The 57,671-nt window shown below is 51.9% G+C and carries 47 protein-coding genes; 2 read left to right on the plus strand and 45 right to left on the minus strand.

Annotated features, from left to right (window positions below):
* Positions 1 to 391 precede the first annotated feature (391 nt).
* From def to rpsB, 12 genes are all read right to left on the minus strand, one after another.
* Positions 392 to 883, minus strand: a complete 492-nt coding sequence (gene def / locus QZT94_RS08400) for a peptide deformylase (protein WP_296761338.1) — start codon at positions 881 to 883, stop codon at positions 392 to 394.
* A 3-nt stretch (positions 884 to 886) separates the two neighbouring features.
* Complete coding sequence (locus tag QZT94_RS08405) at positions 887 to 2,773, minus strand: proline--tRNA ligase (protein ID WP_296773368.1); 1,887 nt, start codon at positions 2,771 to 2,773, stop codon at positions 887 to 889.
* A gap of 666 nt (positions 2,774 to 3,439) precedes the next feature.
* The gene (gene ispG, locus QZT94_RS08410; protein ID WP_296761342.1) at positions 3,440 to 4,570 is read right to left on the minus strand and encodes a flavodoxin-dependent (E)-4-hydroxy-3-methylbut-2-enyl-diphosphate synthase; all 1,131 of its coding nucleotides are present in this window, start codon (positions 4,568 to 4,570) and stop codon (positions 3,440 to 3,442) included.
* Between the two features lie 69 nt (positions 4,571 to 4,639).
* Complete coding sequence (locus tag QZT94_RS08415; RefSeq protein WP_296761335.1) at positions 4,640 to 5,929, minus strand: site-2 protease family protein; 1,290 nt, start codon at positions 5,927 to 5,929, stop codon at positions 4,640 to 4,642.
* 9 nt (positions 5,930 to 5,938) lie between these two features.
* Entirely contained in the window at positions 5,939 to 7,189 is a 1,251-nt protein-coding gene (gene dxr, locus QZT94_RS08420; RefSeq protein ID WP_296761333.1) for a 1-deoxy-D-xylulose-5-phosphate reductoisomerase, read from the minus strand.
* Positions 7,190 to 7,240: 51 nt separating this feature from the next.
* Positions 7,241 to 7,792, minus strand: a complete 552-nt coding sequence (locus tag QZT94_RS08425) for a DivIVA domain-containing protein (RefSeq protein WP_072509348.1) — start codon at positions 7,790 to 7,792, stop codon at positions 7,241 to 7,243.
* A complete protein-coding gene (gene rlmN / locus QZT94_RS08430) occupies positions 7,789 to 8,994 on the minus strand; it encodes a 23S rRNA (adenine(2503)-C(2))-methyltransferase RlmN (protein WP_296761340.1) in 1,206 nt (401 codons plus the stop codon). The genes QZT94_RS08425 and rlmN overlap by 4 nt, the downstream gene beginning before the upstream one ends.
* A gap of 110 nt (positions 8,995 to 9,104) precedes the next feature.
* Positions 9,105 to 9,995: a phosphatidate cytidylyltransferase gene (locus QZT94_RS08435; protein WP_296761331.1), complete on the minus strand. Its 891-nt coding sequence runs from the start codon at positions 9,993 to 9,995 to the stop codon at positions 9,105 to 9,107.
* Positions 9,996 to 10,553, minus strand: a complete 558-nt coding sequence (gene frr / locus QZT94_RS08440; protein ID WP_072509347.1) for a ribosome recycling factor — start codon at positions 10,551 to 10,553, stop codon at positions 9,996 to 9,998.
* 4 nt (positions 10,554 to 10,557) lie between these two features.
* Positions 10,558 to 11,256: a UMP kinase gene (gene pyrH, locus QZT94_RS08445; RefSeq protein WP_072509790.1), complete on the minus strand. Its 699-nt coding sequence runs from the start codon at positions 11,254 to 11,256 to the stop codon at positions 10,558 to 10,560.
* Between the two features lie 270 nt (positions 11,257 to 11,526).
* A complete protein-coding gene (tsf, locus tag QZT94_RS08450; RefSeq protein WP_296761330.1) occupies positions 11,527 to 12,363 on the minus strand; it encodes a translation elongation factor Ts in 837 nt (278 codons plus the stop codon).
* Positions 12,364 to 12,393: 30 nt separating this feature from the next.
* Entirely contained in the window at positions 12,394 to 13,296 is a 903-nt protein-coding gene (gene rpsB, locus QZT94_RS08455) for a 30S ribosomal protein S2 (RefSeq protein ID WP_296761329.1), read from the minus strand.
* Between the two features lie 461 nt (positions 13,297 to 13,757).
* On the opposite strand from rpsB, the gene QZT94_RS08460 reads away from it, so the two are divergent.
* A complete protein-coding gene (locus QZT94_RS08460; protein WP_296761328.1) occupies positions 13,758 to 14,306 on the plus strand; it encodes a peptidoglycan DD-metalloendopeptidase family protein in 549 nt (182 codons plus the stop codon).
* Between the two features lie 132 nt (positions 14,307 to 14,438).
* Here the strand turns inward: QZT94_RS08460 and QZT94_RS08465 are convergent, their stop codons facing one another.
* The 26 genes from QZT94_RS08465 to QZT94_RS08590 form a co-directional block, all read right to left on the minus strand.
* Entirely contained in the window at positions 14,439 to 15,353 is a 915-nt protein-coding gene (locus QZT94_RS08465) for a tyrosine recombinase XerC (protein WP_296761327.1), read from the minus strand.
* A complete protein-coding gene (gene dprA / locus QZT94_RS08470; RefSeq protein WP_296761325.1) occupies positions 15,353 to 16,522 on the minus strand; it encodes a DNA-processing protein DprA in 1,170 nt (389 codons plus the stop codon). The genes QZT94_RS08465 and dprA overlap by 1 nt, the downstream gene beginning before the upstream one ends.
* A 9-nt stretch (positions 16,523 to 16,531) precedes the next feature.
* Positions 16,532 to 18,085, minus strand: coding sequence for a YifB family Mg chelatase-like AAA ATPase (locus QZT94_RS08475; protein ID WP_296761323.1), 1,554 nt, complete (start codon positions 18,083 to 18,085; stop codon positions 16,532 to 16,534).
* Positions 18,086 to 18,087: 2 nt separating this feature from the next.
* The gene (locus QZT94_RS08480) at positions 18,088 to 18,456 is read right to left on the minus strand and encodes a YraN family protein (protein ID WP_072509342.1); all 369 of its coding nucleotides are present in this window, start codon (positions 18,454 to 18,456) and stop codon (positions 18,088 to 18,090) included.
* Between the two features lie 210 nt (positions 18,457 to 18,666).
* Positions 18,667 to 20,220 (minus strand): alkyl hydroperoxide reductase subunit F, encoded by a 1,554-nt coding sequence (gene ahpF / locus QZT94_RS08485; protein WP_296761321.1) that lies wholly within the window; start codon positions 20,218 to 20,220, stop codon positions 18,667 to 18,669.
* Between the two features lie 2 nt (positions 20,221 to 20,222).
* Positions 20,223 to 20,786 carry an alkyl hydroperoxide reductase subunit C gene (gene ahpC, locus QZT94_RS08490; protein ID WP_072509340.1) on the minus strand — a complete coding sequence of 188 codons (564 nt, stop codon included), beginning with the start codon at positions 20,784 to 20,786 and terminating at the stop codon, positions 20,223 to 20,225.
* 104 nt (positions 20,787 to 20,890) lie between these two features.
* Positions 20,891 to 21,190, minus strand: coding sequence for a DUF2469 domain-containing protein (locus QZT94_RS08495; protein ID WP_072509339.1), 300 nt, complete (start codon positions 21,188 to 21,190; stop codon positions 20,891 to 20,893).
* Between the two features lie 2 nt (positions 21,191 to 21,192).
* Entirely contained in the window at positions 21,193 to 22,038 is an 846-nt protein-coding gene (locus QZT94_RS08500) for a ribonuclease HII (RefSeq protein WP_296761319.1), read from the minus strand.
* Position 22,039: 1 nt separating this feature from the next.
* Positions 22,040 to 22,792: a signal peptidase I gene (gene lepB, locus QZT94_RS08505; RefSeq protein WP_072509337.1), complete on the minus strand. Its 753-nt coding sequence runs from the start codon at positions 22,790 to 22,792 to the stop codon at positions 22,040 to 22,042.
* Between the two features lie 95 nt (positions 22,793 to 22,887).
* A complete protein-coding gene (gene rplS, locus QZT94_RS08510) occupies positions 22,888 to 23,238 on the minus strand; it encodes a 50S ribosomal protein L19 (RefSeq protein WP_072509788.1) in 351 nt (116 codons plus the stop codon).
* 134 nt (positions 23,239 to 23,372) lie between these two features.
* The gene (trmD, locus tag QZT94_RS08515) at positions 23,373 to 24,776 is read right to left on the minus strand and encodes a tRNA (guanosine(37)-N1)-methyltransferase TrmD (protein WP_296761317.1); all 1,404 of its coding nucleotides are present in this window, start codon (positions 24,774 to 24,776) and stop codon (positions 23,373 to 23,375) included.
* 21 nt (positions 24,777 to 24,797) lie between these two features.
* The gene (gene rimM / locus QZT94_RS08520) at positions 24,798 to 25,283 is read right to left on the minus strand and encodes a ribosome maturation factor RimM (RefSeq protein WP_270625491.1); all 486 of its coding nucleotides are present in this window, start codon (positions 25,281 to 25,283) and stop codon (positions 24,798 to 24,800) included.
* 73 nt (positions 25,284 to 25,356) lie between these two features.
* Entirely contained in the window at positions 25,357 to 25,605 is a 249-nt protein-coding gene (locus tag QZT94_RS08525) for an RNA-binding protein (RefSeq protein ID WP_072509334.1), read from the minus strand.
* A 2-nt stretch (positions 25,606 to 25,607) separates the two neighbouring features.
* Positions 25,608 to 26,063, minus strand: a complete 456-nt coding sequence (gene rpsP, locus QZT94_RS08530; RefSeq protein ID WP_072509333.1) for a 30S ribosomal protein S16 — start codon at positions 26,061 to 26,063, stop codon at positions 25,608 to 25,610.
* 293 nt (positions 26,064 to 26,356) lie between these two features.
* The gene (locus QZT94_RS08535) at positions 26,357 to 27,397 is read right to left on the minus strand and encodes an inositol monophosphatase (RefSeq protein ID WP_296761316.1); all 1,041 of its coding nucleotides are present in this window, start codon (positions 27,395 to 27,397) and stop codon (positions 26,357 to 26,359) included.
* Positions 27,398 to 27,431: 34 nt separating this feature from the next.
* Positions 27,432 to 28,550: an amidohydrolase family protein gene (locus QZT94_RS08540; RefSeq protein ID WP_296761315.1), complete on the minus strand. Its 1,119-nt coding sequence runs from the start codon at positions 28,548 to 28,550 to the stop codon at positions 27,432 to 27,434.
* Positions 28,547 to 30,121, minus strand: coding sequence for a signal recognition particle protein (gene ffh, locus QZT94_RS08545; protein ID WP_296761314.1), 1,575 nt, complete (start codon positions 30,119 to 30,121; stop codon positions 28,547 to 28,549). Before ffh ends, QZT94_RS08540 begins: the two co-directional genes overlap by 4 nt.
* A gap of 36 nt (positions 30,122 to 30,157) precedes the next feature.
* A complete protein-coding gene (gene ftsY / locus QZT94_RS08550) occupies positions 30,158 to 31,474 on the minus strand; it encodes a signal recognition particle-docking protein FtsY (protein ID WP_296761313.1) in 1,317 nt (438 codons plus the stop codon).
* Between the two features lie 66 nt (positions 31,475 to 31,540).
* Positions 31,541 to 32,167: a hypothetical protein gene (locus tag QZT94_RS08555; protein WP_296761312.1), complete on the minus strand. Its 627-nt coding sequence runs from the start codon at positions 32,165 to 32,167 to the stop codon at positions 31,541 to 31,543.
* An 83-nt stretch (positions 32,168 to 32,250) separates the two neighbouring features.
* Complete coding sequence (smc, locus tag QZT94_RS08560) at positions 32,251 to 35,919, minus strand: chromosome segregation protein SMC (protein ID WP_296761311.1); 3,669 nt, start codon at positions 35,917 to 35,919, stop codon at positions 32,251 to 32,253.
* Positions 35,920 to 35,934: 15 nt separating this feature from the next.
* Positions 35,935 to 36,381, minus strand: coding sequence for a nucleoside-diphosphate kinase (gene ndk / locus QZT94_RS08565; protein ID WP_072509327.1), 447 nt, complete (start codon positions 36,379 to 36,381; stop codon positions 35,935 to 35,937).
* Between the two features lie 43 nt (positions 36,382 to 36,424).
* The gene (locus QZT94_RS08570) at positions 36,425 to 37,186 is read right to left on the minus strand and encodes an HPr family phosphocarrier protein (RefSeq protein WP_270625480.1); all 762 of its coding nucleotides are present in this window, start codon (positions 37,184 to 37,186) and stop codon (positions 36,425 to 36,427) included.
* A gap of 127 nt (positions 37,187 to 37,313) precedes the next feature.
* On the minus strand, positions 37,314 to 37,574 hold the full coding sequence (locus QZT94_RS08575; protein ID WP_270625479.1) for an HPr family phosphocarrier protein: 261 nt from the start codon (positions 37,572 to 37,574) through the stop codon (positions 37,314 to 37,316).
* Positions 37,575 to 37,610: 36 nt separating this feature from the next.
* Entirely contained in the window at positions 37,611 to 39,704 is a 2,094-nt protein-coding gene (locus tag QZT94_RS08580) for a fructose-specific PTS transporter subunit EIIC (RefSeq protein ID WP_296761310.1), read from the minus strand.
* A gap of 25 nt (positions 39,705 to 39,729) precedes the next feature.
* Positions 39,730 to 40,701, minus strand: a complete 972-nt coding sequence (locus tag QZT94_RS08585; RefSeq protein WP_296761309.1) for a hexose kinase — start codon at positions 40,699 to 40,701, stop codon at positions 39,730 to 39,732.
* Positions 40,698 to 41,468, minus strand: coding sequence for a DeoR/GlpR family DNA-binding transcription regulator (locus QZT94_RS08590; RefSeq protein ID WP_296761307.1), 771 nt, complete (start codon positions 41,466 to 41,468; stop codon positions 40,698 to 40,700). Before QZT94_RS08590 ends, QZT94_RS08585 begins: the two co-directional genes overlap by 4 nt.
* A gap of 231 nt (positions 41,469 to 41,699) precedes the next feature.
* Between QZT94_RS08590 and ptsP the strand changes: the two genes are divergently transcribed.
* Positions 41,700 to 43,370 carry a phosphoenolpyruvate--protein phosphotransferase gene (gene ptsP, locus QZT94_RS08595; RefSeq protein WP_296761306.1) on the plus strand — a complete coding sequence of 557 codons (1,671 nt, stop codon included), beginning with the start codon at positions 41,700 to 41,702 and terminating at the stop codon, positions 43,368 to 43,370.
* Between the two features lie 229 nt (positions 43,371 to 43,599).
* Here ptsP and QZT94_RS08600 read toward each other — a convergent pair whose 3' ends face one another.
* From QZT94_RS08600 to QZT94_RS08630, 7 genes are all read right to left on the minus strand, one after another.
* The gene (locus tag QZT94_RS08600) at positions 43,600 to 44,304 is read right to left on the minus strand and encodes an FHA domain-containing protein (protein ID WP_296761304.1); all 705 of its coding nucleotides are present in this window, start codon (positions 44,302 to 44,304) and stop codon (positions 43,600 to 43,602) included.
* A gap of 39 nt (positions 44,305 to 44,343) precedes the next feature.
* Positions 44,344 to 45,798, minus strand: coding sequence for a serine/threonine-protein kinase (locus QZT94_RS08605; RefSeq protein ID WP_296761303.1), 1,455 nt, complete (start codon positions 45,796 to 45,798; stop codon positions 44,344 to 44,346).
* Entirely contained in the window at positions 45,779 to 48,424 is a 2,646-nt protein-coding gene (locus tag QZT94_RS08610; RefSeq protein ID WP_296761301.1) for a transglutaminase domain-containing protein, read from the minus strand. The genes QZT94_RS08605 and QZT94_RS08610 overlap by 20 nt, the downstream gene beginning before the upstream one ends.
* Positions 48,421 to 49,671, minus strand: a complete 1,251-nt coding sequence (locus QZT94_RS08615) for a DUF58 domain-containing protein (RefSeq protein ID WP_296761299.1) — start codon at positions 49,669 to 49,671, stop codon at positions 48,421 to 48,423. Before QZT94_RS08615 ends, QZT94_RS08610 begins: the two co-directional genes overlap by 4 nt.
* A gap of 4 nt (positions 49,672 to 49,675) precedes the next feature.
* Positions 49,676 to 50,644, minus strand: a complete 969-nt coding sequence (locus tag QZT94_RS08620) for a MoxR family ATPase (RefSeq protein ID WP_296761298.1) — start codon at positions 50,642 to 50,644, stop codon at positions 49,676 to 49,678.
* A gap of 16 nt (positions 50,645 to 50,660) precedes the next feature.
* On the minus strand, positions 50,661 to 56,522 hold the full coding sequence (locus QZT94_RS08625; protein ID WP_296761296.1) for an Ig-like domain-containing protein: 5,862 nt from the start codon (positions 56,520 to 56,522) through the stop codon (positions 50,661 to 50,663).
* Between the two features lie 193 nt (positions 56,523 to 56,715).
* Positions 56,716 to 57,126, minus strand: coding sequence for a hypothetical protein (locus tag QZT94_RS08630; protein ID WP_270625461.1), 411 nt, complete (start codon positions 57,124 to 57,126; stop codon positions 56,716 to 56,718).
* Positions 57,127 to 57,671: the final 545 nt, after the last annotated feature.

Raw genomic sequence — 57,671 nt, forward strand, 5'->3', positions numbered from 1 at the left:
AGACAGGAAAATCAGGGGTAAAGTTTCATCCAGGTAGATGCGGGGGGCGGTTTTATTCCGAAGGGTAGACCGTCGGAACATCAAGGGCGACGGCCGGTAAAAGATACGAGAGTAAGTACAGGAAGTGCGGAGAGCGGTTTTATGCCGAGGGGTAGACACCAGATCCCCTAGAATCGGATGCCTGGTAATAAATCTAAAATTCTGTAAATCTTAAGGCGTTAAATCCGTGAAAATGCAAAGCACTTTTCACGGATTTCGGGGCGCGAGGCAAAAACCGCCCCCGCACCCACATCCATCAGACTCATAGCACAGGTCGAGGTCGGGGAAAGCTGCGAGAGGGACTTGGGTAGACGCGCGAGGACTGGGTTTGTCCTCGCGCGCCCAGGCTCAGCTACAGACCCTTTTCGCGGATTGCTTTAAAGGCTTTCCGACGGGTGAGTCGATCCAGGCGATCAAGATAGAGATGACCATCAAGATGGTCACATTCATGCTGGATACAACGTCCCATTAGTTCTTCCCCCTCGACCACTTTCGGCTTGCCATCAAGGTCAATCCCTTCGGCGCGGGCATACCAGGCACGCTGGCAGGGGAAAAACAAGCCGGGAACCGACAGGCAACCCTCGTCGCCGTCTTGATATTCGTCCTTTGAAACCTCTACCAGACGGGGATTAAGAATGTAGTCCACATCCCCATCGATGTTCCAAGAAAAAGCGCGCAGCCCTACCCCAATTTGGTTGGCCGCTAGACCGGCACGCCCATCGGCATCAACAGTCTCTAATAAATCTTCTACCAGTTGTTTCACTCGTTCATCTATTTCCGTTATCGGCTCACAAGGGGTACGCAAAACCGGGTCACCGATAACCCTAATGTCTCGAAATGCCACGATTTATTCCTCCTGGTTTCCATTGTTTACAAGGCTGCCGGTTGCCGCGAGCGAAGCGGGCACTACTTTTTCTGCCCGCGCAAATGCGTCCTCTAAATCGGAGCGCACTTTGGCACTCACAAACTCTACTGCCTGATCTAATGGGATTTCTTCTCGAGTACCATCGGCGCGGCAACGCACTTCCACATTCCCGGATTTTAACCCTCGTCCTACCACTATTAGCCAGGGCATTCCTAGTAGTTCCGCATCTTTGAACTTTACCCCGGCAGAAACCCGCTTGCGGTCATCAATTAAAGTATCAATACCGGCTGCCGTGAGCTCATCTCCTAGGGTTTTTGCGGCGACAAATAGTTCTTCGTCTTTGCCGGTAACCAAAACATGGGCTTGGAAAGGAGCCACATTGGTTGGCCATTTCAGCCCGACCTCGTCATGGTATTCTTCCGCGATAGCGGCCATTACGCGGGAAACCCCAATACCGTAGGAACCCATCGTAACTACCTGGGATTTCCCATTTTCATCTAGCACGTTCAGTCCTAGGGCTTTCGCATATTTGGTTCCTAGAGCAAAGATATGCCCGATTTCAATCCCACGCGCAGTTTGTAACTGCCCTGAGCCGTCAGGAGCTAAATCTCCATCACGCACTTCAGCTGCCTCGACAAACCCGTCAGCGCGGAAGTCTCTACCGGCTACCAAATGATAAATATGGGTATCCTCTTTTCCAGCACCCGCAATCCATTCGGTTCCTTCAACGATTCTCGGATCTAGCAGGCAGCGGGGACTGCCAGAGATATTTCCGTCCTCGTCAATTTTTCGGTCTGGATGGTCTGGACCGGCGCAGGTAGGACCGGTAAATCCGGGAACAATGCTCGGATAGGGCGCCAAATCTGCTTCGCTGGCCATCTCGACTTCTGCCCCTAGGGAAGCCTCTAGCCGTTTCATATCGATTTCACGATCACCAGGTACTGCGAGCAGTAGAACTTCCCGTTTAGCATCGGGATAAGTAGCGGTCACCATGAAGGCTTTCAAAGTATCTGCTTTAGTCCACTCCCTGCCATCTTCGCGCGGGAAATGCTGATTTGAATAGGCAACTATTTCCTCTATGGTGTGCGCACCCGGAGTTTCACGCTCAATCGCGGCGGGAAGTAGCGAATAATCTTTCGGCTCCGGGGGAATTGTGGTTACTGCCTCCACATTGGCTGCATAGCCGCCCTCGGAGCGTACGAAAGTATCTTCCCCAATGGCACAGGGGAAGATGAACTCTTCGGAGCGCGAGCCTCCCATAGCCCCCGCCATTGCGGAGCAAATAACGTATTGCAACCCGAGACGAGAATAAATACGCTGATAGGCGCGGCGTTGAGCTTGATAGGATTCTTCTAATCCCTCGGCGGTGAGGGCGAATGAATAGGCGTCTTTCATAATGAATTCGCGCCCGCGGATTAGTCCTGCCCGAGGACGTGCTTCGTCTCGGTATTTTTCTTTTATCTGGTAGAGGACGACTGGCAGGTCTTTATAGGAAGAATAAAAGTCTTTGACCAGCAGGGTGAACATTTCTTCGTGAGTGGGAGCTAACAGATAGTCGCCACCTTTACGATCTTGCAGCTTGAATAAGGACGAGCCGAACTCTTCCCAGCGGTTAGTTGCTTCATAGGGTTCGCGCGGTAATAAACCGGGGAAAGACACTTCGAGTGCGCCAATCCGATCCATTTCTTCGCGTACTACCTGCTCTACGCGCCGAATGGTGCGTAGCCCTAGCGGGGTCCAGGTGTAAATCCCGGGTGCGGCGCGGCGAATATAACCGGCGCGTACCAGTAGTTTATGGGAATCCACTTCGGCATCGACCGGGTCTTCCCGCAGAGTTCTAACAAAATATTTAGACATATTGTAAGCCACGTTCGCCAGTTTAGTAGATGATGCATAGGAACCTAAACCGCGCCCGCCTCGCAGGAATCTTGTAAATGTTCTCTGAGATAAGTCCGCGCGAGAGAGAAGTTTTTCCTCCTGCCCAAAAACTCGCAACTGCCCACGGGCAGTTGCGAGTTTTACGCCCGCCTAGCCGACTCGGATAAAACTTCTCTCTCGCGCTCGGGGTTACGGTGATAGAAACCAACCTTATGACCACTTTCAGCGCCGCTGAAGATTTTGCAAGACACTATCTTCCTGCAAGAAGCGTCACGGAAGAACAATATAAAAAGGCAGCTGGGTTAAGCGCGTGAGTGGATTTATGCCGAAGGGTAGACACCCTAGCCACCAAGGCTCCCTAAATCGGATACCCGGTAACAAATCTAAAAATCTGTAATTCATAAGGCACTAAATCCGTGAAAATGCCAAAGCATTTTCCGGATTTCGGGGCGCGAGGCAAAATCTACTCACGCGCGCTACTAGGCTCTTAGATTTTTTACGCAGGAGTGGGAAAAGATGCGAGAGGGGACACGCTATTAACCATTACCTTCAGAATCGGATACGTTCCCAATTAGAAAGTTCCAAACACGCCCTTGTCTTTTTTTGCAAGGCTCACCGGGGTCCCCCGAGCGCTTTTCCCACTCCTGCCTAACGAAACTAGACGGTTACCTCAACCTCGCCGGAGCCTTCTTCTAGACCTAGTAGCTCAGCTTGGCGGTGCGCCTCCGCAATCAAGGTAGGCACGATTTCCTCCTCGGGAACCGTCTTGATCACTTTGCCTTTGATAAAGATCTTGCCTTTGCCGTTACCGCTGGCTACACCCAAGTCGGCCTCGCGCGCCTCGCCAGGCCCGTTTACAACGCACCCCATTACCGCTACTCGCAGCGGCACTTTAATTTCGTCTTTTAGGGCATCAGTAACGGCGTTTGCCAACTTGTAAACATCAACTTGGGCGCGCCCGCAAGACGGGCAGGAAACAATCTCTAGGGTGCGTTCTTTTAGCCCCATCGATTGCAGGATTTCAATGCCGACTTTTATTTCTTCCACCGGATCAGCAGATAGCGACACTCGGATAGTATCCCCGATACCTTGACGCAGCAGTGCCCCGAAAGCAGTAGCCGATTTGATAGTTCCTTGGAAAGCCGGACCGGCCTCGGTTACCCCCAGGTGCAGCGGCCAATCCCCCATTTCACTAAGCAATTCGTAGGCGCGAATCATAGTTACCGGGTCGTGGTGTTTAACCGAGATTGCGAAGTCGTGAAAATCGTATTGCTCGAACAGGCGTGCCTCATTAACCGCGGATTCTGCCAAAGCCTCCGGGGTGGCTTTCCCGTGGCGCGCCATTACTCGTGGATCGAGGGAACCGGCGTTTATCCCAATCCGCAGGGCGGTGCCGTGTTTACGGGCGCATTTGGTGATTTCTTCTACCTGGTCATCGAATTTACGGATATTTCCGGGATTAACCCGTACCCCAGCGCACCCGCCTTCAATCGCGGCGAACACATATTTGGGCTGGAAATGAATGTCGGCGACTACTGGAATAGTAGATTTTTGGGCGATTACCGGCAGAGCCTCCGCATCATCAGCGCTGGGGCAGGCTACCCGCACAATATCGCACCCGGCTGCGGTTAGAGCCGCTATTTGCTGCAAGGTGGCACCAATATCGGTGGTTTTGGTGGTGCACATGGACTGTACGCTAATCGGGGCATCTCCCCCAATTTCTACGTTTCCGCAACGAATCTTGCGAGTTTTTTTTCGCGGGAAACCCGCGGGCTTTACTTCCGGCATTCCTAGTTCAACACTCACGTTTCTATTATTACGCGCTCGGGGCGTAAACCCTAGTTCTAAACCGGTCGGTTACGGTAAGCGAATCGGGTCAGTAACGTCTGCCACCATAAGCAGCACGGTCATAGCGATTAGCAGCCCTGCTACCAGATAGGTTAAGGGAACGGCTTTCGCGGCATCAATCGGACCGGGGGCAGGGCGAGAACGGAGTCTCGCATAGGTGTTTTTGATTCCTTGCCAACAAGCACCGGCAATATGACCACCATCTAGAGGAGGTAGCGGAATCAGATTAAACACGAATAGTGCCATATTTAGGGAAGCTAACAGGGAAAGCAACCCTCCGGCGCGATCTGCCAGGGTTACCTGGGTTGAGGGCGCAGATCCGATTTCTCCTGCGATTCTGCCTACTCCCAGAACAGACATGATTCCGGCGCTATCGCGAGGAGTGTCGGTGAATACCGATATCCCCACGTTCCACACTGCTACCGGCAGTTTTAATACTACCGCTCCGGTTTGGTAGAACAGCTGCCACATGGTTTTCCCGTAGGTGGCTATCCCGGTGCTGGCGCGTTCAGTTTTGGAGTAGAGCCCTGCTTTCCCGTCTACTTGGCTGAGCTGAAAATTGAGCGTCTGTCCGTTGCGACGAACCTTAACGGTGGCTTCACCGTGAGTTTGGCTTGCATATTGGCGTAAATCGTCCCAGGTATTTATCTTTTTTCCATTCCAGGAGACGAGGACGTCACCGGGTTTTATTCCGGCTTTCGCTGCGGGAGCGGGCTGCGCGCCGGCTTGGGAGCAATCTACTACTTGACCGGCTTTTAGGCAGACAGCTTTGTCTACGGTGGTGGTGGGGGTGGCGATTCCGATTCCCAGCATCGCAATCGCCATCAGCACGAACGATAGAAACAGGTTCATTACCGGCCCACCGAACATGACTACTAGGCGCCTGGAAACCGGCAGGTTATAAAATGCGCGGGAACGTTTCTCGGTAGGTATTTCTGCTAGTGAGGCGTCTCGGGCTTCTTGCGACCAGGTGGGAACCAGTTTATCGGCCTGGTCGGGTTCTAGGGCGCGCGCCTGACGTACCGTAAGCTTTTTTCCGTCAAGTTTATATCCCACCTGGTCAAGGTTTCCTGGACCATACATTCCCAGGATTTTGCAGTATCCTCCTAGGAGAATCGCTTTCACTCCGTATTCGGTTTCCCCGCGTTTGCGCGAGAACAGGGTGGGACCGAAACCAATCATGAACTGGGGTACTAATGCCCCGAATTTCTTTGCGGGCAGTAAATGTCCGCATTCATGTAGACCGATAGAGATGATTAGCCCGATAACCACGATTAGTACGCCAAGTATAAATGCCATGGGGATAGCCTACCTAGCGTTCATGACAATTTCCTGAGCCTTGGTTTTCGCCCAGGTTTGCGCAGTCATAATTTGTCCTAAATCTGGATTATCTACCCCGATATGTTCGGACAATACTTGCGCTAGAGAATCCACTATTTGCAGGTAGGGTAGGTGTCCTTGTAGGAAGGCATCGACGAATACTTCATTGGCGGCGTTATAAACCGCCGGGTGGGAGGACGAGGCTGCTACTGCTTGCCGGGCAAGTTTTATCGCCGGGAAGGTTTCGTGGTCTACCGGTTCGAATTGCCACTGCTGGGTCACAGCGAAATCCAGGGGGGGTACCGTGTTATCCAAGCGGGTCGGCCAGTCAAGACCTAGAGCAATCGGAAGTCGCATATCGGGCGGGGAAGCCTGTAAAACTGTCGCACCGTCACGCCAGGTTACCCCGGAATGAACGATAGATTGCGGGTGTATCACCGGCACAATACTTTCGGGGGCAACGTCAAACAAAAGGTGAGCTTCTATCAGTTCCAAACCCTTATTTACCAGGGTGGATGAGTTAATAGTCACCACCGGTCCCATCGACCAGGTAGGGTGATTAAGTGCTTGCTGCGCGTTTACTTCTGCTAAATCAGCGCGTTTTTTACCCCGAAACGGCCCGCCGGAGGCGGTGAGGATAATCTGGCTAACTTCACTGCGTCCATCCTGGTTTACACTGGTTAGCCCCTTATGGTGAATACCGGAAGCTAAGGCTTGGGCAATCGCCGAATGTTCAGAATCTACCGGCACGATTTGACCAGGGCGCTGACAGGCAGCTTTAACCAAGACTCCCCCTACTATCAGGGATTCCTTGTTCGCTAACGCTAAGGTGGCGCCACTTTCTAGAGCTGCCAAAGTTGGCTCTAAACCTACTCCTCCGGTAATGCCGTTAAGCACCACTGAATCGCAGGAGGCTTGAGCAGCGAGCTGGGAGCTGGCTTTTTCTCCGGTTAATATCTCCGGTCGGTATTTACCTGCTGTAACTGCTAACGGGGACGTTTCTTCCTCGTCCTCATTAGCTAGTAGTTGGGTGAGGATGCTGGCAAACTCTTTACCTTTATCTGCGCATATAGCTATGGTATCGGGGCGGAAACGGGCAGCTTGACGCGCCAGTAAAGCAAGGTTAGCTCCACCGGCGCTCAGCCCTCTAAGGCAAAACCGCCCCGGATTATTAGCGATTACTTCCAGAGCTTGGGTACCGATAGAACCGGTAGAGCCTAATATGAAAACCTCGCGCAAGGAGCCTCCCTATTACCAGAAAACTATTAACCGCTACCTGATTAAATGCGGCTACTCTACCGCTAGCAGTACTTCTACCGCCCGCGACAGATAAGCGTCTACTACGCCCTCTTTATAGGCTTTCTCGTCCTTTGCGCTCTTGAAAGTGGCGTTGCGAATCTCGCTGGAAGTAATCCCCTCATCGGAATCAAAATATTTCGCTAACCGATCGAGGAGAGCATCTACCTGGGCAGCGTCATAGCCTTTACCTTGTGGGTGCGCAAAACGTTTACCCTCGGGGCGAAGCATCCGAGGGTAGAGGGTAGTGGCTCGTTGGGCTACCCGTTCCATCCAAGCCTGGGAGCCATTAACTGCCACATTATCTGCCCGGTCACGGCGGATAAATGCCGCTTCCAGCCGATCCATTGCCTGATCTACAGCGCTAGTTTGATAACCGCGACGCACCAGGTCAAAGTGAGCGCCCCGTACTTGTTCTGCCGAAAACTCTTCGGCGGGTATCCCCCCTTCGTAGGCTTTGCGAGCATCGGTAAAAAACTCGTCCACCTGGGAGGGGTCGTATCCGCGCGTAAAAAAACCGGCTCTAGGAAAGTTGTTCTCGCTCACTTGCCAGTTCTCTCCTTCCGAGATTTAGTTGCCAATTGACCACATGCTCCGTCAATATCTTGTCCCCGAGTATCACGGATAGTGGTAGTTATACCTTTACGTTCCAGAGTATCCACAAATTCTGCTTGGGCGTGGGATTCACTCGCCGTCCAGATCGATCCGGGGGTGGGATTTAACGGAATCGGGTTCACATGTGCCCAGCCCTGCCCGCGCGCATTCAGTAAATCTGCGAGTAGTTCCGCCCTCCATGCCTGGTCGTTCATGTTCTTTATCAAAGCATATTCAATAGATACTCGCCTACCGGTGGCTTGAAAATACTGGTAGGCAGCATCCAGCAATTCGCTGACCTTGAATCGAGAATTTAAAGGAATCAGCTCATCACGCAGCTCATCATCGGGAGCGTGCAGGGAAATCGCCAGGGTGAGCGGAATTTTTTCTTCTGTCAGTTTTTTGATTCCCGGCACTAACCCCACAGTTGAAACCGTGATTCCCCGCGCGGACATCCCGAATCCTTCTGGGGGATTGGCAATCAGGCGACGAACCGCACCCAGCACTGCGCGATAGTTCACCATGGGCTCTCCCATTCCCATGAACACCACATTGCTGAGTCGGCAGCTACTGCCGCCCAGTTCACCCTCTTCACAGGCTTTACGGGCTAGGCGCACCTGTTCTACGATTTCAGCGGTTGAAAGGTTGCGGGTCAGCCCCATTTGCCCGGTGGCACAAAATGGGCAAGCCATTCCGCATCCGACTTCGCAAGAAATACACAAGGTAGCCCGGGAAGGATAACGCATTAACACTGACTCTACTTCGGCGCCATCAAATAGTCGCCACAGGTATTTGCGGGTCATCCCGTTATCACCGCTACGCACCAAAACGGGTTCGATTAACGGCGGGAAAGCCAGTTCGGTCAGTTTTTCGCGCCCTAAAGCCGGTAAATCTGTCATTTGGGCGTAATCGGTAGTTAGATGGGTGAAGTAGTGGCGGGAAAGCTGGTCGGCTCTAAAGGGCGCAAAACCGTTATTTTTTAAGAATTTTTTGCGACCAGCCAAATCGAAGTCAGCTAAATGATCTGTAGGTTTAGTGCGTCTAATGGCTTGAAAACGCAACACTGGACGGGCATCACTGCTGGTAGCACCCTCTGGAGGTTGGTCAGTGGGCATCACCTGGCGGGGGTCGTATTTGGGGCGAGCCTGGCGCATCAGCTGTTGATCATCGGTTTTGTTTGTTTGCTGAGGACGAGGAGGCGTCCTTAATATCTCTGTCTTCCCGTTTTTTCTTGGGTTGCTTTCCCTGACCATTTTTGCCGTACCTAAAATATAAAAAGCGAAACCACGAAGAACAACGGCACCGTCAGTAGCAGCGAATCTAACCGATCCATAACTCCGCCATGCCCCGGCAGTAAACTGCCCATATCTTTAAGCTTTAAATCTCGTTTAATTAGGGACTCCCCTAGGTCGCCACAGGTAGCAATTACCGGGGTTAATAGCCCTAACACCGGGATTACCCATAACTGGGTGGAGGTTAGCCAAACCCCGATTGCCGCTGCGACCGTACACATTAGCACTGACCCGGCGAATCCTTCCCAAGATTTGGCGGGAGAAACTGCTGGTGCCATCGGGTGTTTTCCTTTTAGCACCCCGGCAGCATATCCCCCAATGTCATTACATATGGTGATTACAATCCAGAGGATAATCGGTGCCGGATGATGAGGATTATGGAGCATCACAATCACGAATGAGGCTAAGAATGGCAGGTAGATAGCCACAAAGCAAGTAGCCAGCAGGTCGCGGGTCGCAAACTTCGATGGCCCTACACTAAGCCGCCAAATTGCACAGGCAATCATGGTGGCGAGCACTGCTGCCCACAGCCCTTCCGGACCTAGCAGATAGGCGCATAGGAGCATCCCCACCGTGCCTACCAGCAAGGGAGGTAGACAAAGTTTTATTTTTATTCGAGCTAAGGCTCCTGCCATTTCGTATTCGGCCATAATTGCCACAATCATGGCGAACCCTAAGAAAAATACGGTAGGAGCCAGTAATAATGTCAAGGCTAAGCCGCCTAATCCTACCCCGACTGCTATTGAGGCTGGCAGGTTGCGTCCTGCCCGGGATTTCTTGGGATTAGCGCTCTGCTCTTTGGTAGGCTCTGGCGATATTGATTGCGCAGCTCCCTCGCGGAAAGCGCGGGCGCGATTATTCAACTAAATCTCCATTAGTTCTTTTTCTTTGGCCGCAAGTAGTTTATCCATCGTTTCTACCTGCTTCTTTGTCAAAGATTCTATTTCTTTTTCGGCGCGCGTTACCTCGTCCTCGCCAGCTTCGCCATCCTTTTTCAACTTCTCTAGCTGATCCATGGCTTTACGGCGGATACCGCGAATAGATACCCGTCCTTCCTCGGCTTTTTGTCCCGCTAGTTTTACGTAGTCGCGACGGCGTTCCTCGGTTAGTTCCGGTAAGGTTACCCGAATATGGTTGCCCTCGTCAGTGGGGTTTACTCCCAGGTCGCTGTCCCGAACTGCCTTGATGACATCATTAGTGGAGGACTTGTCGTAGGGGGAAATCAGCACGGTGCGTGGCTCGGGGATAGAAATGGTTGCCAGCTGCTGCAAAGGAGTTGGCGCTCCATAGTATTCCACAGTAATCGGGTTAAACATGGCGGCGTTAGCTCGCCCGGTGCGAATCGCAGTGAATTCTTCGCGGGAAAACTCGATGGCTTTTTCCATCTTCTCCTCAGCTTCGAGCAGAATATCGTCAATCACTTGGTTACTCCTTGTCAGCAGAAACTAATGTACCGATTGTCTCACCTAGCAGCGCTGAAGTAACGTTGCCAGGCTCAGACATTCCAAAAACGCGGGTATCGAGTCCGTTATCCATGCACAGACTAAATGCGGTAGCGTCCATAACTTTCAGCCCTTTTTGCAGGGCTTCTTGATAGGTGAGGCGGTCATATTTCGTGGCGGTGGGGTCTTTTTTCGGGTCGGCGCTATATACTCCGTCTACCCCGTTTTTACCGACCAGTAATTCTTGGCAGTGGGTTTCGAGGGCGCGCTGAGCACTAACGGTGTCGGTGGAGAAAAACGGTAGTCCCGATCCGGCTCCGAAGATTACTACCCGTCCTTTCTCCATATGCCGTACCGCTTTTAAGGGAATATAGGGTTCGGCAATCTGCCCCATAGTAATAGCGGTTTGTACCCTGGTGGTGACCCCGGCTTGTTCTAGTAAGTCTTGCAGAGCGAGAGAGTTCATTACCGTTCCCAGCATTCCCATATAGTCGGCGCGTGCCCTATCGAGGCCACGCTGGGATAATTCAGCGCCCCGGAAAAAATTTCCGCCCCCCACTACCACTGCGACCTGAACTCCTTTGGCTACCGCTGCACCAATCTGGTGAGCTACCGAGTTGATGACATCGAGATCCATGCCAACTTGACCGCCACCAAAGACTTCCCCGGACAGCTTCAGCATTACTCTGCGCTGAGAACTTACGACTTCCTGATTCAAAGTATCCCCTTTACGTTATTGCTGTCCGAATGCGCACTCTTGCGCCTGTTACTACCTTAACCCGAACACTAATCGCTAGGACAGCTTAAGTCCGAATACGCCCTGTTTTTTATGTTTTCTAAAGAATTAACTCCCGGGAGCTGTGTGCTAAATTTGCGCCCTCATCACCGGGTTTAATCTGGTTGCATATAGAGTTGTGGCCTCAGGATTTCCTGAGGCCACAACTTATTTTACTTAAGAACCAACGTGGAAACGGGCAAAAGCAGTAACTTTACCGCCAGCCGCTTTCACAATCTGTCCCACTGTTTGCTTGGGATCTTTTGCGAAATCCTGATCTAGTAGGCAGTTGTCCTTGTAGAAAGAACCCATCCGACCTTCGACAATCTTGTCCACGATTTTCTCGGGTTTACCTTCTTTGATGGTCATTTCCCGCAAAGTTTCGCGTTCCTTATCCAGTTCTTCCTGGGGAACTTCCTCACGGTCGATGAAACGCGGGCTGTAGGCAGCAACATGCAAGGCGATATCGTGAGCTACTTCTTCGCCTGCTTTATCGGTGGCTACCAGTACCCCAACCTGTGCGGGCAAATCTGCCGAGGAGTAGTGCAGGTAGCTGGTAACCGCTTCGCCCTCTACCCGAGTGACTTTACCCAGAACAATGTGTTCAGAGAACAGGGCGCCGATTTCTTCGACTTTGTCCTGAACGGTTCCTTCGCCACATTTTGCTTCCAGCAGTTCCTCGCGGGTGCTGACTGCACTGTCTACCAGTGCTTGCAAGATTTCCTCGGCAGCGGCTACGAACTTGGGAGACTTGCCAACAAAGTCAGTCTCGGAGTTCATTTCTAGCATTACACCAGCTTGACCCTGGTCGGTATCGACGACTTTTGCCATTACCAAACCATTAGCGGTAGAGCGATCCTCGCGCTTTGCTAAAGATTTCTTTCCAGCCAGGCGAATTGCTTTTACTGCTTCATCTTTATCGCCGTTTGCTGCCTCTAATGCTTTCTTTACTTCCATTAGACCTGCGCCAGTTAGTTCGCGCAGCTCTTTAATGTCTTGCATGGAAATAGCCATAAGTTTTTCCTCTCGTTAGCGTCCGTGGAACTATTCAGACTTTTCAGTTTCGCCGGTAGCTGCTTCAGCTTCTGCATCTTTGCTGTTCTCGTCAGCAGATGCTTCTTTAGCGTCCTCTTCGTCTTTTTCTGCTTTAGCTTCGCCCTCGCTATTTCCTTCTAGGAGTTCGCGTTCCCAATCAGCTAGGGGTTCTTCCGAGGGGGCTGCTTCTTCGTCGCTATCTTTCTTGCCAGCAGCTTTTTGCGAACGGGCAATCAGTCCATCGGCGCAGGCGTCAGCGATAATCCGGGTTAGCAAGGCTACCGAGCGGATAGCGTCATCATTGCCGGGAATCCCGAATTCGACCTCGTCGGGATCGCAGTTGGTGTCCAAAATAGCTACCACTGGAATATTTAGCTTGCTGGCTTCCGCTACCGCCAAGTGTTCCTTGTTGGTATCTACTACCCAGATTGCAGAGGGAATACGTGCCATATCACGAATACCCCCCAGGGTGCGGGCGAGTTTATCTTTCTCGCGGCGCATCATTAATAGTTCTTTCTTGGTGCGTCCAGAACCGGCTACATCATCGAAGTCGATTTGTTCGAGTTCTTTTAGACGCTGTAAGCGCTTGTGCACAGTCCCAAAGTTGGTTAGCATACCGCCTAGCCAGCGCTGATTAACATAGGGCATCCCTACCCGTTCAGCCTGCTCAGCGATGGAATCTTGTGCTTGTTTCTTGGTGCCTACGAACAGGACATTTCCCCCGCGCAGCACCGTCTGGCGCACAAAATCATAGGCGCGGTTAATGCCATCCAGGGATTGCGCCAAATCAATTACATAAATACCGTTGCGATCAGCCAAGATGAAGGGCTTCATCTTGGGATTCCAACGGCGAGTTTGATGTCCAAAGTGAACGCCGCTTTTCAGCAGCTCAGACATGGTTACTACCGCCATGACTTCCTTTCAGTGCGCTAGGGCGCACACATTTTGGGGCTACAAGCCCCGCTTACGGTTTCTATTCGGTTCCTGGCACGACGTCTGCTAACACCTATTTACTGGTAGAAGCAGTTCTGAGGAGTTTTCCCCAGGGCTGCTGCCCGGAAAACAGGACCGAAGCTAGCACGACCCAGCTGGGCTGGTAGTCGTACGCGAAGTCACCTGGCAAGCCAGGTGCTAAGAGCTAGCTTAGCGGGAAATACGAGAATACCCCAAGCTAATAGCTGATTGAACAGTGTTAATCTGCTGACAGTTAGGAGCTCGCCGACACTACCTAGCCAGGTTATCGGAGTATCTGCTGGAAATTTTGAAAACCTCTAAGCTGGCGAAGCTGTCCCCAAGAGCCGATAAATCCCTGCTTTCCTCACCTAGTTATAGGAAAACAGCATTAGCACCTAGCAAAGAACCATCTTGGAGCTATGAATAAGTCCCGACCCGTATTCACCGCCTTATTTGCGGCTTTGACGGCAACGCTCTTAGTGGCTGCTACCGGCTCTGCCCCAAGTTCTGCCCAGAATAGCTCCACCGCCTACTTTGGGCAAACAGTAACATTAGCGGAGCTTTCGGGGGAAATAGGACGATACCAGTGGCCTAGTGGGCCTCCGGTTAGAGTTTCTCGTCCTTTTAACCCGCCATCTTCTCCTTGGGGTAGCGGACACCGGGGAGTTGATTTGGATATTCCGACCGGCAGCGAGGTTTATAGTATGCAGGCGGGAACCGTATTTTTTGTGGGAACCATAGCGGGCACTCCCGCTATCTCGATTAAGCATTCAGCACTGATTCGCACTACCTACACCCCGGTGAAAAGTGATTTAACCGTAGGGAGCCCGGTTAGCGCTGGTCAAAAGATTGGGATTTTGCAAGCGGGACATCCAGGGTTACATTTTGGGGCAAAAATCGATGACCGTCACTATATAAATCCGCTACTACTTATCCTAGGACCTGTCCGTTTACTTCCTACCTCCTAAATCCAGCGCTGGCTCTAGGGGGCGCTTGCAATCACAAACCGACCATGCGACTAGCCTGTTCATCTCGCAGCGCAGCCGATTAAAAACCGGCAAACCTGTCTATTTAGACTAAAGAGGACGTTTTGGCAGCTGCTAGGCGCGAGGGAAAGCCCTTTGATATGCGCCAATAATCCGATTGGCATCTACATGGGTATAACGCTGAGTAGTAGAAAGCGCAGAATGTCCTAACATTTCCTGGATTACTCGCAGGTCTGCTCCGCCCTCTAACATATGGGAAGCCATCGAGTGGCGCAGCCCGTGCGGACCTAAATCTGGCACCCCGGCAAGGGTACAGGCGCGGTGTAATCGTGAACGCACAATTCGCTCCGATATGCCTTTCCCCTGAGCACCCAGGAACAACTCATCTGCTAGCGGAGATTTTTGCAGCTCACAACGCGCCCTATCTAGGTAAAAAGATAGCGCCTTGCCAGCTTGCACACTGAACGGCACTACTCGTTCTTTAGAGCCTTTACCCCAGAGGCGAACGGTGCGAACCTCGAAATCAATATCTTCAGGAACCAGTGAACATATTTCCCCTACCCTAGCCCCGGTAGCGTAAATCAACTCAAAGATAGCCCAATCGCGCGCCATTACTGCATCGCTCGTTGCTTGACTTTCACACCAGCTGAGCAATTGTTGCGCCTGGGAGACCGACAACATATGTGGCAGGTTTTTTGCGGTTTTGGGGGTGCGAAGTTGCTTCGCGAAATCGGCTTCTACCATTTGATTTTGCTTTGCCCATTTAGAAAAAGCTCTCAAAGCAGCGATTTTACGGGCAATAGTAGTGGGCGATTGCCCGGATGAACGCAGATGCGCCAACCAATTCCGGGCAGCCACCAAAGTACAAGCCGGAATAATAGATTGCCCGTCCTCAATAGCGCAATGATCGAGCCACCCTCGTAAATCCGCTAGATAAGCTTTAATCGAGGCCGGAGAAAAAGACTTTACATATTGCAGGTAACAGCGATAATCCTCTAGTATTTCCTCGCGTTTTGCCGCTCGCATCATTAAACCCCCGTCTTTTTCCATTTCCCGGCTTTTTGGATTACCCGCCCATCCATTTCCAGGTTACCCATCACTGCTGCTACTTCGCTGAGTGCAACCCCGCTGGCGCGAGCAATCGCCTCCACATCTGCATGATTTTTTATCGGAGTCGCATCCAAGATTCTGGCAGTCAGCGCATCTAAACCATCCAAATAACCAGTTTTTACCCGGTATTCTGATTCGGCTACCTCCCCTAGGGGCGAAATCATTTCCAAAACATCTTCGGCACTGGTGATAAGGGTAGCCCCTTGCCGAATCAAACGGTTAGAACCTGTCCATTCAACTTGATTAACTGGCCCGGGAACCGCACCGACCTGTTTACCCAGTTCAATAGCATGATTCGCAGTATTGAGGGCTCCCGAACGCACCCCCGCTTGAATAACTATAGTCGCTACGGATAAAGACGCGATTAGTCGATTGCGATCTAGAAAACGCCAACGGGTAGGGCGCGCTCCCGGTGGATATTGGCTTAGCAACACTCCGTTACGGGTTATTTGCTTAAACAAATCTGCGTTAGAAGCCGGATAGGGGCGGTCAAGACCTCCGGCTAGCAGACTAACTGTAGGAGTCCCAGCTTTAAGACAAGCTATATGCACCAGGCGATCTACCCCGTATGCCCCTCCAGAAACTAAAACTATGCCTTCGCTGGCACAGCGAAAAGCCAGTTCGGTTGCAACGTCGTTCCCCAGGGCGCTCACGGCACGTGCCCCCACCATTGCCACCGCCTTATCTGCCAAGGAATTAAGCACCGTAGTATCACCTATCGCCCACAGCGCCCAGGGGGCATTCTCGACATTCTCAAAGCCGACCGGCCAGTTACTGTCACGCCGCGTAAGCAGCTGAAAACGCCCTCTAGCTAACATTTTTTCCAGCGCCAACAAGTCAAGTACCTTTAGACGCGCCTGCCACTTTGAAAACGCTTGGTTCCATTTGTCTGCCCCTACGCGTCGAAGCAGCTCCACCGGCAAATAACTGTGCCAACGTTGGGACGAGTCTTTACAGGCGCGCCGCGCAATCTTCAATGCTTCAACCGGACCAAGTTCCCTAAGTAACAGGTCAGCTGCATAGTCACCGGCCTCGGTTATCATTGACCAACTGGCACAGGCCAGCCGGTATTGTCGATTATCTTCCATAGCTATCTCCTAATAAGTACCGTTAGAGGTGCGAAGCGAATAAGCAAGACCAAAATCTTCGCCAATAGGTTTATCCCTGCCGTTTAAGTCCGCTATTGTCCAAGCAACTCGGCAAATCCGGTCAGCTCCTCGCATAGAAATCCGCCCCGAACCAACCAAATGATTGAGACGATCTTTAGTTGCGGAATCTAACGCAAATTTCAAAATCCGACTGGGAATTCGCGCATTAAGCGATATGAGCTGATCTTTCCAGCGCTTACGGGAACGTTCTCGTGCTTGCAACACTCGCTCCCTAACGGTGCTGCTACTTTCAGGAGTATCCGTAGCAGTTAAATCTGCGATTTTAGGTCGCCCCACTTGGCATTGCAGATCGATGCGATCCATCAATGGCCCGGATAAACGAGCTAAATAACGCACCCGCTGATAGGGGGTGCATTTACATTCTACTTCCGACTGACCCCACATTCCACAAGGACAGGGATTAGCCGCAATCACTAGCTGGAAAGCCGCCGGATAACTGGTGACTGCCCGCGAGCGATGTACGGTTATTTTTGAGGTTTCTAACGGTTGGCGGAGCGCATCTAGGCTGCGGGTTTGAAACTCGGGGGCTTCATCAAGAAATAGGACGCCCCGATGGGCTAAAGATATTGCTCCGGGGGTGGCTATCCCACTCCCTCCCCCGATTAATGCCGGGAGGGTGGCACTGTGGTGGGGTGCGATAAAAGGAGGACGGCGGATTAATCCTTGCGAGGGCGTGAAAGTCCCGGCGAGGGAATGAATGGAAGTAACTTCTAGGGCATCTTCATCAGCTAGGGGAGGTAAAATCCCTGGCAAACAGCTGGCTAACATGGTTTTGCCAGCTCCGGGAACCCCGATAAAGCTTAGATGATGTCCCCCGGCAGCCGCTATTTCTAGGGCTTTGCGCGCTAAGAAAGCTCCCTTCACTTCTTGGAGGTCGGGGGGTTCAGATGCGGGCATAACTGGTACGGAGCTGGGGGCAACCGTATTTTTCAGCTTTTTTAGTTGCTCTACACGGTCTTTCATTTTCCGCATTCCCAGATAATGAAGCGCTTCTACCAGGTGTGAGACTCCCACTATTTCGATTCCCTCGATGAGGGAGGCTTCCGGAACTGCTTCGGTGGCTACCATCACTTTTTTGAATCCGGCGCGCCGCGCCGCGAGCACTAGGGGCAAGATTCCTCGTACTCGGTATATCCGCCCATCTAACCCTAGTTCTCCGCAAAAAACCATCCCCTCACACTGTTTTTGTACCGTTGCGACTCTCGAAGCTACCACTGCCAGGGCAATCGGCAGGTCGAATCCCGATCCGGTTTTTGGCAGTTCGGCGGGAGAAAGATTAACGGTTAGCCGGGTTGGTTCCCAGCGTAGTCCGGTAGAGGCTATCGCAGCTTCTACTCGCGAGCGAGATTCGCGCAGCGAAGCATCTGGTAATCCTACCAGCGCAAATGCGGGTAATCCTTGAGTGTGGTGCGCTTCTACTTTGATGAGGTGACCTTTTAGCCCCACCATACCTAAGGCAAAGCAAGTTCCGATTTGTGCCATTATCAGATTCCTCGGCAGTGAGTAATTACTGGTGTTTTCCCGCTGCTGGCATCAATTGCTACCAAATCAAGACGCACTCCCCCATTTGCCTTGATTTCTGGGTGCTCTAAAAGCCAAATACTGGCGAGTTTTCGCAGGCGGCGATATTTTTCTCGCCCTATTGCCTGTTTGGCTCCCCCGTAGTGGAGGCTAGTCCTGGTTTTTACTTCCGCGAACACTAACCGAGAAGATTTGGGGTCGTGGCAGATAATGTCGAGTTCCCCGAAGCGGCATCGCCAGTTACGTTCTAAGATTTGATACCCGCAGTCGCGAAGCATTCTAGCTGCCAGTTCTTCCCCGGCAGCCCCTATGGCGCGGTTCTTAGTTTTCATGGTTTAAGAGTGGCGAATACCTAGGAAAAACTAAATTTTATTATCCTTAGGTAAGGAAAGGCGGGGGTTATCTGCCCTTGGGGACAAGCGGGGCGTAGCTATTTACCCCCTAAATTAAAACTGCTAGTACCGGTAGTTATTAAAACAAGAACCGGTGAAATAGGGCGCGCTAATTCCGCTGCTCCCCATAGGGACAGCGGTAAAAGGCTACTAGGCGTCCTTGGGGTTGCGAATCAGGTATTCAAAGGCTCCCAGCGCTGCGTTAGCTCCCGCCCCGAGGGCAATCACTATTTGCTTATGGGGAACATTGGTGCAGTCGCCTGCCGCAAATACTCCTGGAATAGAGGTAGCGCCAGTATTGTCCACCGATATATAGCCGTCTTCCATTTCTAGTTTTCCGGTTAGCCAATCAGTGTTAGGAGTAGAGCCAATCTGTACAAATATGCCGTCTAGCTCTAGCATCTGCCCTTGACCATCAGCGTCTTTGTATTCTAGACCGGTAACTCGATGCCCATCGCCTAAAACTCTAGTGGCATTGGCGCACTGAATAACGCGGGTATTAGCTAGCGCCTTTAGCCGCTCTACTAGGACTTTATCGGCTTTTAGACTGTCTGCTATATCAATTACGGTAACTTCACGAGCAATACCGGCCAGGTCTATAGCGGCTTCAATCGCCGAGTTACCTCCCCCCATGACCGCGATTTTACGATCAGTAAATAGGGGACCATCACAGTGCGGACAGAATGAAACCCCCCGGTTCAGGTAGGTTTCTTCACCGGGAATATCCAGGTGCTTGAAACTAGAGCCTACACAAATCACTACTGTTCTAGCCTGCAGCCGGGCTCCGCCCTCGGTCATCAAAGGAATCATGCCCTCGGGCGTGCGCGAACCTATATTTTCTACGCGAATCCCCCCAATCTGATCAATCGGGTAATCGCGTAGATTAGCTTCAAAAGTCGCGGTTAGTTCTTCCGGTTTTACGCGCTCTAAGGTAATCAGGTTTTCGATTTGCCCGCCCTCTAAAACCTGTCCTCCGATACGGTCGGCCACGATACCTACTCGTAGCTGTTTGCGGGCGGCATACACAGCAGCGGCTACTCCGGCAGGTCCGCCCCCGATTACCAGCACGTCAAAGGGCTCAAGGGCGTTCAAGCGTTTTAAGCGCAGCCCGGTCATTCCCCGCACGATTTTGGTAACTACCTGTTCCAAAGTGGATCTGCCCTGTAAAAAGACTTCCCCGTCTTTTACTACCGTAGGTACGGATTGCAAATGTAGGTGGTCGAATTCCTCTCCGAAAGTTCCGCCATCAACCACCGTGTGTTTAACCACAGGATTGATTATCGAAATGGCGTTAAGAGCCTGGACTACGTCCGGACAGTTCATGCAGGAAAGTGAAACATAGGTGGTGTACTCGGCGGGTTCATCTATCTGTTTGATTGCGGCAATAATATCCTCATCTGCTTTGACCGGATGCCCGCCTACCTGTAACAATGCGAGGACGAAACTGTTGAACTCGGTTCCGGAAGGAACCCCTGCAAAACGCACGCTGATATCAGAATCCACGCGCCGGATAGCAAAGGATGGTTTGCGGGGATTTTCTTCCCATTTGACCTGGATCAAGTCCGATAATCCCGCAATCTGGTGCAGGATTTCGGAGGTTTGCTTAGATTGTTCGCTGTAGTCCAGTGAAGTAGCCAGCTCTACCGGGTATTTAATCAACCCGATAACCTGTTTTACCTGTTCCAGAATCTTCTCGTCTAACATTTCTATAGCTTCCCTGACAAATCAAAAGTGGGAGTAATGGTACTCTCCCCTAAATCCCAATTTGCGGGGCAGACCTCGTCGGGATGGTCGTAAATATACTGCGCTGCCCGCACTTTTCGCAGCAGTTCCCCAGCGCTGCGTCCTACAGCATCTGAAGTGGTCTCGACGTATTGGATAATGCCACTGGGATCAATCAGGAAAGTACAGCGATAGGCACACCCGGATTCTTCATCTAGGGCTTCAAAGGCGCGCGAAATCTTGCCAGTAGGGTCGGCAACCATGGGATAAGAAATTTTTTGAATCCGCTTGGAGCTGTCATGCCAGGCTTTGTGAGAATGATGTTTATCGGTTGAAACCGAATAAACCTCGACTCCCATTCGCTGTAGCTGCGCATAGTTGTCGGCTAAATCCTCTAACTCGGTGGGGCATACATAGGAAAAATCTGCTGGATAAAAGAACATTACTGCCCATTTATCGCGATAGTCCTCACTGGAAACATCTACAAAAGAATCATTATGGAAAGCTATTCCGGACCAGTCCGGCGCTACCGTATTAATCTTGGACACTGCCAGCCTTTCTGCATATAAACCACTGTTAAATGCCTAACACTTCTCTCTATGGTAACAGGCAAGCCGGTTAGTCGTTAGGCAAACCAGTAACCAAGACCCGCTTACAGGGTAATTTCCGATTCCGGTAACTTCTCGACGTTTATATCCTTGAAGGAGTAAACCTTTACCCGATTAACGAAGCGAGAGGGGCGATAAACATCCCACACCCAGGCATCTTGCAAAGTTACTTCAAAGAATACATCTCCGCCGTTATTGTGCATTTGCACATCTACCTCGTTAGCTAGATAGAATCGCCTATCGGTTTCCACCACATATTTGAAGATGGAAACTACGTCACGATATTCGCGAAACAGGGCAAGTTCCTGATGATTCTCATACGCCTCTAAATCTTCAATGCCCACTGTTATCCCTTCTGCGTGCTGAAAACTTGCGGAGACTGCGCTGGTCTTTCGCGGCGATTATTCCACGCTTGCGCCACTGTTGCAGACGATACCCCCTGCAAAGTCCAGCTGAGACGATGATATGAATCTAGCCCCAGCTGGGAAATAGCCGCCATATGCTGAGCCGACGCGTATCCTTTATTTTTTGCCCACCCATACCCCGGATCGGCAAGGTCGCTCATTAGTCTATCTCTACTAACCTTTGCCAGCACGGAAGCAGCCGCAATAACAACCGATTTTGCGTCCCCTTTCACCAAAGTGGTTACTTTTGGTGAGGTTCTGGGCGGGCAGGAATCTGCTATTGGCAAGGACGGGAATCCCGAATCGGTAGCGGAAAACAAATCTGAGGGGGGCGTAAGATAATCAAAACTGCCGTCAAGCAATACTATCTGCGGATTATATCCGCTTTTTGCTAGGGCATCTAGGGCACGAAAGGTAGCTAGGCGCAATGCCGGGGTTAGGCCTTCTTTATCAATCTCTGTAGCGGTGGCAGTACCCACTGCCCAGGCTGCCGGCCAGGCGGCTAACTCTTCAAACATGGCTTCACGCCGCTTGGCGGTGAGCTGTTTCGAGTCGGTTAAACCGGCAGGGGGCTCGCCCTCGCCTCCGTCAATTACCGCTATCCCTACGGCGAGCGGCCCGGCAATCGCGCCTCTTCCTACTTCATCTATACCGGCTATACAGATTCGGGTGGGAGCGAGGTTTTCTGTTTCTTGGGTGCTATTAGAGTTAGCAGTTAAGGGCTTAAAAAGGGCGCGCGCACGCTCTAGTAGGGATAGTTCCAGGTCGCGGGTGGGAACGGTAGCCATTTTAGGGCGCGGGGGGAACCGCGGCGAAAGCGTCAGTGTTTTTTATGGTAGAGATGCGATTTATAGGCCACATAATCGCGAAAGCTCTACCGGTAACCTGTTTTACTGATACGAACCCGTTCGAGGGCTCTTTCATGTGAAAACGTGAATCCTCAGAGTTGGAGCGGTTATCACCCATTACCCAGAGCTTTCCGGCAGGTACGGTAACATCAAATTTTATTAACGAGGGCGCATTGCCGGGATTGATATATCCGCTCTCGTCTACTGATACGCCGTTTACTTTTAGACGTCCGTTCGTGTCACAGCATTGCACCCGGTCGCCGGGCAATCCGATTACCCTTTTTACCAGGTGATTTTGGGAATCATCGGGGCGTAGCCCCATCCAAATCATCATTTTACCGATAATGGAGGGGCTGGGAGTATTGGCGTCCCGCTTTAACCAGTTGTCATCGTCTTGAAAAACGATTACGTCTCCACGATTTAGCTGTCGGTAGTTGGGTACCAGTTTGGAGACGATTATTCGGTCATTGATTTGCAGGGTTTGTTCCATGGAGGAGGACGGAATCTGGAATGCCTGAAGCAGGAAGGCTTTTATGATTGCGGAGATAGCTAAAGCTACCACCACCATCATTAGGGTTTCGCGAATCACCAGCCACCATTTAGGAGGGGTTTTGCGTGCGCGACGACCGCCTGTTTTAGGGGTGTTGCTTGTTTCTTTTGCCCCTAAGCCGCTTTCGGCTCGAGTTTGTCTCATTCCTTAACTCCCGCCATGAACCAACATATCCATCATGCCACAGATATAGTTAATCGGCTCTGCCAGCTAGCAGAGCCGATTAAGAATTAGCTTTGTTAGAAATCGCGACGTTCTTTAATACGAGCCGCTTTACCATGACGTTCACGCAGGTAGTACAGTTTAGCACGACGCACATCACCACGGGTTACTACCTGGATAGATTCGATAGTCGGCGAGTTTACCGGGAAAGTACGTTCTACCCCTACCCCGAAGCTAACTTTGCGAACCGTAAAGGTGGCGTTTGGCTGATTTGTGCCGCGGCGAGCAATAACTACGCCCTGGAATACCTGGATACGGCTATTTCCGCCCTCGGTAACCCGTACGTTTACTTTTACGGTGTCTCCGGCGCGAAATTCTGGTAGGTCGGAGCGCTGAGAGTCTTGGTTAATCTCGTCAATAATATTCAATGTTGTTTCCTCATTTGCTTTCGTTCCGCAGGTAACGTCAGCTGTCAGGCCGTATTTAACGGCGAATCTAGCATCACCAAGCGGCATTTGCGACCCCCTACGGCAGGTTACGCAGCCTACTTTGGCAACCTTGCCTATTGTGCCACGTTTTTAGCCCAGGACGGAATCTGAGAGGTTGTGAAATCCCTAACCGCTACTAAATCTTGGTTTTCAATATCGGCCACCATAAAGATGCGCTGCCCACATTTCCGGTAGCCGTGACGGCGATAAAACTTCCTTGCCCTGCGGTTACCTAGATTCGTACCTAAGCCAATCTTGACGATATGGGGGTAGCGTTTTTGTAGCGCAAAGTGGGATACTTCCAGCATTGCTCCCGATAATCCCGAACCGTACCACTGCGGTTCAACATAACATTTTGATAGGTAGGCACAGTTTTCTCCCGTTGCCTTTACCAGGTTTTCTTCTGGCGGTAGATATCCGGGACTTCCGGCTTCTATCAGGGTGTATCCTACGGGTTGCCATTGGGGCAGCTTATTTTGGGCTTCGGCGGTTTCGTATGCGTCTATTTCTGCCAAAACAATCTGGATTCCGGGGTCTTTAAGATAGTTTTTGAAAACTTGCTCGGATAAGTTCTCGGCAATGAAGCACTCTATAGCATCCGGCGGTAAATAAGGCGGGCAAGCTTGTGGAAACAGGCGCGATGCCAGAGCAGAGCAGGTAGCTTCCTCACCCACCCTTGCCAACCGAAAACGAACTTTACGCTTAAAGGGGGCAGGCAAAAACCCGTGAGCTGCCAGTATTTCCCTATCGGTTTTATTGAGGACGTCCGGATTTATTTTCTCGATAAGATCAGGACGGCGCGTAGCGGTGAGTATCAGGGATTGCTCACGCCTCCAGGCTTTTATCTTTTCGTGATTTCCACTTAGCAGTACCGGCGGGATTTCTAGACCCCGCCAAGATTGCGGTTTGGTGTATGCGGGATATTCCAGCAGACCAGACAGTTCATAGGATTCTTCAAGCAGTGATTGGGGGTTTCCTACGAAACCTTCTAACAGCCGACAGGTGGCTTCTACCAAGGCAACTGCCGCTACTTCCCCACCGTTAAGCACATAGTCTCCCAGGGAAAAAGGTAGCACTTCCACACCGGGTAATTGCTGATAGTACTGGCTAACTCGTTGGTCAATGCCTTCATAGCGTCCGCAAGCTATCACCAAATGGTCGGTATTTTCCGCCAGTTCGCGCACCCGAGCTTGGGTGAGCGGAATCCCGGAAGGGGTAGGAATCGCCAGCACCTTTTTATTCGCACCAGATTCGCCGATTACCTGATCGATGGCTTTTCCCCAAATATCGGGTTTCATTACCATCCCCGCGCCCCCGCCTGCGGGGGCGCGGTCTACGGTTCGGTGTGCATCTTCACTCTGGTCTCTCAAGTCCCAGATATGGGTTTGTAAAATCCCGCTATCACGTGCTTTACCCATTAGGGAAACGTCTAGGCAATCAAAGAACTGGGGGAAAATCGAAATAATATCTATCCGCATTACGATTCCTCTACTAAACTGTTAAAACAGCCCTTCCGGTGCATCTACGGTGATTATCCCTTTATCTAAGTCAATCGTGGGCACTAGGGCTTTAACTAGCGGAACTTCTACTGGGTTAGCACTGGCAGTCTCTACTTGTAGGCGGTCTTGAAATCCTCCGATTGCTACCCCCACGCATTTTCCTAGTTCTTCTCCCGAAGGGGTTTCTACTCGTAAACCGGTTAGTTGTTCGGGAGAATACTCCCCCTCACGCGAACTAGCTGGTGCGTAAAGTTTTATTCCCCTTACAGCTTCCGCATCGTCACGATTATTTATGTGGGAAAAAGTTAGGCAGCAGCGCCCTTTTATTTCCCGGTAGGAGCTAACTTCCCAGGTTTGCTCGTCCTCGGTAACCAGCTGTGCTCCTTGCCTAAAACGTTCTTCAGGGTAATCAGTGAAAGGACGTACCAGCACTTCCCCTTTAAGCCCGCGAGCTGGTCCTACCTGCCCGACTTTCACTAAATCCATAGTTATCTTCCCTGCCTATAAATGACGCGAGCCCCATGAAATTTCATGGGGCTCGCTATCTAGAAAACCAACTCTAACGGCGTGAACGCCGATCGGTATCTACTACATCAACCCGAATCGGTCCATGAGTAGAAAGCGCTCCCATAACTTTTCGCAAAGCCCGAGCGGTGCGCCCTCCGCGACCGATTACTCGCCCTAAATCCTGCGGATTTACCCGCACCTCTAGCAGCTTACCGCGCCGCATATTGCGCTCGTCCACCCGCACATCATCGGGGTGATCAACGATTCCACTAACTAGATGTTCTAGTGCATCCGCCAACATTTTTAGGCTTCCTCACTCTCGGGAGCAGCTTCTTCCACCGCTTCATCAGCCTTGGCTTCTTCGGCAGCAGCTTCAGCTTTTTCAGCGCTGACCTTTGCCTTACGCTTTTGCGCCTCGTCGGCGGCGGCTTTCACGTTCTTTTCACGCGCCTGTTCGGCGGTGAGATTTTCTTTGGTCTTAATCCGGTTTTCAACGTTTTCTTTACCGTTGAACCGAGCAATATCACCTGATAGTACTAGCATCCGGCGAACCGCGTCCGAGGGCTGTGCCCCTACGCCTAGCCAGTACTGAATCCGATCAGATTTTACTTGAATGAAAGACGGTTCTTCGTTGGGGTTGTACTGTCCAACCTCTTCGATTACCCGGCCGTCACGTTTCTTCCGGCTGTCTACCACTACGATTCGGTAAACCGGGTAGTGAATCTTACCAACACGCTTTAAACGAATACGAACTGCCACTTTTGTGGTTTCTCCTGTTCTATTGACTGTTTAGTGCCCGCTCTAGCCGGTGGGATACGACCCGAATCAAGCACTTAAGACGAGGCCTCCACACAGAGAGGGGGGTGTCTTGGCCCGGTACAAGTAGCCATTGTGCCAGATTTTGTTACCTGGTTTCTACTTTATATGACTCCCATTTGGCTTCTTTGAGCAGTTTCACACCTTTTGGGTATCGCCGCTATTACCTGTAACTGCTTTTCTTCCGCTTTCCCCTATCGTCCTTAATAAAAATAGCCGGGAAGAAATGAAAATAGCTATTGACAGGATATAAACTGCTCAACCACCGCGTGCGCGGTAACCGGATTAAGACCGCAGGCACTGGCAACAAAGGCTCCTCGCAGATACTCTGGTTCGTTGCGATTTTGCGAAGTCTCAAAGGTTTTAACGTTTCCACCCGCGACCCTCACCATATGAATTCCGGCTGCCACATCCCAGGGGCGCATAGTGGTTCCGAAAGCCACTGCGGTATGCCCGGCTGCCACCTGCGCTAAATCTAGCGCCGCAGCTCCGGGCGAATGAACGGTGGCATAGGCGTTAGCTAGCGAGGCAGCCAGTTCCCAAGATTTTTCGGCTCGCCGCGGATTCTTATCGCGAAACGGGAAATAACCAGTAAGTATTCCTTTACTTTCCACCTTGGCCCCCGCGGCACACATCGGGCGCGCAGTTTTCCCTTCATAAAGAACCGCTTCTTTAGCGTCGGCGGTGAAGAGTTCGCGGGTGTAGGGGGCGTAGATGACTCCCGCCACCATTTTTCCATCTAGTTCCACTCCGATGGAAGTATTGAAGTAAGAGACTCCGGAGGCAAAGTTGGCGGTTCCATCTATGGGATCAACTATCCATCTAACCCGCTGACCTAAATCTTTTATGATTGCTTTCGCTTTTGATACTTCCCCGATTAGCGGAGAAGTTTCTCGGGCTTTTGCGGCTGCTAGCTGCCAGGAAAAGTCGCTAACTGCCACCGCCGCGGTTAGCTCGCGCCCAGATTTTTCTAGATAGGCATCTTGTATTTGCTGTAAGGAAAGCGCCCCAGCAGCCTTTATTATATCTGTGGTGAGGACGTGCTCTCCGGTTTCCTCTCCCAAGATTCTAGAGGACGGAACCGAGCTTCCCAGCAGGTATTGCAGCCTGGCTTCAACGTAACGGTCATGGATAGTTACCGGATCGTGGATTCCCGCTTTCAGAAAAATTTCCAAGGGGGCGCGAAAAACGCTACGTAAATATACCCCTACCTGCTGTGCAACCTCTCCCGCTACAATCATTAGCGCGTAATCGAGGCTGCTTTCCGACGTGCTCATACCTTCCATTATTACCCTTTTTAGGTTATTAGTCCTAGCTAACCGCAGCTGCCGGAGAAAACTCTTGCCCGAGTAACGCCACTTTTTCGGGTTTAGTTGCCCGTGCCGCCTCACCAGTCGGGTCTGAGGAATAGCGCAGGTAGTCGGCGCGCGCTCCCGGCTCTAGAGCCCCAATCCCTAGATAGTCGCGGGCTCGCCAGGTAGCAAAATCAATAATCTCGTGAGGGGAAACCCCTCCGCGTTCCCACAGGGAGAGTTCCCGCCCCAAGTCCCCATGTGATTGATACCCGCCAGAATCGGTACCGGGCAGCAATTGCACTCCGCTTTGATGGAGCATCGCAAAGTGTTCGCGCCGCTGCTCCCACATTTGCTGCATCGTCGCCGCATATACCGGATATTTCTTGCCCGCCTGGGCTGCGAACTGGTTAAACAATTCCACCTGCAGCAAAGTTGGGGTGACGGGAATCCCGCGGCGGGCGCACTCTTGTGCCTGGACACTATCGATTCCACTGCCATGTTCGATACAGTCAATCCCCGCTTCCAGCAATCCCGCAATCGCTTTATGGGAAAATGCGTGTGCCGTTACCCGCGCTCCCACCTGATGGGCAGCCGCAATCCCCTCTTTCAAAATCTCGGTTGGCCACAGGGGATCTAAGTCCGATTCCGCTCCATTTGAGCGGTCAATCCAGTCGGCCACAATTTTTACCCAGCCGTCACTTTGCTGCGCTTGGGCGGCCATCACCTGCGGTAAATCACTTAGGGTTTCAACCTCTAGCGGCAGCAGGCGCAGATAGCGTTTGGGACGGGCGATATGGCGTCCGCAGCGAATAATTGGAGGAAGCTTAGGATTCCCTAAAATCCCAGGGGCATATTCCAGGTTTCCGCAGTCACGAATGGCTAAAATTCCGCAGTCCCGATCTGCCTGCGCCTGTGCTAACGCTTCTTGTGGGGTAGCTATCTGTCCTACCGCCGCGAACCCGATATGACAATGCACATCGCAAAATCCGGGTAGAAAATAATCTCCACCAGTGCTGTTATCTTCTCTAAACCCCCCGAAACGTCCGTCCTCAGTAATCGTTAATTGACCCCGCACCCAGCGGGGAACCCGCTTAGCTTCCTCACGGTAATAAAAATTACCGCTCAGCAACTTCATCGCTGTCCTAGCATCCGTTTCAAATCATCGGGTAAATCATCCAAGGTGGGAGCAGGGGAAGCTGGCTGGGAAGCACCCAGACCAAAGGCGCTACCGGCAGTAGGCGCTGATGGTTCGTCCTTAACGGTTTGCTGCGCCTCCCACTGTTTTTGTTTCGCGGGATTACCGAACTTGCGGCGATTCTTCTTGCCTGCCTTCCGCTGTTTCTTGGTAGCTCCTCCGCGCCCGCCCGGCATTCCGGGGATTGCCGGCATTCCGGGAAGTCCCCCACCATTAGACATACGTTTCATCATTTTTGCAGCCTGGGTAAACCGCTCGACAAGACCATTTACCTCGCTAACGCTGGTTCCGGAACCGCGCGCAATCCGGGCGCGCCGTGAACCGTTAAGTAAGGATAGATCGTCCCGTTCTGCCGGGGTCATGGAGTTTACGATGGCTTCAATCCGGTCGATACTTTTTTCATCAAACGCATCTAACTGGTCGCGAAACTGATTCATGCCCGGTAGCATCTTCATCAGTTTCTTCATCGACCCCATTTTTCGCAGCTGCTGGAGCTGTGCCATAAAGTCGGCGAGGGTGAACTGGCCTTTTTGCATCTTGCGCGCCAGCGCCTCGGCTTCTTTTTGGTCATAGGCTTTTTGGGCTTGCTCGATTAGGGTGAGCATATCGCCCATATCGAGGATGCGTCCGGCCATTCTCTCGGCATGGAAACGTTCAAAATCACCCAGGTTTTCCCCGGTGGAGGCAAATAGAATCGGTTGCCCGGTTACTCCCCGTACCGACAGCGCCGCCCCGCCACGAGCGTCACCATCCAGTTTGGAGAGCACTACCCCGGTGAAACCCACCCCGTCACGGAAAGCAATCGAGGTTTGTACTGCGTCCTGACCTACCATTGCGTCCAGGACAAACAGAATTTCATTCGGATTAACGGCGTCGCGAATATCGCGCGCTTGGCGCATCATTTCCTCATCAATACCGAGGCGACCGGCGGTATCGACAATGATTACGTCATAGCCTTCGGTGATTGCCCGGTTCAAACCGGAACGGGCAACTTCGACCGGATTACCCTGTCCGTCCCCGGATTCGGGGGCGTGAATATCTACCCCGGCCTTTTCGGCGACGATACTTAGCTGCGTAACCGCACCGGGACGCTGAAGGTCACAGGCTGCGAGGAGGACGCGTTTACCCTCTTCTTCGCGCAGCCATTTGCCCAGTTTCCCAGCCAAAGTGGTTTTACCAGCACCTTGCAGACCGGCCAACATGAATACGGTAGGACCGCGCCGGGCATAACTAAGTTCGCGTGTTTGCCCCCCGAGTACCGCTACCAGCTCGTCATGAACAATTTGGACTACCTGCTGTCCGGGATTGAGAGCTTTTGAACGCGCCGCCCCATAGGCTTTTTGCCGCACCTCTTTGGTGAACTGACGTACCACTGGCAGCGCCACATCAGCCTCTAATAGGGCGCGCCGAATCTCGGAGACGGTAGCATCTACATCTGCTTCCGTGAGCAGCCCTTTTGAGCGTAGGCGCTTGAAGGAATCAGCTAGGCGATCGGACAGGCTATTGAACAAAGTGGTTTCCTCCTGGAAATAGTTTCGCCGTCTAGTCTACTTTAGGAGAGCATCTACGAAATCTTCGGGTACGAAAGGTGCTAAATCATCTGGACCTTCCCCTAGTCCTACCAGTTTAACTGGCACGTTTAGTTCGCGTTGTACGCTAACTACAATTCCGCCCCGAGCGGTTCCATCGAGTTTTGTCAACACAATTCCGCTAATGTTTACCACTTCGGAGAACACTTTCGCCTGTTGCATCCCGTTTTGCCCCGTAGTGGCATCTAGAACCAGCAGGGTTTCGGTTACCGGGGCACTCTTTTCGATTACCCGTTTGACCTTACCTAACTCGTCCATCAAACCGGCTTTGTTCTGCAAACGCCCAGCGGTATCAACCAACACCACATCCAGGTCTTTTTCTTTTCCGTATTTGACCGCATCAAAGGCTACGGAGGCGGGGTCAGCGCCCTCTTTATCGGAACGTACCACTTCCACCCCAACCCGGTTTCCCCAAGTCTCTAGCTGGTCAGCGGCGGCCGCCCGGAAAGTGTCGGCCGCTCCCAGCACGACTGACTTGTTTTCCGCCACCAATATTCGGGCAATCTTGCCCACGGTAGTGGTTTTCCCGGTGCCGTTTACTCCCACGGTAAGGACGATTCCCGGCTTTGTCCCATCGGCCTGCGCTAGATTTAGGCTGCGATCTAGATTCGGGTTTACCAGTTCAATTAGTTTGGTACGCAATACTTCACGAATCTTTGCCGGATCGGAAGTTCCCAGCACTTTCGCCTGGGTGCGCAGCTCTTCCATCAGTTCATCGGTAGCGGCAATCCCTAAATCCGCCATTAGCAGGGTATCTTCTATTTCTTCCCAATCGGCGGCGCTCAGGTCTCCGCGACCGAGTACCCCGAGCAGCATTTTTCCGAAAGAACCGGATTTCGCTAGGCGCGAGCGCAGCCGCTGCATTCGTCCTTGGGCGGGTTCTGGGGTTTCTAGGTTTGCCTGAGCGGCTGGAAGTTCCTCGCTACTGACCGGAGCCTCTGGCTCTAAAATTTCGCCAGTTTTTTCACTTGCCGCGGTTTCTTCCTCTGCCTCTGGAGTGGTCACCAAGGGTTCTGGCGTAGCTTTCGCTGCCTGTTTAGCGGCACTTTCACCCTCTTTAGCCTGGTCTAAGGGTTTGAGTCCCTGAGAACTGGCGGCGGGTGGTTCTTCCTTTTCACCCGCTTCTTCGCCCCCGGCTTCCAGTTGCTTTGCTTTAGAAGGCTCTAGTTGTTTGTCCGCTTTCGCCGAGCGCACCGCGATGGTAGCGCCCGTTCCCACAAGCGCCAAAACTAGAACTATTACCGCAATCCCAAGAGGAGAAAAAAGAAAATCCATGCTTCCTATTGTCACCTATTGGGGCTCTCAGGTCATATCGCCATCATCGAGGGCGAAAACCAAATGTTATTTTAAGTCGTCAAAGCTAGTTTCTTCTGCTTTTAGCGGCTGCCAAGAAACCTTATCTACCTCAAAATCTGCCTCAGTGTCCGGTGCTTGTTCATTTTCCGGCTCGCTAAGGGCTTTAACCTGAGGAACATAGCTGGTTGCGTCCTCGGGCTCTTTTACTACCTGAAGGCGGGCAGCCGCAGGAGGACGGCGACGCTCTCGGGGAGTAAAAGCGGGAGGCAGCTGACCGGGCAGTAAATCTGTAGATTCCTCTAAGCTATCTGCACTATCAGCACTATTTTCAACTTTTTCGCTATCTTTAGCTGCCTGCGGCGCTTCGAAGTGTTCTACTTCCTGTCCCCATATCTGTCCGGCTGCGTTACGCAGGGTTTCCATTTCCTTTAGGGGATTAGCAGAATCGGCAGGAGTAGCCTCTTGTAGCAACGCATTAAGACGTACCCGCTTACCAAGCTGATCTTTGGGGGCACGATGACCGTTTTCTTGCCACGAATCGGCTGACTGGCGAATCCAATTGCGGTAACCCCCACCGGGGCGGCGGGTACGAACCATTACCGCTACTACTAGCACCCCTAAAAGTACACTGATACCAATGCCTACTAATAGCAGAATCAACGGTTTGGTCACGTTTCTAGTATGCCAATACTTAGCAGATTTACCGACTTAGCTTCTTGACCGATACCAAACTGTTACCTGATTTGAGTGTGATATTAGCTATCTGCCCGCTCAAGGCGCTGCGAGATTACTCGAGACACGCCCTCGCGCATAGTCACCCCATATAGGGCATCAGCTACTTCCATCGTGCGTTTTTGGTGGGTAATCACAATCATTTGGCTTACTTTACGTAGCTGTTTAAACAGCTCCAGCATTCTGGACAGGTTTAAATCATCTAAGGCGGCTTCGACCTCGTCCAGAATATAAAAGGGCGAGGGGCGAGCTTTGAAAATCGCAATCAGGAACGCCAAGGCCGCTAAGGAACGTTCCCCACCGGAAAGCAGCGACAGGCGCTGCACATTTTTTCCGGCAGGTCGGGCGTTCACTTCTACCCCGGTGCTTAACATATCGTCAGGATTGGTGAGCTTAAGAGAACCCGTGCCCCCGGGGAAAAGCCGGGAAAATACCGCGGTGAACTCGTTAGAGATATCGGTGAATGCCTGAGTGAATGCCTCTTTTACCTGGTTATCTACTTCGCGCACCACCACTAATAAATCGGCTTTTGAGGTACGTAAATCACTAAGCTGTCCCATTAAAAACTCGAAGCGTTTTTCCAGAGCCTGATGTTCTTCCAAAGCCAGCGGATTCACTTTTCCTAACCGGGCGATAGCGCGAGTGGCTTTATCTAGTAACGCGCTTTGCTCGGCGCGGTCATAAGGACGCCATTGACTTTTATCATCCACAGTCGGCTCACTAGCAAAATCAGTTCTAACTTCAGTATCACCGCCGGCTTGCGAGCTATTTTCCGGTAAAGCGTTAGCGTCAAGTTCTTGGTTTGAGGATACCTGGGTATCCTCAGCTTCATTTTCGGCTCTCCTAGCGAGCAAATCCGGGGTAGGTACCAATTGTTGCGGCCCAAATGAGGATATTAATTCTTCCGGGGAAAGTGCATAACGCTCTCGGGCTTGCTCAGTTAGCTGTTCGGAGCGTACCCTATATTCTGCTGCTGCCACTTCATCGCGGCGGCTTAAATCATTTAGCTCTGCTAGTTCCCTGTTCAAGCCGTCAATCTCTTTACGGACTTCATTAGCCGCATTAGAGGATGCTAGGCGGGCAGCATCGGCACTATCTCGCCAGTTTTTAGCTACCTGGGCTACCTGCGCTGCCCGGTCAGCGAACTCTTGACACCAATAAGACGCTTGTTTCATTCGCTTCGATTTAGTGGCACGCTCAATTTCGCGCTGGCTGCGAGCCGCCAGGCGCAGCTGGAAACGTTCCAAAGCTTTAACTTCCCCTTGGAAACGCTCGCGTAAACTATTGGTAAGTTGGGTGGTGGCGGACAGCTTTAAATGTGCCTGTGCTGCTTTTTCTCGGGCAGCCAAATCGGCTGCCCGAGCGGTCTCTAGTTGCTGTTCAAGGTCTTGTAGAGGTGCTGAATCTTCAGGCGCTCCAAAATCGTTTAGCGCTTTTTCAGCCTGCTGGACTTTTTCGCTGCAAGCGTCAAAACTGGTGTTTGCCTGTGCCAGTTCTGTTTGGGCACGTTTTTCTTCCTCTTCCGCTCCCCTGACTGCGGCTTCCCGTAGCGCCCGCTGTTGGGCTTGGGCAGCTGCCTGGGCATCGGCAGCTCGCAGACTTTTCAGTGCCTGTGCGCAATCTGACGATGCTTGCGATAGTTCCTTATTTAGCTGTTTAACCTGATTATCGGCGTGTTCTTTGTCTTTTTCCGCCTTGGCGAGTGCCTCGCGCGCTAGGCGCAATCGCCGTTCAACCTCAATCTGATTTACGCTGCCACTGCCGGTAAAACCGGCATATTTACCGATAATAGTGCCATCGGGCAGCCCTACTCGCGCCGAGGGAATTTCCTCGATTATTCTTTTTGCTGCCCCTAAATCGGTAGCTAAATAGCACGAATCTAGCAATTGTTTTAGCGCCGAATGTAACTGTTGAGGCGCGGAAATAACCTCTGTAGCAGCGATTTCGCCTGACTTAGATTGTTCATTGGTCTCAGATACGGGAATAGCTGAACCAGATTCTCCCCTACTTACCACCCAGCTAACTTGTCCCTTCGCGCCTTTGACCGCTTGTAAACCCGCCTCTAACTGGGAATCTTCTATAGCGAGGGCGACTCCAGCTTGTCCTAGCAACGCGGCGACTGCTTGCTCCCAACAATCAGGCACACTAATCAGGGAAGCTAACTGTCCTAGAGACTGGGCTGCCTGAGAAAAAGCCTCTTGGGCTTGGTTTGAACAAGTCGCCAAAACCTGTCCCAGGCTAGCTTCGCTTTCTCCGGCAGCCACCACTTTAGCTTCGCTTTCGCGCAGACAGTCACGCGCTTTTTCTAGTTGGGAACGTACCTCGTTTTCTTTCTGGGACAACTCGCGGTACCTACTGGCAGCATCGGTGCTTTCTGTCACCGTTTCTTCGCGGTGAGCTGTCTGTTGGGCACGCGCCGCAGCTAGTTTTTCCGTAGCCGCTGCTACCGAGTCTTGCGCCCTTTGCGTTCGCGAGCGGGCTGCTTCTAGGTGAGCCTTGGCGGTCTCTAAATCTCGCTCCAAGCGGGCAGCTTTATTGGTTTTCTGTTGAACTTCCTCACGTAGTTGCTGGTAAAGGCGATTTAGTTCCTTGACTTTACGAGTAGTTTCTTCGCGTGCTACCTCGGCCGCATCTAGTTGTTTACGATGCGCCAAAGCGTCCTCATCATGAGCTGCTAAATCGCTTTGTAGACGCGCCAAATGGGCTTGTCGCTGCTCAACACTAGGACCGGTAGGCTCGGGTTCGGGTTTCGCCAGGGAAGCAGCCCGTTCATTCGCTAGTGCCTCCAAAGCCCGCAAACGTTCGGTGATAGTGGTCAGCTGTTGCCACAGGTTTCCGGCTCGCCCCGCCAAATCGCTTTGGGTAGCATCTGCATTTAACTGTTGCAGTTTTTCTTGCTGGGCAGCTAGTTTAGTGTGTAATTCTTCGCGTTTTGTCTCTTGGGATTTTCCGCTTTCCTGGTAGCGAGACAGTTTGACGCGCAGCTGTTGGAGGTCATCAGCTAGAATCCGGCATCCCGCATCCCGCACTTGGGCTTGTAGCACTGCGGCGCGGCGTGCGGTTTTGGCTTGCCGGGCTAAAGGACCGAGTTGGCGCTGAATTTCTTTAGTTAAATCTGACAGTCGAGAGAGTTTTTCTTCTAGTCCATCAAGTTTGCGCAGCGCCCGTTCTTTTCGGCGTTGATGTTTTAGCACCCCGGCGGCTTCTTCGATTAGGGCGCGCCGCGCTAAGGGATCAGCAGAGAGCACCTGGTCAAGTTTGCCCTGCCCGATAATCACGTGCATATTGCGTCCCATACCGGTATCAGACAGTAGCTCTTGGATATCTAGCAGCCGACAGGGAGTACCGTTAATGGCATATTCGGAGCCGCCCTGACGAAACAGGGTACGCGAAATCGTAACCTCGCTATAGTCAATCGGCAATTCCCCATTGGTATTATCAATGGTGAGCGCAACTTCTGCCCGTCCGAGCGAGCTGCGGGAGGTGGTTCCAGCAAATATAACGTCTGACATTTGCCCGCCCCGGAGGTTCTTGGCACCTTGCTCGCCCATCACCCAGGCTAGGGCATCGACAATATTGGATTTACCGGAACCGTTGGGACCTACTACGCAGATAATTCCCGGAGTGAACTGCAAAGTGGTGGCGCTGGCAAAGGATTTAAATCCGCGCAGCGTCAGCGACTTTACATACATTTATTTTCTGCTCCTTTAGGAGAGCTCCGGAAACCAAATTTTGATCTCGCGGGCAGCAGAACTGGCAGAATCTGCGGCGTGAACTAGATTTTGGATATGTCCACTGTCATAGTCACGACCGAAGTCGCCGCGGATAGTTCCCGGCGCTGCCTCGGTGGGGTTAGTGGAACCCACCAGGGAACGCACCCCTTCGACTACCCGAGTCCCCTCGATAACAGCGGCAACGATTTTTCCGCTTCGCATGAAATCAACCATGGATTCAAAGAAGTGTTTGTCGCGATGCTCTTCATAATGACCATGTAGCTCATCGGTCGAGGCTTGCAGCACCCGCAACGCGGCAATGGCGTATCCTTTTTGCTCGATTCGCGCTAGGATTTTGCCGGTAAGTCCGCGATGATACCCGTCCGGCTTCACCAAAATCAGGGTGTATTCCTTATTGGGATCCAGCTTTTCTTCGCCCATTCTTGTTCCTTTCAGTTTATTTTCGCCCCACTCTAAACAGATTTTATCTATCCGGGGAAACCGGTAAAGAGTGAACCTCTCCTGGCTGCACCGCCTGGGAAGATTCTTTAGCTGAGGACGCAGTTTGCCCAGTTAGCTCTGCTTCAACCGCGTCTAGGGCGTTGCGCGACTGGGATCCGGTAGCGACAATAGTCACCTCGTCTCCGGGGTTTATTTTTAACCCCATGAGGGCGAGGACGCTGCCTGCTTGCACCCCATTTAGGGTTACTTGGGCATCGAAACCGGTCGCTATTCTAGCTAGCCGCGCTGCGGGGCGAGCAGATAGAGGATGCTCACCGCTATAAAGCACCGTACGGGGTGCTAAGGGATCTAGAGCCGGTGGTGGAGGCAAAATATCAGCTGCGTCCTCTTCGGGGAAAAACTGCGAAGCGGCACTAATTGCCCGTAAGATTTCCGCCAGTCCAGCCCCTTGGGAGGCGGCTACTGCCCCTGCCATGGTTCCTTCCACTATCGGACCGCGCCCTAATCGCAGCACCCGCATCCCTAAATCGGTGATAACCTGCTGACAAGCCAGGCGAGCTGCACCGAAATCAGCCATTAGCACAATTGAGTCTTGCTCGCTGAGCTTTTCCATTATCACCGAAACCTGCGCGCTAATAATCTCGGTGGCAGTGCCCAACCCCTCGTCGTGACAGCCGCACGGTTCAATAAGCACCTCGGGTGCTAGGGAGGAAACCACTTCACACACCCCTCGTGCCAGGGTCTGCGATTGCGAGACAACAATGAACGCGGTTTTAGGATGCATAAGTGCTCCTTGCCTATTACGGATAATGTTCCTCTAGGGTATCGCGCGGCGCACCAAGTATTTAATCCCCCGCTAGGTCAGCTAGCGCCGGGTGAAAATACCCTGCTAGAAAAACCGGTTATCGGTGCTACTCGGAATCTAGGTCTTTTTCAATCAGTTCCGCAATAACTGTTACTGCCTGTTCGTTTTCGCTTTCTACAGTGACCTCGCAACCACATTCGGCACCGAGCGTCATAATCAGCATCATCGATGATGCGTCAATGGGGCCTTCTTCGGCAGTGGCTAAAGTGATTTCCTCATCAAATTCGCCAGCCTTTTCCGCAACAATAGCCGCGGGGCGTGCATGTAAACCTACCGAAGATCCAACTTTTACAGTTTTGGAAGCCATTTTGTTTCTACCTTTCTTCAAACCTTTTTCACTATACTAAACTCTTGACTTTTTGCTGGGGTTTTTGCGCATCATCTTTGCAAAAGTTACCCCGATAGCAGCCACGATTACTCCCATTACCAGCGCAAGTAGCGCCCCAATAATGTTGTCGTAGGCGAAAAGGACGAAGATTCCGCCATGCGGAGCTCGGCACTGCACCCCTAAAAGCATTGACAATGCGCCGGTGACCGCTCCTCCCGCCATCATTGAGGGGATTACCCGCAAGGGGTCGGCGGCAGCAAAAGGAATCGCGCCCTCAGAAATAAAAGATAAACCTAATAGCCAAGCTGCTTTACCATTTTGCTGTTCCGCAGGGGAATAAAGTTTAGGACGCAGCGTGGACGAAAGCGCCAGCGCCAACGGTGGAACCATGCCGCTTAGCATTACTGCTGCCATAAATTCATAAGCACCGCCAGTGGCTTGGGATAATCCCGCCGTACCCACCAGGTAGGCTGCTTTGTTTACCGGACCGCCCAAATCGAAGCACATCATCAATCCGATAACGATACCCAGCAAAATCGCAGAAGAACCCCCCATAGAGTTCAACCATTTTTGCAGCGCGCTCATTAAAGCCGCCAGTGGGCGTCCCAGCAGTAATAGCATTAACAGTCCCATCAGTAAGGAAGCTACCAGAGGTACGATTGCTACCGGCATTAAACCGGCTAACCAACGCGGGCATTTTAGGGTAGATAGCCAGTTGGCGATAAGACCGGCGATAATCCCAGTCACCAGCCCTCCGATAAATCCAGCTCCTAGCGCTACCGAGATTGCTCCCCCAATAAAGCCAGGGGCAATTCCGGGTCGTCCCGCTAATCCGAAAGCTATGTAACCTGATAGGGCTGGCACCAGGAAACTCATTCCGGTTTGCCCCAGGTAGGTAAGCAATGCTCCCAGGTACAGCGGGAATCCGGCACGGGAAGTGATTATATTACCCTCGAATGGCCCGTTCGAGGGTAAATTCCACAGGGAGAAGTTCAGAGAAATATCTTGGGCCAGTCCCGCAACGTCATAACCGCCAATTAGGAAACCGAGTGCAATCAGTAACCCTCCGGCCGCCACGAAGGGAATCATATATGACACCCCTGCCATTACCGCTTTTTGGATTCGCTGTCCCCAGTTCAAGGTTTTCGCTGGTTCTGCGGGTTGCGCGACAGGCTTTGACCTAGCATTTGGGTCTTTCTTTTTTGCCATTACTTCGCTAATTAGTTTGCCAGGATTGTTGATTGCGGCTTTAACTCCCACATCAACAACCGGCAGATGCTCGAATCGCTCCGGCATCTGTATACTCACGTCATGGGCAAAAATCACCCCGGCAGCTGCGGCAATTAGGGCGGAATCTAGGCGGTCAATATGCCCCGATCCTTGCGCCTCTACATATACCGGAATCCCCAGTTCTTTACCTTTGTTAATCAGGGAGTCTGCCGCCATATAGGTGTGGGCAATCCCGGTGGGGCAAGAAGTAACTGCTACCAGATATTTTTCCTGGTCAGGAGAGTCTCTTTCATCTTTTTTGTCCGTTTTTTCCGCACTTGCCGCTTTGGAAGTAATAGGCGATTTTGATTCCGGCATAGCCGACGCATCTTTAGTAGTTGGGGACGCCTTGGTGACAGCGCCCGCCGCAGCGGCGGGGGCAGCGGGCGGAGACACTACCTCCATAATGATTTGCGCTGCCTGTTGGCCAGATTCGACAGAGCGCAAACCAGCTAAGAAATCCTTATCTACCAGTTTGCGTGCCAGTTTTTGCAGCAGTTTCAAATGAGCTTGTCCTTGCCCCTCAGCAGCGGCAATCATGAAAACTAAATCTGCCGGTCCGTCCTTAGCCCCAAAATCTACTGGTTCTTTAAGCCGGGCAAACGCAAGCGAGCCAACTGTTACCGCCTCTGAGCGGCAGTGTGGAATCGCGATTCCACCGGGCATACCGGTGACAGATTGAGCTTCCCTGACCATCAGGTCATTAATCAAACCTGCTTTAGTGGCGCGCCCACTGGCAGCAATTTTTGCGGCGAGCGCGGTTATCACCTGGTTTTTTTCTGTCCCCAGCGGTTCATCTAAGCTAACTAGCTGCGGAATTATCAACTTTTGCTCTTCCATGATTCTCCTTAAATGGGGTAAGCGTTTATAGGCTTAGTTTGGTTATCGTGACTTGTTCGGGATGAATTTCTTCTGGCCGAGGTGGCTGCGTTCCTTCTTTGGTGCAGGCAGCAGCCCCGTAGGCTAAAGCCCTAGCTAAGCATTCTTCGGGGGGTCGCCCTGCCATTTGCGCCAAGATATAGCCCGCTAGAGCCGAATCGCCGGCTCCAACTGTTGAACGTACCGGGACATCGGGACTACTTCCATGCCACGCGCCCTCGCTGGTAATTAGGATGGCTCCGGCTTTACCCAAGGTTGCGAGCACTGCCCCTACCCCGCGTTCACTAAGCTGTTTAGCTTTTCGTGCCACCGGCAATAAATCACCGCTGGCGGCAGCGTTTTCCAGTTCAGCTCCGTTGCCTCCCAGCAGCTCAGCAAGTTCAAAAGAGTTCGGTTTCATCAAATCTACCCTTACGGTTCCCAGGGCTTTCCCGAGGGCGCGCAAGGGGCTCCCAGAGGTATCGAGCGCGAACCGTCCAGGGCAAGTTTCCATTTCCCTTAGACAGGTGAGGTAAAAATCATCCGGCAAGCCTGGCGGTAAAGACCCGGCAAGTACCACCCAGTCTCCGTCCTCTAAATCTCTCGCCTGTTCTGTAAATGCCCTCAGCAGCGATTTTTGCTGCCCGAGGGTAAGAGTTGGCCCCGGTTCATTTATTTTGGTGGTTTGCCCCCTGCCATCAATGATTGTGAGGTTAGTACGCACCGCTTCGGAAATATCGGTGCTCACATACGGCAGTTTTACCTGGTCTAAAAGCCCTAGAATCGGGTCTTGAGGGCAGGCGGGCAATACGCAGCGAACCGCAGCCAAAGCCTCTTGAGCTACCCGTGCCACATTTATTCCTTTACCTCCCACGTCAGTGTGGGTCGAGGTGATGCGATGAACATTCCCCGGCACTAGGGTCTGCGCCAGGTTTAAGGTTTTATCCAAACTAGAGTTTGCACTCAGGGTAATAATCATGCCAAAAACACTTTCTTCGCTAGTTTTTCCAAGTCTTTACCGGCGATTTCCTTTAGGCGTTTATCGGAAATCAGGATTTCGATTTCCTCGGGACTAGCGAATTGAACGGTAGCGGTATATCCATATTTATCGGAGTCCGCTAGCATCAGGCAGCGATTACTGCTTTGCACCATTGCCCGTTTTATCGCGGCTTCTTCAAGGTCGGCAGTGGTATATCCATCCAGAGGATCCATTCCGTTGGTGCCGAGAATGGTTAAATCGGGGTGAATCGCGCGCACGGACTGCACGGCTAGCGCCCCTACGGTTGCCAGGGTGGACTCACGCAACATCCCCCCAATCAAATGTATTTTCAGGTTACGAGTGGTCGCTCCTATTGCGGACGCGATTGCCGCAGAGTTGGTTACTACCAGCAAATCTGCGCGATCTGGCAGGAGCTTAGCAAAATAGGCGGTCGAAGAGCCGGCATCTATGAAAACCGTAAATGCGCCCTCGGGAATATAGCTGAGGGCGCGCTGAGCGATTTGCTGCTTTTGCTCGCTGTTGATTTTCATTCGTTCTGCCAATTGGGATTCGGCAATCTCGCGAGTTGTAACCGCTCCCCCGTAAACCCGTTTAGCTTTGCCTTGCTCAGCTAGAATATCGAGGTCGCGGCGAATGGTTTCGTCCGATACTTCAAAACGATTAGCCAGATCCCGCATAGACACTTGCCCAAATTGCGCTAGCGTTTGTTCAATCTGTAAGCGCCGCCCTCCGCTGTGAACCGGCATCTTCGCCCTCCCCTTAACGCCAAAAAGATATTCCAAAAACGGAAACAACATAAACATTCTAAACAACACCCCAAGCAAAAACAAGAGATATTAGTGGGTTTATTTCCGGTTTTTGTGGGTTTTTGTCCTTCTTTTTGTGGTTTATTATGGTTTAGCTGCGAGCTTTCTTGAAAAAATAACTCAATCATGAAAGACTTATTTCAATTGAACCAACCTCAGCGAGGAGGACAAATGTCTACAGAAAACACGATTTATGGAACACCGGTAGTAAATGGTCTCGCCTATGGGCCAGTCGCCTGGGTTAGCCGTTTTGAAATCCCCAAACTAGATTCCACAATCATTTCTCTAGACAAACGCGAAGACGAGATTCAGCGCTACACCCAAGCCGCCGAAACCGTCTCCTCGCGACTACGCGAACGCTCCAAGGAAACCGTAGGTAGCGCCTCGGATGTACTTGCCGCCCAGGCAGAGCTTTCTCGCGACCCCGGATTCAAGAAAATGGTAGTCGGCGCGATTAAAAAAGGGACTCCCGCCCCGGTCGCCGTAGTCACCACCACCGAAATGTTTTGTGGAATGTTCGAGAAAGCCGGCGGGTTAATGGCAGAACGCACCACCGACCTCAATGACCTTTGCCAGCGGGTTGTCGCTGAACTTTTAGGAGAGCCCGAACCGGGACTACCCCGACTAAGCGAGCCATCTGTGCTATTTGCTGATGATTTAGCCCCCGCAGACACCGCCGGATTAAACCCGGAAGAAATCCTAGCTTTAGTAACTGAACAGGGCGGTCCGACCTCCCATACCTCTATCATTGCTCGCCAACTGGGAATCCCCTGCATAGTTGCAGCGCGTCAGCTACATGAAATCCCGCAAGGAGAATCAGTATTCATCGATGCCTCTTTGGGAAGCATCTCCACCGGAATAACCCCGCAGGTGGCTAGACCCAAAGTTGAAGCCGATTTGAGCGCTCGGGAAGCTATCCGAAACTGGTCAGGCCCTGCCCGTCTCGCCAGTGGCGAAGCGGTCGAATTACTGGCTAACGTACAGGACGGAGAGGGCGCGAAGAAAGCCGCTGCGGGATATGCACAGGGAGTGGGACTTTTCCGCACCGAGCTCTGTTTCCTCGATTCAGCTAAAGAGCCCACTACCAGCCAACAAGCCGATATTTATTCGCAAGTATTTTCAGCTTTCCCGGATAAAAAAGTGGTTACTCGCACCCTAGATGCCGGTTCGGACAAACCAATTTCTTGGGCAACTCTAGATGCAGAACCCAATCCGGCACTGGGGGTAAGGGGCCTGAGAACCACCGGCATTGACCAGGAGCTTTTCACCCGCCAATTAGACGCAATCTCCCAAGCCGCCCAGGAACACGAAGGAAAAAATTGGGTAATGGTTCCTATGGTTTCCACCCTTACCGAAGCGAAATGGGTAGCGAAACTGATTAGAGAACGGAATCTAACTGCCGGAATTATGGTAGAAGTTCCGGCAGTTGCAATCATGATTGACCAGTTCCTAGCGGAAGTTGATTTCGTCTCGATTGGCACTAACGACCTCACCCAATACGTGATGGCCGCCGACAGAATGAACGCTAACCTGGCAACCTACACTGATCCCTGGCAACCAGCAGTTTTAACCCTGATTTCCCGGGTTGCTAAAGCGGGACAGCGACTTGGAAAACCGGTAGGAGTATGCGGGGAGGCAGCGGCTGACCCGATTTTAGCCTGTGTCCTAATCGGTATGGGGGTCACTTCCCTATCTATGGCTGCTTCCGCCATTCCGGGGGTGGGTGCCCAGCTAGAGCAAGTAACCAAAGAACAGTGCGAAAATGCCGCCCACGAAATACTGACGGCACTTGATGGCGGAGATGCCCGCGCAAAGGCACGCAAAGCCCTAGGAATTGATTAGTTTCTAAAGGGGGTACCCAGCTTTCTTGAACCCTAGGCTTACCAGAGCCTGGGGTTCAGGCATTTTTCCCCTGAACCCCAGTAGTAACAGCGTTCACTCCTCCGCCTATTGCCGCTACCAGAGGGCAGTATCATCGGGAAGCATATCGAAAGATAATGACCAACAAGGCACTAGCAGCTTCCCTGAACGGGATAAACAGGAGTTAGCGCATAGAGCACTATTTCGGATTTTAGTATCCGGCGGTAGCAGTCCCAATCGACAGATATTGTCCCTCTCCAACATCTACAATATCGCCTGGTTGCAGCACTATCGGACAGGCAGGATCAATCGCATGAGTTTGCCCGCCGCGACGCAAACGGGTACCGTTTACCGACTCTAAATCTTTCAGAGAGGGGTTTCCACCCCCATCAATATAAAGCAAACAGTGGCTACGAGAAATCTGTTTTGCCGGGCTGGGAACCGTCATAGCTTGTGCCTGCGGATAGGACGAGGTTGCGACCTCGGGACGGCGACCGACCACAATCGCATTATCTAAAATCATGGACTGCCCTTGCCCCGAGGTAACCGTGTAGTTAAAACTAGGACGGCTTTGCTGCTCAACCCCATATTGAGCTTGCCCATAGTCTGCTGGTTGCTGATAGGAAGCCGGGGGATTAAATTCTGGCTGTTGATAGGGGGGCTGCGATTCAAGCGCCGGTTGCTGGTAACCGGTCATTCCTTGCGGAGAATATCCGGGATACTCCGGAGCAGCCGGTTGCTGGTCGTAGGGATTTGCATAACCGGAACTAAACTGCTGCCCATAGGGGTTAGGATTCATTGGCATTTGCCCTGAAGAAGCCGCCTCGGGCATCCCATAGATACCGCTGGGCGGAACATAACCGGCATTAGCGTTACCTGACTGGTTTGGGTAGTACTGGTAAGGGTTGTTATCCATATCTTTTCCTCCATAACCAAGGGGCAGCTTTGCTCTTGCCTATTGACACCAGTCTACCCCAGGTGAGCTTTTTCCATCTAAGCTAACCGCGAATACCTTTACACACCATTTCCCATTCTTGGCTTTCAACGCGATTTTTGCTTCCGAAACATTATAGTTACCGGTATTTTTTCCATCTACGCTCTCTTGCACCTGGTAGGAGGCAGGAGTGTCGCCTTTCCCAGGTTTCCAACTCAAAACTGTTTGCCCATCATTTCCCGCCTTTGCCGTTAGGTCGCTCACTGGAGGCACTTCCTCAACAATTCCGTCCTCGGGCGACGCGGTAATCAACGGGGCACTTGAACTGTTGGTATTTTTGACTGAAGTAGTCCCGGATTTCAGATAGTATGCCACCCCGGCTCCGGTCCCGGTCACCAGTACAAAGCCAGCAATTATTGCCAGGACGATTCGGCGCCAACTTGTTTTAGGAGCACCCACTAGCGAACGAGACAGCGCCAAAGAAGAACCGCTCCCCACGATTAGAGGACTGTCTTGATAACCCGAACCAGCTGACCCTGCCGTTTCTTGAAAACCGAATCCACTACCTTTCAAGCGGGTAGCATCTGCATCGGTACTGACCTGCGCCAAAGTAGGATTAGCGCTAGCAATATCCATACTGGTAGGTGGAAGATTTAGGCGATGCTGGGCATCTTGAAGCGCCTGACCTAAATCGGCGGCGCTCTTAGGTCGCTGCCCGGGGTCTTTTTCCAGCGCCCAAGCCAATATTTCACGAATCGGAGAAACCAGTTGCGGAGCATCTAGCCGAGGAGGAAGGCTCAAAATCCGCCGCGTGAGCGCATTGGCAGAGTTATCTTCTCCGGGTATCTCAAAGGGACTGCGACCGGTCAAAAGCGAATGCATAGTTGCAGCTAAAGAATAAATATCGGTAGCGGCAGCGGCACAAGAGTTCTCGTCATGTTGTTCCGGCGGCGCCCAAGGTACTGACAGTCCTAAAACATCGCGGTGAAGTACCGGTTTACCTAAAGGCAGAGCTAAGCCAAAATCTGATAAAACCGGGGTTGAGAATTCAGAAATTAGTACATTCGCCGGTTTAATATCACGATGTACCAAACCGGCTCGATGTACCGTTTCTAAAGCACCTGCCAAGCGAATCGTGGTGTCTAGGGCTTGTTCCGCTGACAGCGGGTATCTGCGAACCCTTTGCGAAAGATTTGCTACCGGACAGTATTGCAACACCAGATAAGGGCGTCCATCAGGAAGTTTACCGGTTTGATAGAGGGAGAGGATTGCCGGATGGGCGCTGGTTAGCGCCAAAGAGTCGGCTTCGGTTGCAAAAACTTGTCTGCCTTCTCGGCTTCCAAGTTCCCGCAGCACTTTGATAGCAACTTTGCGTTCGGGGCGCTTTTGTCGATACAGGTAAACATCAGCGAATCCCCCTCTGCCCAGCAGGGACTGCATAGTAAATCCGGGAATACTAGGGGGAGTTTGGTTCATGATTATCCCCTTTCTTGAAAATGGTTTCCTCCCCGCTGCTAACTTCCTGCACCCGGCGGGTAAAGTCTAGGGTATTTCCTATTTCAAAGGTCTGTACTGCTGCCAGGTGAGTCTCGTCCTCTACGCCCTCTCCCCCAGTTAGCTTGGGCGAGATAGCTAGGCTAGTGCTATCACTAAAATCTATCCCCACCTCAGGTAACCCTACTTTTGAAAGCCGGGTGGCTTCCGTAAAAACGGTGTTGGATTTAGCAGAAACCACCTCGGTTTGACCGGTGGAGGGAGCAAGAGGCGTACGTAGCTGCCGGTATTCCTGCTGGGTTAATCCCAGGGAGAGGCTAGGTAGATAGATTTCTTTGCGGGGAGTAAACACTCGTCCTATTACGGGGGCGTTTGCCAGTTTCTTACCCAGGTGACCGCGTATAAACCGGTTATAGAGCGAGGACGGGCGAATCGCCGCCACCAGTGCTTTCCCTTTTCCAGCTGCCGCTTTCCAGCTGACGGTTAGCTGTTTAACCAATTTCCATGCCCAATCTGGGTCAAGTCCTTCTGCCTGATCGGGTCCATAATCCAAAAAGTCAGCAATCCCCGCTAACTCCCGCGCACCCGACTGCGGTTTCTCTTTATTCATTGCCCCTAAATAGGTGTCTATTATCCAGGCGGCTTCTTGTCGGGTAGTCCCCGCTGGGAGACGGATTCCCCTATCGCGGAAGCGGTCAATTATTTCTTCCCATGCTCCTTTAAGCCGTCTAGCAGGTTCTTTAGCTTTTCGACGCCGATGGGCGCGATACCATTTAGCTATTAAAACTGCCAGGATTGGGGACAGCAGCAGTAACAGCCAGGAACCATATTTTGCGACTTGTACCAGCGCCTCTAATATCTGCATACCAGTAGAGGGGTTATCGGCGTGCGCCTGTTTTTCCACGTGAGGCAACACCGGCGGGGTGGCCGGCGGAGGCGGGGGCTGTAACACCTGCGGCTTGGGAACTGATTTTGGTTGCGGCTGGTCGGTGCGGGGAACTCGCTCCCTAGGAGGTGTGGGGTCGAACGTTATCCACCCCACCTCCTTAAACTTCACTTCCACCCAGGCATGAACGTTATCCCCTTTGAGTTCTAGGTTTCCACCGGCTTTTTTATCTGCCGGGTAGGCTCCGAGCACCACCCGCGCCGGAGCCCCGAAAGACCTCACCATTAGTGCCATTGCTACCGCGTATTGTTCATCGTCACCGATTAGTTGCTGCCCTTGGAAGAACTGCGCCATGCGGGAGGCGCGGTGCCCTGGTCTAGACAGCCCATCGGAGCCGTCAGAATAGAATCCTTGCCCCGAAAGGTAAGACTCCACGTTGCGCACCTTTTGTAAAGGAGTGGTCGCCCTCGCGGTTAGCTGGTTGTTTAGCTCAATTACTTCGGTAGGAACCGCTTCGTCCTTTCCTTGTGTAATAGTGTCAAATTCCAGACCGGAAATCCGAGCATCACTGGGGTTAAGGTCGCGCGAAAACCTGAGACGATAAGACATACCGGCTGGATTAGAAGCTGCGAAAGCAGAGCGTAGCGACTGTGAATAATAAATAACCGGTTTGCTTTGCCCATTGACTGTTATAGAACTCGCATTCCCCAGCAGCGGAACCCAGGGTTGATCATAATTAACCAATTTGACCTGGGCGTTTGCTCCAGGCGTTACCTCTTTATCTAAAACTGAATCTACCTGAACAAATTGGGCGTTTAAGTTGGGATCAATTTTGAAAACCGTACCGTCATAAGCGTTCATGGTGGCAAAACGCATTCGACTTCCCGCCGGATAGTTCTTCACTTCGGCAATGGTTTTGTCTTTCCAGTCACGGGAAAGATGCCTAAAGGAAGCTAGCGGGGAAATGAAATCTTCCAGGTCTACCGGCGGGAGGACGTGGCTGCGCAACACTTCGCGGTTTCCACGTTCGCTTACCCCAGCCAAAGCTCCCGCTACCAGGCAGACCGATAGGGTAAGAGAAATAATCACTAGCGGGCGGGTAATAGTATTTTTCTTGCTAACCCCCGCTAGCTGAACCCGGCGAGAACGCGCTTTGCTGGCAGAAGTGGTCACTAGGGCGCACCATAGCAGCGCAAAGAGGAAGTAGGCTCCCCCTGCCCAGGGCGCGCCAGGTACTAGAATCCCACCCCAGGCGATTGCCACTACAAGCGCCGTAGTGGCAGGCAGCAGAGCTAGCCAAGGCCTGAGTGACATAGCGGCTAATCCCGCTAAAAATGCGGTTAAGAGGCAGGTCATAAAGGGGAGTACTGCCGTTCCGCCCGCCGGAGTTAGCGGCAGGGACGCAGTTAAGGAATCTCGCCAACTTGTGACGGTAGAGGTGACCAGTACTTCCAAACCGGATAATGTGGGGTAAAACTTACGTCTTTGTGGGTCAGTGGCAGCCAAAGTGGAGCCAAAAGCCAAGAACACCCCCAGGATTAGGGTGATAGTGGAGATTATCCCTAAATGCCAACGGCGACTGATCACAGAAACTCCGCAGCCCAGGATCACCCCGCCGCTTGCCGCTATGGTTCCGGTAAAGCCCAGGAAAGGCAGGGAGAACAGATAGCAGGGAACGATAAAAAGCACGAGAGAGCTGAAAGCTGAAACACTTCTCTTCACAGGCTCATCACCCCGTTTAGGGCGCGCGGCAGCTGGGAGAGTTCTCCGATGTTTAGCAGTCGGCGAGAGCTCGCTCCCCTTCTACTCAAGGCAGCCCCATCGTCTGCACGAATACCGGTTGTTGCCATATCTACTGAGGGAAGTAAACAGATTTGTTGCAGGCGGCGCATAGAGATTCCAGGTCCGCAAATCAGCGAACACACCGAAGATTGAGCTTCATGTGCCAGTGCCCAACGAACCATTTGGGAAAACTCTTGCTCATTTTCTTGCATCTGAACTTCAGTTAGAAAATCTAGCGCTGCCCCGGAAGTTGCCGCCCTTATCACGCTTTTACCAGCATAAAGAGTTAGGGGTTGTCCATTTGAGAGCGATGAGACCGCCAGTGAGGCTGCGGCTTCAACCGCCAGCTCAAAATCGTCTTGTTGATAGTCTTTCGGGTTTAAATCTAAAACAATTAAATGATGGGAGCGTCTAGTCTCTAGATATTGACGCAGCATTAGTTCACCGGTATGAGCGGTCATTTTCCAGTGAATATGGCGGCGATCATCCCCACTTTCATAGGGGCGCAGCGCATGGAATACCGCATCCGAACTGGTTATTACCGAGGAGGCCACCCCCTCCATATCTCGGGTATAGCCACTCAAAGTACCTAAAGCCGAGGTGAAGTTGGGATACACGTACACTTCATGGTGCTGCTCCCAGGTACGAACCCGCCGAATCAGCCCTAAAACATCTTGCCGTACCGTCCTAGCAGGGCCAACCAGAATTTTTTCTCGCCGTTTAGTTTGTAACTGGAAGCTGCGGGTAAAACTCTTGCCCGCCCTCAGGGTTGGCAGAGGGATATCGACCTCTTCATCTCCCAGCGGCAACTCGATAGTTAGGGCACGTAGCGAACGGCGACCGTCATTTTTCGCAATCACCCTACCTATTAGCTCTTGTCCTTTTCTTAAGCGGTCTTGCTCTACTTTTACCTGTAAAGACAAATCTGCCCCTCCCCAGGTTTGTAATATCGCCAACCCTAGGGCTCCCAGAGCCCCAAACATTATTGCCGCTGCCTCTGCCCAATCCCATAACAGATAGGCAGGTAGGCTTACTACTCCCCCCAGGAATACTAGCCACCCTAAACCGGTCAGCGGAACTTTGCGCACCGCAGCCAGGTAGCTACGTGAGCGCACCCTATTCCATGCCTTATTTCCACTTTTCACCGCATTTTTTAGCGCGGTAGTAGTGTCCAGGGGAACTTTCATTATTTTAGGCCTGCGAATCTACCGGTGGAGGTACCTCACCTAGGGCACGTTCAACTACGCTTTGCGCGGTTGCTCCCTCGAATAAAGCATCTGCATCCATAATTATTCGGTGCGCCCAAACTGGAACAGCCAAGGTTTTTATGTCATCTGGTAATACATAGTGACGCCCTTGGGAGGCAGCCCACACTTTCGCCAGCCGCATCATCCCGATTGCTGCGCGGGTAGAAACCCCCAGATTGACAGCTTCGTCTAGGCGGGTTGCTTCCGCAAGTTGCTGAACATAGCGGATAATCTGCTCATCTACATAGTTGCGCAGCCCCATTTGCCCCAGGGATATGATTTCTTCCGCTTTAACCACTGCTTTTAGATTCTTGGATAAATCTGGTTGGCTAGCTCCAGAGAGTATTTTGATAGTAGCTTCTTTATCGGGATACCCTAGGGAAACTTTGATTAGGAAGCGATCGAGCTGCGCCTCGGGTAGTTTATAGGTTCCGGCTTGCTCTACCGGGTTTTGGGTGGCAATTACCAAGAATGGGGACTCAACTGGGTGAATCACTCCATCTACACTGACTTGATGTTCTTCCATTACTTCTAGCAGGGCTGATTGGGTTTTAGGGCTGGCACGGTTAATTTCGTCCGCGAGGACGATATTGGCAAAAACCGGTCCGGCATGGAAATCCCATTCCTTAGTTTGCTGGTCATATACGGTTACCCCGGTTATATCAGTGGGGAGCATATCCGGGGTGAATTGGATACGGCTATGGGAAGCAGCCACCGAAGCGGCGAGGGCGCGCGCTAGGGCAGTTTTACCAGTTCCGGGCGCATCCTCTAGCAAGATATGTCCGCCTGCTAGGAAAGCTGCGAGCACCAGACGAACCTGGTGTCCTTTCCCTAGAATCGCCAAATCAACGTGTTCGGCTATTTGCCCGAACTGGGTAGCAAACTCTGCGGCTTCTGCCTGTTTTAGAATCATATGGCGATTTCACTTCCTATAATCGGGGCAGGTTTTCCTGCACTTCAAGACGGTTAGTAAATGGTTTATGATATCCGCCGACGAAAAGATTTATTTGCGCGGGCAGATAGGGTCGGTTAGTTAATGTGTCGTTAGTCAAAGTTGCGGGGAGTTCGATTAGCGGGGTCAAGTGTGGCCATATTGGCTTAGATTCGACAATCATAGGGGTAAGATCCAACCAATTTTGCAGGTAGGAGACGGCGGCAGTCGGTGTATTACTGGGAGATGTCGAGGGCGAGGTACTGGGGTTTGGGGTAGGGGTAGGTTTTGGTTTAAGGGTCGAGACCTCAAGCCTTTCCGAATCCACGGAAGTTCCCCCGGATTTTAGCTTCAACTCAGCCCTGATAGTCCAGGTTTCTCCCGGTTTTAAGTTTTGAAGGGTAATTGTCCAACCGTTTCCCTCATTGAACTGGGTTTGGTATTGGTCGGAGGCAAGAGTAGCTCCTGCCGATTCTTTCCCGGAAACCTCTAGCTCAATATAGCTGCTGTCCCACACGTCTAGACCATTTACAGTTACTTCTATCTCCGTGCCAGTTTCAGACCTTTTCTTGCTGTTTTCTTTGATTTGACCAATATCTGGATTTTTCTGAGCAGGCATATTACCACTAACCGAACCAGTGACCAGTTTGTTATGGGTAAAGGCGCAGCTGTAATCCACTTTCAGGTTATTTTTTGCCCGAGGATCACGGTAGCTGAAAATTCCGCCAGTGACGCTAATATCTGCCACTTTAGTTACTTTACATTCTCCGCTATCCCCGACCGGGACGGCATAGATCATTTCTACCGAGGCTTCACGCGCTCCTGCGCGCGCCAATTTAGCCTTTACCGTATCCTTGCTGAAAGCGTCAAAGGTTATAAACTCACTCGTAGCCGCCGGCCCCGACTTGGTATTAACCGCCTGCACACTGAAAGTATGGGAACCACCAGCCAGCTCTTTAACGGTCAATTTAGTATCTTTAACTTGCTGCGGACTGCCGCCCGAAACCGTAACAATATAGTGATCAATCGGAGAACCTCCATTACTGACAGGAGAATCCCAACTTAAAGTTGCTGCTCTAGGACCAGTAGCGGTAGCGGAAAGATTAGTCGGAGCACTGGGGGTTATTTCCACTTCAACCGCTACAGACGCCTCCGAGGGCTTAGAGTCCCCTACTCGATTGGTGGCAACCACGGTGAAAGAATGCGACTTTCCAGGCTCTAAACCTGGGAAATCGGTAATCGTGCCAGTAGATTTAACGCTCCGCCCAGAAACCGAATCGGTAACCGTATAACCAGTTATGGGAGCGCCATTAGCGGCAGGAGGAGTCCAGCTAACACTGACCGTGGTTGATTCGCTAACAGTAGCAGTTACCGCCGTGGGAGCATCAGGTACCGAAACCACCCTAATCGTAGCTGTACCGCTAACCTGACGATCAGAATCCCCGCTCGCGTCCTGTAAGGTGTAGGAAACCACCAGGTCTCCTTTGAAAGTTGCAGCTGGGGTTACCTGTAGACTGGTTCCCGTTGCAGATATCTGCCCCAATCCTTGCACTACACTGGGTGAACCAACGGTTTTCAAAGGCTGTCCGGGATACGGGTTCGTAGCGTAACGATTTAAATCAATACTGAGGGTTTTCCCAGATTCACCCTCTAAATCAATCGCCGCAAGTTGAATCAATGCTCTAGTAGAGCTGACCACCCTTACCGGTATCTTCCCAGTTGTCGGAGCTGAGCCGTCCTCTACAGTTACTTCAATACTGCCCGCATCCCCCTTAGCTTTACCAACTTCAGCCGCGACCGAGAGTATATGTCCCTTTAAGGAGGCTTTAATCCCTGGTGGAATAGCCCCGAGTCGGTAATTCATCTTTGCGGGGTCATCTCCATCTTCATCACTAACCATATCCGCAAGATTTGCGGTAATCGCTTCTTCACCCGCGGCAACTTCTAGGCGCGTAGGGGTAAAAACTGGGGGATGGTTGCTGGTAGATGCCACATTTATCGGTAAAGTCAGGGAGGCACTAAGTGCGCTAGAGTCATTTGCTTGCCCGTCACTAACCTGCATCACCAGGGTAGTTTTACCAAAGAAATCAGGACTTATCTTTACCTGGAAAGAATCATCTCCAGACATTTTCACTCCCCCCTCAAACCCGGCACCCAAGGTGATGGCTTTCGCAGAGTGAACGTGCGGAGTACGAGATTTCCGGGTAATCACATGGGAAGCTAAATCAACGGTTAATGTCTGCCCAGATTCTGCTTTTAAGGGCACGGTATCGGGATCAATATAGGGTTTTTGCTCGGAAACCCCGGGCACGTTTACCACCGCATTGGAGTTGAGTCCATCCTGGTCAGTAACCTTGTACAACACCAATTGCCGTTTAGCGGGGGCAGGAATCACCAGTTTTTGTCCCTTAACGCTTACTCCCTCCTGTTCGCAAGTAACTGTTAAGGCAGCTCCATCTCCGTCAGGGTCAATATCATTGGCGAGAACATCCACCTCGATAGGGTCACCAACTTTTCGTCCGCCTTCTTTCGCGCTAACCAAATCATCGGCAGCTTCAGGGGCTTGCAAGGGCGCATAGGGGTCTACTTGCACAGTTGCTATGGAGGTATCTTGCCCGCCTCGCCCATCGGTGATGGAGTATTGAATCCCATAGGAGTCAGCTTTCTTCGGGGTGGTGAGTAGCACCGAGTTCTCCCGGGCTTTAGCATTAACGGTTTGCCCGGCGCTTTGCAGCGATTTGGCAATCAGGCTAATCCCGTCACCGTCCGGGTCGGTATCGTTAGCGGTCACCGCCACCGCGAGGGCGCGATTTGGTCTTACCCGTACCTTATCCGCATTTGCCTGGGGTTTCTGGTTCAAAGTGGATGCGGGGGCAATCCCTACTTGCACCCGCGCCGTCCCCTGTTTACCGAAGCGGTCTTCCACAATATAGCTGAAAGTATCAGTTCCGATTTTTCCGGCAGTTGGCTGATAATTAAGCCAGCTAGAGCCGATATCAACTACTCCCATCTTGGGGGCATCGGCAATTCCCACCAAAGATACTGAATCTCCATCAGGGTCAATACTGGTCAGTTCCACCGGTATCCGGGTACTTTGCCCGGAAATAACCCTCCCGGTAAGTACCCGAGGTTCGGGAGCGGAATTATCCGAGGTATTTGCCGGTTTTATTTCTACACTTACCCGCGCACTTGCCTGGTTCTGGTTGGTATCTATCGCCGTATAGGTAGCCTCGTATTTACCAGGTTTTTTCGCTAGGAAACGCACCTGGTTTCCAGTAACGAAGAACTTTCCTGCGTCTGGCGAGGTGGTAGTGGTGATTGTCGGCGAGACTTTTAGAGTTAAACCTACCGGGGAACGGTCATTAGCCAGCACATCTACACTAGCTACATCTCCTACTCTCCCCTTGGCCCGATCAGGTTTTACAGTTGGAGGTGCTGAACGTGACTGGGTTTTTACCGGAATAACCGTAACTACCCCTTCGGCGCTTTCATGCCCATTTGATACCTGATATTTTAGGGTTTCTGCTTTGGTCAGTCCGCGCGGAGCAGTGATATTTAGCAGCGAATGATCCATTACAGTTGCTCTCAGCGGCGAGGACGCATCTACGGTCACTGATTGGGTAACCAGAACGTCTCCAGCCGGATCGGAATCGTTAGCCAGCACATCTGACAGCACCTGTCCCCCCACTGGCAACACTGCAATATCATCTTCTACCACCGGTTTTCCGCGTTTACCGGAGCTAGCCACATCCACTCGAATAACTCCGGTCGCGGTGGCTGGCCCGTCAGAGACCGTGTAGGTCAAGTAGTAGGTTCCCTCTTGTTCGGAGCGGAATGATAAAGTTCCGCCCGCCAAATCGGGGGTAATCTGCGGCCCGGTTTGTTCGATATTTACCCCTGCCAGGGTCAAGGGATCGCCATTGGCATCGGTATCATTTGCCAAGGGACGAATGGTAATGGTGGTTCCGGCTCTAGCGAACGCGATATCTCCGTTTGCTTCCGGAGGAACGTTTCCGGATGCACGTACATCTACCAGTATTCTTCCGGTTATTTCTTCTCGTCCATCAGAAACCAGAACTTTTAGTTCTTTCTTCCCTACCCCTTTGGCTTGATTGCGGATTACTAGGGTACCTTCTTGCCGATATTCGACTTGGTTATCCTGGGAAGAGGACGCACCAGTTAGAAACAGGGAATCTCCGTCAGGGTCACCGAACACCGGGAGGGCGTTGTACTCGATTTGTTTACCTGATTCAACTACTACGGTTGGTACTCGTTTCTGGGTTGGTGCATTATTTTGAGGCTCCGGGGTAACCTTCACGGTTACATTGGCGGTATCTACCCCACCGCGTCCGTCTTTAGCCTGATAGGTGAAGTTTATAGTTCCGCTGGCATTAGCTGGCAGTTCAATCCGCAGAGCTGCCCCTCCGCGTACTGGCTTTACCTGGGCAGCCCCGGCTCCTCCTACTATTTCGGCAGTTAGTAAATCACCATCGGTATCAGAATCGTTTTCCAGTACCGGTAGTGTGGTTATTTTTCCTGGTCTAGCCCCGAATACGTCATCGCGAGCCACCGGCGGGGTGTTTTCTTTTTGTCGATCTTTTTGTGCTATCTGTTCGGTCAGCTGGGGAGAGTCTTCTCGCTGTTCTTCCTTCTTTAACATGGTAGAGATTTCGTCCCAGTTATCTACCAGTTCCATGTTTTTGTCAGCCAACCATACTGCCCCATCGGTAGTGTCATTGAGCACCACTAGGTCGCGGTTCTTGCGAAATACCGGGGTTTGCGCAGTTTTTAGCCTCGCAATATCTTGCGTAGGTCGATAAACCTTTCCCGCGCATTCACGCACAAATTTGCCGCTTACCGACCAGGCTCCATAGATACATTCTGATTTCACCGCTGGTCTGGCTGGATTTCCCCCACTGGCACCCGAGGGAATATCGCTGGTGTTACCGCTGGCGATATCAACTTTTATTAGTTTATCCTCGTTGGCGATAACCACATAGGGTTTTTGAGGACCAGATTCTTGTAGGTGTAGCTGCGAACCAGAAAGTTTGACCCTTTTCCCACTGGGTAGATAGAGAATTCCTTGCTGACTGTCGAGGGCGACTGCCTGCCTTCCCACCCCTGCCACTTCCAACTTGGCTCCCAGGGGCATCTGCGAGATTTTTATCCGTTCATCTTTGAAGAGTTTTCCCTCTTTAGTGACGGTTACCAGTTCTTTCGTGGTCGGTGAGGCTAGGAAGAATTCCCCGCTTTCTCCTCCTGCCAGTTGCGCTCCTCGCAGGGAACGCACCGTAGCGTTGGCGCGGTTACGCTCTTGGGTTAATATATCTTCTCCACTCCACAGCAGGCCGGATTCGGGATCTAAAATTGCCAGGTTAGCGCCAGATTGGGCAATTTGTTGCCCCTTAGCCAGGGAAGTGGAAGTTTCCAGCCGTACTTTCTTGGGGTCAATTTTTGTAGCCTCACTGGCAGCTTTGTTTTGAAAGTGAACGTTTTCTCCCGCCTGAGTAACGTCAAACTGCCCCGCTTTGGAACGTACCGCTCCATCCAGGGCACGCGCCGGAAAGTTTAAATGCCCCACCAGGTGTTGAGATTGATTGGTGACCCAGATTCCGCCATCATTTAAATCCACCTGCGCCCGGGTAATACCGGGGTGTTGCCAAGCCAGGTAAACAATTACCATGCTCAGGGCAGCTAGTATGGCGATTGTAACTTTTCGCAATCGTCCCCGGACTTTTAGATTTTTTTGTTTCTGGCGCTGAAGGGCGGAATATCCAGTAACTCCGGTGTTTTGTTGCAAGCCGCTACTGTTTACGAAACTGCCAGATTGTCCCTGGCTAGAGCGCGAGGAGCTGCCCATTCTCCCTTTTCTTCCCCGCACTCCAGTCACGACCCCGTCCTCTTCGCTAGCTCAAGGTTTCCCGTGACCGGCAGTAAAATGACGCACAGACCGGGAACTAATCAGCAGATGATTACTAAATAATGACTTTACTAAATCTGCCTACTCTTTCGCCTGTTTTAAAAGTTATCCACAGGTATGGTTTGTCAGACCTCTAGGGGATACTTCCGGTGCAGCTTAGGTTTTTCGTACACCTTAATCGCAGATAGATGCTCTGTCCTCCACTGGTTTGGAAAGTAACCAGGTATTGAGCTCCACTTTCGTTATTTACCGCTCTTTTCGGCAAAGTTACTTGCTGTCCCTCTGTCTGTTTGATCAGGGAATTCGCGGTTTCAACGCTGCCCACCAATTTGGCTGTCTCTGCCTGGTCTTTTCGGCTGAGGGCAGCCGCAATCGCCCGGCTTTGCTGCTCTATCTGCCCACTTGTGGCTTTATCGCGCTCGTGACTGCCAAGCCACGCATTAAGCGTTTTCGCTCCCCAAACAAGACAAAGCGCAATTGCAACTATTTCGAGGACAATAATCCCCTGCCACATAAGGCGCTTACCGGTAGTTTTTCTTGACATTTTTACCTGTCGGCATTCCTGTGTGCTGCGCATTTTCATAAGAACAAAGGAGTTAGCGACCATATGGATACCAAACTATTGATAGCAACAGTTTCATATCCAACTTGGCGATAAACCCATCGTTGGCTATTGTTTCACAGCAATTTTCTCTCAGCAAACATCTCTGCTTTTTCAAGGTATCTCCTGGTCAGCAAGGAAATAAAGCTCGCATTTTCTGTCTACTAACGCCACTAATGCTGCCCTGTTTTAGCGTGAAAAGAGGATAGCGGGGATAGTGCCACCCCGGCTTGCTATATGCTTCCCGATTTTAGCGGGAGAAGAGACTGTCGCGCGCCCTTTCTAGCTAAAATCGCCCTCCCAGAACAGTTCCGCCCTCCCAATATGCCTAAAACACCGTTAAAACTCCCTTATATCCTTAACCGGGAGGGTGATTTTGCCGTGGGAGGGCGTTTTGGTCGCAGTCTCACACAGCTTAGCAAGACTGCGGGCTGCGACTTTGATGCTTACGATCGCGCTTTCACGTAGCTGAGCAGCACGCCCTCGTA

Origin of the sequence: Varibaculum sp. (assembly GCF_008661855.1) — a bacterium.
GTDB classification, from domain to species: Bacteria; Actinomycetota; Actinomycetes; order Actinomycetales; family Actinomycetaceae; genus Varibaculum; species Varibaculum timonense_A.

What these genes read in the sequence shown, in the direction of transcription:
- rpsB (WP_296761329.1), bottom strand. Translation starts at nt 13,296, where the DNA reads ATGGCGGTAGTAACCATGTCTGAGCTGCTGAAAAGCGGCGTTCACTTT.
- QZT94_RS08605 (WP_296761303.1), bottom strand. Translation starts at nt 45,798, where the DNA reads ATGAACCAAACTCCCCCTAGTATTCCCGGATTTACTATGCAGTCCCTG.
- QZT94_RS08535 (WP_296761316.1), bottom strand. Translation starts at nt 27,397, where the DNA reads ATGAGCACGTCGGAAAGCAGCCTCGATTACGCGCTAATGATTGTAGCG.
- ptsP (WP_296761306.1), top strand. Translation starts at nt 41,700, where the DNA reads ATGTCTACAGAAAACACGATTTATGGAACACCGGTAGTAAATGGTCTC.
- smc (WP_296761311.1), bottom strand. Translation starts at nt 35,919, where the DNA reads ATGTATGTAAAGTCGCTGACGCTGCGCGGATTTAAATCCTTTGCCAGC.
- rlmN (WP_296761340.1), bottom strand. Translation starts at nt 8,994, where the DNA reads ATGCGCCAGGCTCGCCCCAAATACGACCCCCGCCAGGTGATGCCCACT.
- QZT94_RS08600 (WP_296761304.1), bottom strand. Translation starts at nt 44,304, where the DNA reads ATGGATAACAACCCTTACCAGTACTACCCAAACCAGTCAGGTAACGCT.
- ndk (WP_072509327.1), bottom strand. Translation starts at nt 36,381, where the DNA reads ATGGGCGAAGAAAAGCTGGATCCCAATAAGGAATACACCCTGATTTTG.
- ftsY (WP_296761313.1), bottom strand. Translation starts at nt 31,474, where the DNA reads ATGGATTTTCTTTTTTCTCCTCTTGGGATTGCGGTAATAGTTCTAGTT.
- trmD (WP_296761317.1), bottom strand. Translation starts at nt 24,776, where the DNA reads ATGCGGATAGATATTATTTCGATTTTCCCCCAGTTCTTTGATTGCCTA.
- ispG (WP_296761342.1), bottom strand. Translation starts at nt 4,570, where the DNA reads ATGCCGGAAGTAAAGCCCGCGGGTTTCCCGCGAAAAAAAACTCGCAAG.
- QZT94_RS08620 (WP_296761298.1), bottom strand. Translation starts at nt 50,644, where the DNA reads ATGATTCTAAAACAGGCAGAAGCCGCAGAGTTTGCTACCCAGTTCGGG.
- QZT94_RS08540 (WP_296761315.1), bottom strand. Translation starts at nt 28,550, where the DNA reads ATGAAGTTGCTGAGCGGTAATTTTTATTACCGTGAGGAAGCTAAGCGG.
- QZT94_RS08475 (WP_296761323.1), bottom strand. Translation starts at nt 18,085, where the DNA reads ATGGCACAAATCGGAACTTGCTTTGCCTTAGGTATGGTGGGGCTAAAA.
- QZT94_RS08625 (WP_296761296.1), bottom strand. Translation starts at nt 56,522, where the DNA reads ATGGGCAGCTCCTCGCGCTCTAGCCAGGGACAATCTGGCAGTTTCGTA.
- rimM (WP_270625491.1), bottom strand. Translation starts at nt 25,283, where the DNA reads ATGGATTTAGTGAAAGTCGGGCAGGTAGGACCAGCTCGCGGGCTTAAA.
- QZT94_RS08525 (WP_072509334.1), bottom strand. Translation starts at nt 25,605, where the DNA reads ATGTTGGCGGATGCACTAGAACATCTAGTTAGTGGAATCGTTGATCAC.
- QZT94_RS08615 (WP_296761299.1), bottom strand. Translation starts at nt 49,671, where the DNA reads ATGAAAGTTCCCCTGGACACTACTACCGCGCTAAAAAATGCGGTGAAA.
- QZT94_RS08500 (WP_296761319.1), bottom strand. Translation starts at nt 22,038, where the DNA reads ATGGCTACCGTTCCCACCCGCGACCTGGAACTATCCCTACTAGAGCGT.
- tsf (WP_296761330.1), bottom strand. Translation starts at nt 12,363, where the DNA reads ATGGCTATTTCCATGCAAGACATTAAAGAGCTGCGCGAACTAACTGGC.
- QZT94_RS08585 (WP_296761309.1), bottom strand. Translation starts at nt 40,701, where the DNA reads ATGATTATTACCCTGAGTGCAAACTCTAGTTTGGATAAAACCTTAAAC.
- lepB (WP_072509337.1), bottom strand. Translation starts at nt 22,792, where the DNA reads ATGAGACAAACTCGAGCCGAAAGCGGCTTAGGGGCAAAAGAAACAAGC.
- QZT94_RS08570 (WP_270625480.1), bottom strand. Translation starts at nt 37,186, where the DNA reads ATGCATCCTAAAACCGCGTTCATTGTTGTCTCGCAATCGCAGACCCTG.
- QZT94_RS08575 (WP_270625479.1), bottom strand. Translation starts at nt 37,574, where the DNA reads ATGGCTTCCAAAACTGTAAAAGTTGGATCTTCGGTAGGTTTACATGCA.
- pyrH (WP_072509790.1), bottom strand. Translation starts at nt 11,256, where the DNA reads ATGCTGAAGCTGTCCGGGGAAGTCTTTGGTGGCGGTCAAGTTGGCATG.
- QZT94_RS08630 (WP_270625461.1), bottom strand. Translation starts at nt 57,126, where the DNA reads ATGTCAAGAAAAACTACCGGTAAGCGCCTTATGTGGCAGGGGATTATT.
- QZT94_RS08415 (WP_296761335.1), bottom strand. Translation starts at nt 5,929, where the DNA reads ATGGCATTTATACTTGGCGTACTAATCGTGGTTATCGGGCTAATCATC.
- QZT94_RS08580 (WP_296761310.1), bottom strand. Translation starts at nt 39,704, where the DNA reads ATGGAAGAGCAAAAGTTGATAATTCCGCAGCTAGTTAGCTTAGATGAA.
- dprA (WP_296761325.1), bottom strand. Translation starts at nt 16,522, where the DNA reads ATGGAAGATAATCGACAATACCGGCTGGCCTGTGCCAGTTGGTCAATG.
- ahpF (WP_296761321.1), bottom strand. Translation starts at nt 20,220, where the DNA reads ATGTTAGACGAGAAGATTCTGGAACAGGTAAAACAGGTTATCGGGTTG.
- QZT94_RS08480 (WP_072509342.1), bottom strand. Translation starts at nt 18,456, where the DNA reads ATGAAAACTAAGAACCGCGCCATAGGGGCTGCCGGGGAAGAACTGGCA.
- QZT94_RS08590 (WP_296761307.1), bottom strand. Translation starts at nt 41,468, where the DNA reads ATGCCGGTTCACAGCGGAGGGCGGCGCTTACAGATTGAACAAACGCTA.
- QZT94_RS08465 (WP_296761327.1), bottom strand. Translation starts at nt 15,353, where the DNA reads ATGATGCGAGCGGCAAAACGCGAGGAAATACTAGAGGATTATCGCTGT.
- QZT94_RS08460 (WP_296761328.1), top strand. Translation starts at nt 13,758, where the DNA reads ATGAATAAGTCCCGACCCGTATTCACCGCCTTATTTGCGGCTTTGACG.